Origin of the sequence: Streptomyces vulcanius (genome assembly GCF_042653945.1) — a bacterium.
Classification (GTDB): domain Bacteria; phylum Actinomycetota; class Actinomycetes; order Streptomycetales; family Streptomycetaceae; genus Streptomyces; species Streptomyces mangrovi.
Genome location: NZ_JBHSFK010000013.1, coordinates 1 through 57,671, shown reverse-complemented (window position 1 = coordinate 57,671; position 57,671 = coordinate 1). Strand labels below are relative to the sequence as shown.

Below are 57,671 nucleotides of genomic sequence, written 5' to 3'. Positions count from 1 at the left end.
CTTCGAGGAAGGACGGCAGACATGGTGCGCATCTCCTACGACTACGACCTGATGACCGTCCTCGCCCGCCATCTGTGGCACCTCCGCGACGAACTGGACGTCACCTCGCAGACGGACAAGACGTTCGCCGCCGGTGACATCGGCCCCCGCCGGGAGACCGCCGAGGCGCTGGAGGACTTCTACGGCGCCTGGAAGAACTCGTTCAAAGAGGGCTGGCAGGTCATGACCGACCTCGGCAACCTCCTCGACAAGGCGGGCAAGGCCTTCTACGACCAGGACGCCTCCCACGCCGCGGGCGCGGCCCAGCAGGTCACCGCCCAGGTCCGCGACGAGGCCACCCGGCAGAACGAGATACGCAAGCAGGCGCTGAACGGCAAGCTCCGCGCGGACCAGGCCAGAAACCTGGAGGCCCGCTTCAAGACCCAGCAGGCGCGCCTGAAGAAGGACCAGGACGCCCTGGTCGAGAAGCGGCGGAAGATCGACGAACAGACCGCGGCCCAGCAGAAGCGGCAGGAAGCGCTCAACAGGGAGCAGGAGGAGCTTGCCGGGAAGCGGGAGCCCCTGCTGAAGCAGCAGGACGAACTCCAGGCCAGGCAGCAGCGGCTCTGGCAGGAGGAGAAGGACCTCCTCAGGCAGCGCGAGGAGAAGCTCCAGGCCAGGCGGGACGAGCTGCAGAAGGAGTACGAGGCCCTCCGTAAGGAACAGGAACCCCTGCTGAAACGGCAGGAGGAACTCCAGGCCGAGCAGCAGCGGCTCTGGGCGGACGAGAAGGCCCTGCGCGCGCAGCAGGACGCGGCCATGGAGAAGAAGGTCACCGCCCTCGAGCAGGAGCAGAAGGCCTACGACGGCAAGCAGGACGCCCTCCAGGAACGGCAGGAAGCCCTCTGGCGGGAACGCGAGACGCTGCTCGGCAGGGGGAACGCCACCCAGGCGGACCTCGACGCCTGGCAGCGCAGGCAGGACGCCCTGGCGAAGGAGCGGGACGACCTGTGGGAGACGGAGGGCAGGGGGCTGGCGGAACGCTGGGACGCCCTGGAGGCGGATCAGCGCGATCAGGAGAAGGCGTTCGACCCGCTGAACGAGCGGCAGCGGCAACTGGACGCCGAGCGCGAGGCACTGAGCCGCGACCAGGAGCCCCTCTCCGAGCGGCAGGACGGACTCCAGAGCAAGCAGAAGGACCTCTGGGCGCTGGAGAAGTCCACCCAGAAGGAGGTCGAGGACGCCGTGGAGAAGAAGCAGAACGGCCTCGACGCCGAACGGGCCGACCTCCAGACGCGGATGGACCCCCTGGACCGGGAGTCCGAGGACCTCCAGGCCCGCCAGAAGGAGGTGTGGGACGACCAGGCGGACACCGAGACCGCCCAGACCTCGCTGACCGAGGAGGAGAAGCCCCTCCAGCAGCGGCAGCAGGACCTCCAGGACACCTTCGGCGAGGAGTACGACAAGCTGCGCGACTGGGACCCGGATCGCGACCCGGACGTCGGCCGGCTCAGGGGAATGCGCGGTCAGCTGGACGATCTGCCCGACGAGGCCTTCGTGCCCAAGGGCTACACCGTGGAGGACGCCAACAGCACCACGACGGTGTCGTACCAGCTCGACGGGAACGGCGAGATCAAGGTCGACGGGAACGGCGACCCTGTGGAGACGACCACCACCGTCACCAACAAGAACACGGGACTGTCGTACTCCGAGACGTACCACCCGCTGTCCCGCGACGGCGACTCCGTGACCACGATCCGCAGTTCCGACGGCTCCGTCACCAAGGTCTACATGGACTCCGACCCCGAGGGCTCGCCCGACGGGTGGATGAAGCGCTACGTCACCGACGAGACCGGCCGGGACACCCTCCAGATCTGGACCAAGCGCCCGGACGGCGACTGGGAACTGACCATGGACAAGGAGACCTACCTCGAGTCCGAGGCGGGCAAGCAGGACGACCAGCAGTTCCTGGACCGGCCTCCGGCGTATCTCACGGTGGAGAACCCGCTGGTCGACGCGGGCGGCCATCCTTCCGGCCCCACCGCTGCGGGGACGACGACCACGGTGCAGGAGGGCGTGACCCGGACCGACTACACGGGCGCCGACGGCTCCGTCACCAAGGTCGTCACCAACGAGAACACCGGGACCCGCTTCGTCGCCGACGGCAGCAACGAGATCCAGGAGATCTGGCAGCGCGCCGAGGACGGCAGCTGGTACCTGAGGGAGTCCGTCACCCAGCACGAACGCAGCGGCGCCGAACCGCCCCTCGGAACCCTCGGTGAGAACTGGCGCTGACTCCACGCGGGCGCCCCGGCGCCCCACCCCGAAGCTCCCGCACGCGCTCTTCCGGCGCCGCCGGGTCCATCAACAGAAATCGAGGTGCACCATGCCCAAGAACGTCATCGACGACGAGGAAGTCGAAGCCACGGCCAAGAAGCTCGACTCCGCGGTCAGCGACACCCTCGTCCCCCAGCTGTCCTCGCTGCAGGCCGATGTCGAGAACCTGCTCCAGGGCGGCCTGCTGCTGACGGCCACCAGCCCGAAGATGCAGACCTCCTACGCGAACTTCAACAAGTCGTTGACGGAGGCAGTGAACAACATCACGCAGTTCTCCAAGCAGTTCCGGGACATCTGCAACGCGGTCAACAACCTCGACTCGCAGATCGCGGGCGGCATCCCCAGCTGACCCGCGCCAGAAGCGGGATGCCGGCCTCCAACTCCCCCTCCGTCGGCATCCCTTGCGCAGGGGCGTCGGTCCTTCCCCCGGACCGGCGCCCCTGTCCGCTTCCCGGGTGCGTTCTCATCTGTAACCTCAGGTTCTTCTCACAAAGTCTTGAAACATTCAGAACCGCTCATAGACTCCCAGCGGAACCTCACATTCCACCCATGAACCGTGAGTCCACCCCGGGTACCCGTGCTCAGCCCTGCCCAGCCAACGCCGCCGCCGCGGCGCCGACCGGACCGGCCCAGGAAGATCCATGCCGGCCCTGGGGGACCTATGAGAACACCCACGCCCTCCCACGACGGATCCACCCGCAGGCTCTACGAAGAACACCACGGTGCCCTGCTGCGCTATGTGTCGGGCCTCATCCGGGGCGACCGCCAGCGGGCCGAGGACTTCGTCCAGGAAACCCTGGTACGCGCCTGGCTGAACACCGCGAACCAGCCCCCCGGCTGGTCACCGTCCCGGGCCTGGCTGGTGAGGGTGGCGCACAACCTGGTGGTCGACTGGTCCCGGCGCGAACGGGTGCACACCGAGATCCAGCACGACCACGCGCTGGACAAGCACATCGAACCCGTGGACCCGATGAGCCAGGCCGTCCAGCGCCGCTTCATGGTCCACGCCCTCTCCCGGCTCTCGCACCCCCATCGCGAGGTCCTCTTCTACGTCTACGTCCTCGGCTGCACCGGTTCCGACGCCGCCGACGCCCTGGGCATTCCGCCGGGAACCGTCAAGTCCCGGACCCACCACGCGATACGTGAGCTGCGCCGCCGGCACCCCGCGGACACCCCGGCGGCGGCATGACCGGGCCCGCCGTGACGAGCGCCGACCCGACACCGGACTTTGCGTTCGCGATCGGAAAGCCGAGCGACTCGGTGCTCACGGTCGTCATCGTGGCCGTCGTCGTCCTGATCCTGCTGTTCCTCCTGCTGCGGCACCTGATCCGCAAGGGGGGCGGCCGGCGGCCGTTCCGGCGGCGCGTCGGCCGTGAGCTGACCCTCACCCGGCAGGCCTTCGGCGAACCCCTGCGCGCCTACCGCCGCCACCGCCGAGGCGTACGCGCCCTGGCCCGGCAGCTCTCCGACCCCCGGGGCGGCCTGCTCGTACGACGGCTGCTCGACGCGGCATCGGCGGCCCTCGCCGGAACACCCGGCGCCGTACCGCACACCGTGCGCCTCGAACCCGGATGGGCGGCCGTACAGATCGCCGCCCGCCGGCTCCCCGGCCCGCCCGCCCCCTGGGAGGCCCCCGCCGAACCCGGCCCCCAGCGCTGGGAGCTGCCCCTGACGGAGGAGGACGCGCTGCCGCCCGGCGGCACCCGCGCCGGCGCGCGCCTGCGTCCGCTGCCGGTCGCCGTCGGCATGGCGGACGACGCCTGCGTCCACCTCGATCTGGCCGCCGGACCACGACTGATCACCGTCGAGGGGGACACCGTCGCCCGGACCCGGCTGCTCCAGGCGCTGGCCGCCCAGCTGGACCGGCCAGGCAGCGGCGCCTCGGTCGTGGTCGCGGACGGGGTCCATCCGCAGCACCGCGGGCAGCGGCTCGACACGCTGCTGCGGGAACTGGAGGCGGCCGCCCCCGCGGCCGACGGGGTCCAGGAACCCGACGAGATCGGGGAGTCCGCCCGCACCGCCACGACCGTGGTCGTCTGCGCCGCCCCCACCCCCGAGCAGGCCCGGCGCCTGAGCGCCCTCGCCGCCTCCGGGGCCGTCGTCTGCCTGGCCGACGGCCGGGTCGCGGGGCACACCTGGGCCCTCCGGGTCGACGGCCGCGGCCGGGTGATCGCGCCGGAACTGGAGCTGGACACGGACTCCGGACCGCTGGCCCGGGCCGTCGTCACCGCCGTCCGCGCGGACCGCCGCCGACTGCGCCGCGAGTCGACCCCGCGCCGGGGCACACCCGCCCCCCGCGCACGGGAACACCGGCCGGGGGGAGCCGGGGAGACGCGAGAACTCCAGGAGGCCCTGCCGCTCGAAGAGGCCGAGGTTCTCCAGGAGGCGCAGACGGAACCCGTCCCGCAGGTCACGGCCCCCACCCGCACCGCGACCGCTTCGAACCTGCTCGCCGAGCCGACCACCACCCGGGAACGCAGCACCGCGGCCTCCTCCGGAACACGCGAGGACTAGCCGCTTCAAGGGCTCTCCCGAAGCACCACCCCGAAGACCACCCCCCGGATGACCACCCCCGAACCACCCGCAAGGGGAGACGTGAAACTCCTCATCACCACCGTCGCCGACGGCGACCGCAACGGCAGCCAGGACGTCCTGCTCACCGCGTCCGGCAGCACCCCCGTCGAGGACATCGCCGCACACCTGGCCCGGCTGCGCGCCGGGGACACCGACGAGACCGATGAGACCGGCGGCCCGCTCCCCGCGCCGGGCCCGGCCCCGGCCTGCTTTCTGGGCGACGAAGCGCTCGCCCCGGGCACCCCGCTGGCCGGCACCCGCCTCATGGACGGCAGCGTCGTCGCCCTCGGCACCCCGCGGGCACCGGCCGTCAGCGCGTACGGCCCCGAGCGTGACGCCATGCCGCAGCCGCACCGGCCGGACCACGCCCCGGTGGTGGAACTGCAGGTGGTGGGCGGCCCGGACGCCGGGCGCGTGTACCCGCTCGCCCTCGGCACCCACGGCATCGGCCCGCAGGAGGACGCGGCCGTCCCCCTCGAAGGCCGGGGCATACCCGGCGAGGGCATCCGGGTGACCGTACGACCCGACGGATCGGCGATCGTGGAGCTTCGCGAGGGCGGCCCGGCCAGGCTGTCCGTACCGGAGCCGCCCGAGCACCGGGGCCGGCCCAACACCCCGTTGCTGCCCCTCGCGGAACAGGACGAGGTGGACGGCGCGGACGGCGAGGACGGGGAGTTCCAGGAGGCCGGCAGCACGGCAATCCCCGGCGGCTGGCAGGTGTGGGCCGTCGACGCGGAGCTGTCCGTCGGCGAGTATCTGCTGCGGCTGACCGAACCGACGGCCAGGGACGCGGCGGTGGTGCCGTCCGAGGGCGGTGGTGGCCTGGACTACAACCGGCCGCCGCGCATCCTGCCCCATCTGGCACCCGAGCGGTTCAGGCTCCCCGGACCGCCCGACCCTCCGGGCCGCAGGCCGATCCCGCTGCTGGTGAGCCTCGCCCCGATGGTCTTCGGCGTGTCGATGATGCTGTTCCTGAACTCGTACTTCTACCTGATCTTCATGTTCCTGTCGCCGGTGCTGGTCGCGGCGAACTACGTCAGCGGACGACGGCAGGCCCGCAAGGACTACGAGGAGAGGTCCCGCGTCTACCGGCAGCGCCGGTCCTCGCTGGAGGAGGACGTCCGGGAGAAGGTCGCCAACGAGCGGCGGTTGCGCACCGAGAGCGCGCCCGATCCGGCGGTCGCCGGACTGTGGGCGGTCGGCCCGGGCCGCAGGCTGTGGGAGCGTCGCCGTGGCGACCCGGACCACCTGGCCCTGCGCATCGGCACGGCCCCGCAGCCGTCCCTGCTCGGCATCGACGACACGGCCCGCGAGGACAACCACACGGCGGTGCACTGGACGATCCCGGACGCCCCGGTCGGCGTCGACCTGGTCGAGAACGGCGTGGTGGGTCTGGCCGGCGCGACCGGACCGGTCCAGGCCCTGGCCCGCTGGATGACCGCCCAGGCCGCGGTCCTGCACACCCCGCGCGACCTGCGGATCGTCGTCCTCACCGACAAGGCCTCGCAGGACTCCTGGCACTGGGCGCGCTGGCTGCCCCACTCCCGGGACGGCCTGCCCGGCACTCGTGGCGGCGCCGTCGCCCTGATCGGCAACGACCCGGAGACGGTGGCCAACCGGGTCGCCGAACTGGTCTCCATCCTGCGCACCCGCCAGCGGGCGGCCGAGTCCACCATGAGCAAGGCGCTGCTGAGCGAACCGGACGTCCTGGTGGTGATGGACGGCGCCCGGCGCCTGCGCGACGTACCCGGTGTGGTCTCGATCCTCAAGGAGGGCCCGGCCGTCCGGATCTTCCCGCTCTGCCTGGACCAGGAGGAACGGCTCCTTCCGGAGGAGTGCAGCGCCGTGGTCCGCCACGAGAACCACCGGCTGACCCTGCGCCGCACCGGACAGCCCGACGTCCCCGACATCCGTCCTGACCTGGTCGAGCCGGACTGGTGCGAACGTGTGGCCCGGGGCATCGCCCCGATCCGCGACGTCACCCCGGACGCCTCCGAGGGCCTGCCCACGAAGGTCGGGCTGCTCGAACTCCTCGGGCTGCCCGAGCCGACCGCCGAGCAGATCGCGGCCCGCTGGGACCGGCGCCCGGCGTCCACCGGCGTCCTGCTGGGCGCCGGCTACGACGGACCGGCCGCCTTCGACCTGGTGAAGGACGGCCCGCACGGCCTGGTGGCGGGGACCACCGGTTCCGGCAAGTCCGAGCTGTTGCAGACCTTCGTGGCCGCGCTCGCGGCGGTCAACCGTCCGGACGAGCTGACCTTCGTCCTGGTCGACTACAAGGGCGGCAGTGCCTTCAAGGACTGCGTGGACCTGCCGCACACCCTCGGCATGGTCACCGACCTCGACAGCCATCTGGTCCAGCGCGCGCTGACCTCGCTGGCAGCCGAACTCACCAGACGCGAGCACATCCTGGCCGACGCCGGGGCCAAGGACCTGCCCGAGTACCAGGGCATGCGCCGCCGCAGCCCGGAGCTGGCGCCCGTGCCCCGGCTGGTGATCGTCATCGACGAGTTCGCCACCCTGTACCGGGAGATCCCGGACTTCATCCCCGGCCTGGTGAGCATCGCCCAGCGCGGCCGTTCCCTGGGCATCCATCTGATCCTGGCCACCCAGCGCCCGGCCGGAGTGGTCAACTCCGACATCCGGGCCAACACCAATCTGCGGATCGCGCTGCGGGTCACGGACTCCTCGGAAAGCCAGGACGTCATCGACACCAAGGACGCCGTCAGCATCTCCGCGGCCACCCCCGGCCGCGCACTCGCCCGCCTCGGCCACGGCACGGTCGTACCCTTCCAGACCGCCTACGCCGGCACCCCCCTGCCCGGCGCGAAGCCCTCCCCGAATCCCGGGGAGCAGCAGCCCGTGGAGGAGTCCCGCATCTGGGGCACCGAACTGCACTGGCAGCGCCTCGGCCGCTCCCTCGGCCTGCCCGGCACGGCCGAGTCGGAGCCCGGCGGGGAGACCGCGGCGGACATGGCGGTCGACGATGTCCCCACCGACCTCAACGCGCTGGTGGAGGCGCTGTCCGAGGCGGCGCGGATCGCCGGCTGCGCCCCCCAGCCCAGCCCCTGGCTGCCGGCCCTCGGCGCGGACGTCCTGATCGACGACCTGCCGCAGCCCGAGGAGTCCGGCGGCGCCCGCCTCGCCCCGGTGTCGTGGGGCCTGTCGGACCTGCCCGAAGCACAGGCACAGCTGCCCGTCCGCCTGGACCTCGCCGAGTTCGGGCATCTGTACGTCATCGGCATCCCGCGCTCCGGCCGCTCCCAGGTGCTGCGCACCATGGCCGGAGCCCTGGCCCAAGGCCATTCCAGCGCCGACGTCCACCTCTACGGCATCGACTTCGCCGGTGGCGCGCTGACGGCGTTGGGCGTGCTCCCGCACTGCGGCGCCGTGGTGCCCCGTGGTGACCTCGAGCGGCTGGAACGGCTGTTCGCAAGACTCGACGCGGAACTGGAACGGCGACAGGAACGCCTCACCGAGCACCATGCGAGCAACCTCACCGAGCTGCGCGAGATCGTCGGTGCCGGTGCCCGCCCGCCGCACATCATGGTGTTCATCGACGGCTGGGACGCGCTGATCGAGGCCGTCGCCGACCACAACGGCGGCCGTCTGGTGGAGCTGCTCAACCGGCTGCTGAGAGAGGGCGCCGCCGCGGGCCTGCATGTCGTCGCCACCTCCGAACGGGCCCTGCTGTCCGGACGGGCCACCGCGCTCAACGACAACAAGCTGCTGCTGCGCCTGAACGACCGGACCGACTACCACGCCGTCGGCAAGCGCTCGCGCGACATGCCCGACATCATCCAGCCCGGCCGCGGCTGGAGCTCCGACGGCGGTACCGAGATCCAGGTGGCGCTGCTCGCACCCGGTGCCGCCGGGCAGGAGCAGGCCGAGGCGCTGCGCCGGATCGGCGCCGAGGCGACCCGGCGCGACACCGGACTCCCCGCGGACCGCAGGCCCGCCCGCATCGGCACGCTGCCGGTGAAGGTGACCTTCACGGACGCGTACGAGAAGGTGGGAGCGGAGTTCCGTCGGCCGATGTGGGGCCTGCTGGGACTCGGGGGCGACGACGTCTCGCCCGTGGGCGTGGACTTCGCGGACACCTCACCGACCTTCTCGGTCGTCGGCCCGCCGGGCTCCGGACGCAGCACCACCCTCGCCGCACTGGCGGTCTCGCTGCTCGCCTCCGGCACCCGCCTGGTGATCCTCGCCCCCCGGGAGTCGCCGCTGCGCACCCTCGGCGACCATCCGGGAGTACGGCTGGTCACCGCGACGGAACCCACGGTCGAGGAGTTCACCGAGGCCCTGGAATCCGGCAGCGGACCCCGGGTCGTCATGGTGGACGACGCCGACCTGTTCGTCCTGCCGGACATCGACCAGAACCTTCGCTCCCTGGCCCAGTCGGGCAGGGACCGGGGCATCGGCATCGTCATCGCCGCCACCGCGGAGACCATGACGGGCGCGATGGGCTGGCTCAGCGCCCTGAAACGGCACCGCAAGGGCGTCCTCCTCGGCCCGCAGAGCATCCTGGAGGGCGACTTCGTCGGCGCCCGCCTCGCCCACGCCCACCTGCGCGGGCGCAAGCCCGGCCGTGGCCTCACCGTCGACCCGCGCTCCGGGGAACTGATCAACGTGCAGGTCCCGGAGACCGTGCTCGACGGGACGACGGACGGGGCCGCCTGACACCGACGAGACGACGCCGGCACCTGGGAGGTGAGGGCTTCCCGGGCACTGCCTCGGCACCCCGGCCGGACTTCTGTGGCCGTCCCACCCGCGGACGGCTCAGGCGGTCTTGATGCGGAGGATCAGGGTCACCGCCGAGAGGATGGCGAGGAACACGGGGAAGGCCGCCACCTTGAGGGGGTCGTGCACTCTGAAGTGGGTGGCGGCGGCGCCCAGCAGCAGGAGGATGAGGCAGCCGGCCGCGGCCACACCAAGGGGAGCCCAGGTGAGGCCGATCAGAAGGCCCGCGGCACCGGAGATCTCCAGGATGCCGATGGCCCGGGAATGGTTCGGCTTGAGCCCCAGCCGCTCGGCGGCCTCGGTCGCCATCGGATGGTTGATCAGTTTGAACACACCCAGGGGCATGAGGACCAGGGAGAGGAAGGCGGACAGGACGACGACAGTGGCAAACATCGGTGCTCCGGGGAAGCGGTCGGTTGTGCGGACGGGAGACGGGGCGGGACGTGGGACAGGCCCTCAGACCCAGTCGGGCAGGCGGCCCAGGTGCGGAAGGATGCGCTCCTCCTCCAGGCCGAGGTGCTCCGCGAGGAGTTCGCCCAGCTCACGCACCGCGTCCTGGGCCGCCTTCCAGACCGGCTCAGGGCCGGGCAGGGCGTCCAACGAGGACATCAGGGTGTCCAGCCGGCGCCCGAGCTCCACGTGGTCGGCCGTGAGCCGGTCCACGATCGGGGCCAGTTCGGGGGCCACTCCGAGCACCGCGGGGAAGATCCGGAAGTCCTCGATGGAGTGGTGGGCGTGAACGGTCTGGCAGTAGGTCTCGCAAAATGATCTGAGCTGCCAGGCGGCCTGACGCATCGACAGCGCGTCGACCCGCCCGCGGACTTCGGACACCCGGGCCGCGTCGCCCGAGGCAAGCAGCCGCAGGGTCTCGTCCAGCGAGTCCAGGTCGCGCCGCAGCAACCCGTGGGCGGCCACCAGTGTCTTGACCATCGCCTCTCCGGCAGCGGTGACAGGGTACGCGGCGGCCGAGCCGCCCGCCGCCGTACCACCCTCACCCGTTCCCGCGCCGACACCCCCCATCAGGCGCCCTCCTCCTTGCTCAGCGCCTCCAGCACCGCGGGCACGACCTCCTCGCTGAACACCTCGATCTGGCGCTCGTGGTCGGCCATCGGCGTCAGCATGATTCCGGTGACACCGGCTTCGACGACCAGGTGGACGATGCGCTCGGTCCAGGCCGCGGGCCCCTCGGTGAAGGGGGTGGAACCGTTCGGGTCGATGTGGCCGATGATGTTGTAGAGCCGACGGACCTCGGACGGGTCGCGATCGGCCACCGCGGCGGCGTCGTCGATCGTTTTGTTCAACTCGATGTAGCGGGCGGGGTCGATGTAGGGGAAGCTCGGCAGCCAGCCGTCGGCCAGCCGGCCGGTGAGTTCGATCATCCGCGGCCCATACGCGCCGACCCACACGCCGATCGGATGCGCGGGGGCGGGACCGGGCACCACACCCTCCAGGCGATAGTGCTCGCCCTCGTAGACCGCGGGCTCGTCGCCTCCCGCCCACATGCGGCGGATCACCGCGATCGCTTCCTCCAACGCGTCGATCGCCACCTTCGGGGAACGGCTCGGACCTCCCATGCCGCCACCGCCTTGGTCGGCCCCGGCCCCGGCACCGATGCCCAGCTCCACCCGGCCGCCGCTGATGAGGTCGAGGGAGGCAGCGGCCTTCGCGAGCATGGACGGCAGCCGCAGTGGAAGGTTGGCCACGTCGGGGAAGAGCCGGATGCGCTCGGTGCGGGCGGCCAGTACGGTCATCAGCGTCCAGGAATCCAGGACCCCGGGCAGGTACGGGTGATCCATCACGCCGAGCAGCCCGAGCCCGCGGGTGTCAGCGAGCTGGGCGAGGCGGACGAGTTCCTCGAAGCGCGCCGCCTCCGGGTTCAGCGCGATGCCGAACTCCAGGGAGTGGAGACGAGGTGTTGTGGGCTCGGGCATCGGTGATCTCTCCCGTGATTCGCGGTGATTCGGGGCAACTGCGGGCGGGCGGTGCTGCGCATGGGGGCGTACGGTCCGCTCGGGACACCTCGGGCAGCCGGGGGTGCCGGCGCGGGGGAGGCGGGAATCCCGCTTGCCCCGGTGAATTCCCGCTGCTCCGGGTTCAGTTCATTAAAGCCGTCGGGCCACCCACCCCGCTGTATCTTTGAGGTGACGGTAATTGACACTCGACGTAAGCAGGATTGACGGTGCTGGACGTACGCAAACTGCTGCTGCTGCGCGAGGTCGAGGCCCGCGGATCGATCGCCGGAGCTGCCCAGGCTCTCAACTACACCCGATCCGCGGTCTCGCAGCACCTGTCCGCGCTGGAGGCCGAAACCGGTGTCCCGCTGCTGGACCGTACCAACGGCAAGGCCACACTCACCGCGGTGGGCAAACTCCTGGTAGGGCACGGAGAGTTGATCCTGTCCCAACTGGAGACCGCCGAGTCGGAACTGCTGGAGTTCAGCGGGCAGGTCTACGGCGATCTGCGGATCGGGGTTCCCTTTCACGAGGGCCCCGCCCTGCTGGTGCCGACGCTGGTCGAGCTGCGGCGCGCGCACCCGACGCTGCGGATCACCCTGCACGATGCCCGCGGCAGCGAGGCCCGGCAGGCGGTGCGGCTCAATCGGCTCGATCTGGTGGTCGCCTCCCGCTACGGCCAGACCCCCGAGCCAGAGGTGCCGGGCCTGAGCGAGGAGCCGTTCGTCAGCGACCGGATACGGCTGGCGGTCCCGACCGACCACGAACTGGCGGGTGCGGGTCCCCGGCCGCTGTCGGACTTCGTCGACGACCACTGGATCTTCGACGAGGCCACGCCGCTGGGCCGGCTGACACTGCACGCCTGCCACAGCGCGGGGTTCGCGCCGGACCCGGTCGCTGCCACTGACGACATGCAGGCGGTGCTGGGCCTGGTCTCCCACGGATGGGGGGTCGCCCTGGTGCCGGACCTGGTCCCCGACCGCCCCGGCTTCCCGGTCGTACGCGTCGACCTGGAAGGCCCGGAGCTCACCCGAGAGGTCTTTCTCGTGATGCGCGCCGGTACGGTTGCCTGTCCGTCGGTGGCGGCGCTGCTGGGGGCCGTACGCCGCGACACCGACGCGCAGGAGTGACCTCCGGCTGACCGCGGAGATCACCGGAAGGACGGCGGAAGGACGGCCGGCACTACGTCCGGTCTCCCGCGAGACCGCGCGAGAGAGGAAGCGTGGCCCTCACACCCGCTCGCGAAGCCCTCATCCTCGCGAATCCGTCATTTGTGGCCCACGACCAGCGAGACCGGCCCGTCCAGCGGCTCCGCCGAGCAGTCCTTGAAGCCCGCGTCCGCCATCCAACCCACGCAGTCCGCGCCGGTGTAGTCGAAGCCGCCCGGGCTCTCCAGCAACATGTGGAGACTGGTCAGCAGGCCGAAGGCGTTGGTCCGCCGCTCGTCGTCGATCATCGACTCGTAGACCACGACCGCTCCGCCCGTCGGCAGCGCGTCGTACGCCTTGGCCAGCAGCATGCGCTTGGTGTCGAGGTCCCAGTCGTGCAGCACCCGGCCGATGACCACGACCTCGGCCGTGGGCAGGCCGCCGGTGAGGAAACTGCCGGGGGAGAAGCGCAGCCGCTCGGTCAGCCCGGCACGGCGCACGGTCTCCTCGAAGGTCGGCGCGACCGCGGGCAGGTCGAAGCCTGTACCCGCGAGGTGCGGGTGCGCGGTCAGCACGGTGCTCAACAGGATGCCCTCGGAACAACCGATGTCGGCGACGCTGTCGTACTTGGCCCAGGGGAACTTCGCGGCCAGTGCCTGCGAGGCTGCGAGCGAGCCACCGGTCATCGCCTTCTGGAACCGGCTGGTCAGCTCCGGGTCGGCGTACAGCGCGGCGAACGGGTCACCGTCCGCGCCGCCGAGGTTGTTCTGCGGCTCGCCCGTGCGCAGCGCCTGCGTGAGGTTGCCCCACGAGCGGTACCACTGCTCCTGGGCCATCTCCAGCAGGCCGCCGATGTAGGTGTCCTTCGCCCGGTCGAGGAAGGCGCCCGTGTCAGGGGTGTTGCGGTAGACGCCGTCCGTGCGCTCCAGCAGGCCGAGCGCGACCTGGCTGTCGAAGAAGTCCAGGGCGCCGCGCGGGTGCAGACCGAGGCGCTCGGCGAGTGTGGCGGCATCGGCGGGGCCCTTGGCGAGTTCCGAGTAGACACCGAGTTCCACGGCGGTCAGCAGCACCTTGGACGACCAGAAGCCCAGGCCCAGCTGGACGATCCGGTCCTGCGCGCTGCCGGAGACCGGGGGTGGTTCATGACTCACGGTGTGTCCTTCCTGGGAGTGTCGGCTCGATGGCCGTCGACGTCGGCGAAGAGGTGGTTGCCCGGCCCGGTCTCAGCTTTCGATCAGGCGGTGCAGGAGGACGGTGTCGAAGATGTCCTCCATGCGGGTGGCCTTGCCGCCCTGGAAGGTCCAGGAGTGAACGAACTGGTGGGTCTCGGTACGGCCGCTGCGCGAGGTGAAGTGGCGGATCCCGAAGACCACGACGCGGTCGCCGGACTCGATGATCTCCAGCGGCTCCAGGCGCATCCCGCCGAGCACTGTGGGCACGTGGGCCAGGAACTCCTTGACGCCGGCGTGGCCCTTCTTGGTCCCGCCGAGGCCGTAGCTGTCCATGCTGTCGGGGTGCACCCAGGCTATGTCGGGGTCGAAGGTGGCCAGCAGCGCGTCGACGTCCCGGTCGTGGAACGCCCGGTAGGCGGCCTCAATGCTCTCTCTGTTGCTCGGCACAGCCGGTGTGCTCCTCTTCGATGCGGCCGGCTCGGTACGGGCGGGGGCGGTGCGGGATGTGTCGCCGGACCGGGCCTTGACAAGGTCGGGGTACATCGACTCCACGGTGCGGCGGATACCGTCGTGCCAGGTGACCTGGCACGGTCCGGTCAGTTCGCGGCGCAGGGTCGGGTCGCACGCGTAGGTCTCGCGGGTGGTCTCGCTGGGCACGAGTTCGGCGGTGACGCCGGTCAACTCCTCCAGGTAGCGCACGCAGTCGGTGATGCCCATCGACTCGTCACCGCCCCAGTTGACCAGGGTGGTGGGGACGGCCGCGGCCTCCCACAGCAGCGGCACCTGGCGCACCAGGTCGTCGGTGTGGAGCGGAGAGCACCAGTTCTGCCCCTCGACAGGAACCGGGATCGGCTCGCCGAGCAGCATCCGCTTGAAGTACAGCATGGGGACGCCGCCGTAACCGCCGGGCCCGTAGGCGATGTTCAGCCGGGCGATGGTGGTCGGAAGGCCCAGCACCTGACCGAAGGCCCGCACGGTGCCCTCGGCGGCGATCTTTCCGACCGGGTACGCGGGCAGCCAGTCGGCCTTGCCGTCGATCGGGTCGGTCTCCGTGTAGAGATGGTCCAGGGTCTGCCGGGCGTACACCGCGCCGGTGGAGACGTACAGGAACGCCTCCGCCGTGCGGCAGTGAGTCATCAGCCGCCCCACCGATACGGAGTTGACGGTGACGGCGGCGTTGAAGTCGCCGTCCTCGCCTCGGCGCACCGCGGAGTGGATGACGTGGGTGAAGTCCTCCGGCAGTCCTGCGAGGGTGTCGGGACCCAGGTCGTCCATGTCCCAGCGAAACGTCCTGATACCGCGCTCGGCCAGTTCGCTCTCGACCCCGGGGGTGCCGAACCGGCCGAGGCACCACACCTCGTTGTGCTCGGCCAGCGCCTCGGCGACCGGTCGGGCCACCTGCCCGGTACCCCCGGTGACCAGGATCTTCTTGCCCTTCACCGGACCACGCCCTCGCTGTCGTCGCCCATTGCCCGGTCCAGCTCGCGGCGCAGGATCGCCTGAAAGGCGGCGACGTGCTGGGGGCCCATCAGGGTGTAGTGCTCACCGGGCACGTCGATGTAGGAGTTGGGCTCGGTGGTGTAGTCGTCCCAGCGGCGCAGTTCGTTCGCCAGCCAGTCCTCCTTGGTGCCGCGCAGCGGGACCGCGTAGAAGACCGTCATGGAGCGGGTGGTGCCGCTGGGCCGGTAGCTGCGGCCGAGCCCGGTGAGCCCGTCGGCCAGGTCCGCCCATGCGGCGAACTTCTCGGCAGTCAGGTCGAGTTCGGTCAGTCGATCCGCCGGGGCGATGTCGATGAAGTGCTGGAGTTGCTTCTCCTTGGGCAGCCCACGTAATTGCTCGGGGAGTTCCAAGGACTGCTTCTTGTTGATCAGAGCCAGGAAGAAGGCCAGGTTGGCCGCCGTCTCTACGAAGTCCAGTTCCTCCATGCGGTACTTGATGTGCGGGGGCAGGTTGAAGCTGCCGACGAAGTCGACCCGCTCGCCCTCGGCCTCCAGCGCCTTCGCGATCTCGAAGGCCACCGCGCCGCCGTAGGAATACCCGGCCAGCGCATACGGTCCGTGCGGTTGCTTGGCCCGGATCGCCTGCACATAGGTGGAGACCATCTCCGCGAAGCTGCTGAAAGGCTTCTCGCCGCGGTTGAAGCCGCGGGCCCGCAGCGCGTAGAACGGCCTGTCGGCCACGAAGTACTTGGCCAGGTTGACGAAGACCAGCACCTCGCCGACACCCGGGTGCACACAGAAGAGCGGGGTCTTGGTACCGCTGACCTGCATGGGCACGATCGGGTCGTAGGGACGCTCGCCCGGTGCCCGGTCGGCGGCGATCCGTGCCGCGAGCGCCCGGACGGTGGGGGCGGTCAGCACCGTGATGATCTGGAGGTCGTCCACGCCCAACCGCTGCGCGACATTGAGCCGCAGTCGCAGGATGTCCAGCGATGTACCGCCCAGGTCGAAGAAGCTCGCGGTGGCGCTGATCTTCTCCGGTGTGGTCTCGAACATCTCCGCGTAGATCGCGGCGAGCTGCCGCTCCGTGGCGCCTTCGGGGGCGGTGTAGCCGCCAAGTTGACGGGACATCAGTTCCTGTACCGCGCCGACTTCCGCGTCGAAGCCGCCGGCCTCCAGACGCTTGCGCATCAGCGAGCGCTGGATCTTGCCCAGGCTGGTCTTGGGGAACGCGGCGACAGGCAGTGGCAGCAGCAGCGAGGGGCGGAAACCCCAGTGCATCACCACGGTGCTGCGCACCGCTGTCAGCAGCCGGAACAAACCGGCCTCGTCGTCCGTCGGCACCTCGGAGTGGAAGGCGATCACCAGTTGCTCGGTGTCGGCGCCTTCGGCGCGGGTCGGGAACGCGGCGACGTAGGACTTCGCCACGCCGTCGAGTTGCTCCAGCGCTGTCTCGATGTCGTGGCTGTAGTAGTTGACGCCGTTGACGATGATGCTGTCCTTGCTGCGTCCGACCAGGGTGAGCCTGCCCTCGTCGACCCGGCCGAGGTCGCCGCTGCGGAACCAGCCGTCGGCGGTGAAGGCGTCGGCGGTGGCCTGGCCGTTGTTGTAGTAGCCGGTGGTGATCATCGGCCCGGACAGCTGGAGTTCACCGACCTGGCCCTCGGGGAGCTGCTGGTTGCCCTCGTCGGCGATCCGCATCGCCAGTCCCCGCACAGGCATGCCGAGGCTGGCGAACTCCTGGCCGGCGTCGACTGCGGGAAACCCGGTGGAGTAGATGCTGCCGGCGCACGTCTCGGTCATACCGAAGGCCGGCCACAGCACGGTGGGCGACAACCCGAAGCCGGCGAAACCGTCCAGGAACGTCTGGCCGGTCGCGCAGACCACTGCCTCGCCGCCGCTGATGATGTGCCGGAGTCGGGACAGGTCGAGGGACTCGCCCGTGTCCCCGAGCCCCGCGACGGCGCCGTTGAGCAGCCCGAGCAGGAAGTTGGGCGTGAAGGTGGCGGTCACCTCGTGCCGCGCGATCAGCCGCAGGAACTCCAGCGGCTCCTTGAGCACCACCTGGGCCTCGACGTGCACCTGCTGCGCCCCGGCGTACAGCGGGAGCATGTGGCACTCCAGCAGGGCTGCGACGTGGTCGAAGGAGACCCAGTTCAGGGTGATGTCGTCGGCGGTGAGGCGGTGGTAGCCGTTCTTGCCGGCCATGGACGCCAGCAGGTTGCCGTGGCTGAGCATCACCGCTTTGGAATTACCGGTCGAACCCGAGGTGAGGACCAGCAAGGCCAGTTCGTCCGGTTCGGCGTCGTAGAGATCCTCGGCCGGGGCGAAGCCGTACAGGTGCTCCAGGGAGACGGCGGTGACGCCGGTACCCTGCGGGAGTTCGGCGGCCAGCGTCTCGTCGACTATCAGCAGCGCCTTGTCCAACAGCCGGTCGATGTGCCTGAGTTGGGACGACCAACGCTCCGGGTCTCCGCGCAACGGCACCAACGGGCACGGCACGAGGCCGCCGAGCAGACAGGCCCAGAACACGGAGATGAACTCCCGCGGGCTCTCGACCAGAAGGGCGACCTTGTCTCCGGGCTTCTTGCCCTGGGCCCGCAGCCCGGACAGCAGACGACGGGCCTTGTCCAGTAATTCCGGGTACGTCTGGAATAAAGTGGGTTCGTCCGCGCTTCCGATGCAAAATCTCAGGCCGGAGTTCGGATGGACCTCTGCGGCACGCAGCAATAGCTGCGTGATATTTCTGTCCCCTTGCTCATTGGCGGGGTAATCCACGGAAAGGCTTATCTGCGTTCCACCGGTCATGAGTCTTCCTCGATCCTTTTTCGGCTGCACTGTTTCCGGACCGACGAGAGGTGTCAGCCCGGGAGTGTGAGCGTCAAATCATCAGTCAACGGCCGCGGGGCGCAGCAAGGCAAAGGAATTCATCCCTGAGCGCCGCCATCGTTACAAGTGGACCGGAAAGGAGAAACGCCTCGACGCTGAGGCGTAAGCCGTGCAGGTGAGAGAACAGAAGTCCTCACGAGGTCGATGGCGAAAATCATACAACCCGCGAGTGTCGGCACAACGGCACATAGCCCGCATGGCTTGAAACAATACGTCCAGCGAGCTACGCACCGCGATTATTACAGTTCGGGGCCGGTGGAAACCGCCGGACCAACCGTGGCCGAAAAGTTCACACGGTGGGTCGGGGCTTCGCACGTGAGCGGTGTGCGCCGCCTGTGCTACTGACGTGTCGTCACATTCAGTCCGGCAGGGGGCCCTTGGCGATCGAGGGGCCTCGCGTACCCCGGACAGGTGCCTGCCTTCGATGTCCCGCCGAGCAGCCTCTCGGGCGCATTGGGCGTGGAGGCTATTGCTCCATTCCGGGCGGCTCCGAGGCACGGACCGTGATGACGCCGCGGTGACCGCCGCCGCGCCAGTTCCGGAGGGTGTCGCAATCGTTCACCACCATAATGAGACCGCCGAGGCCGAGGAACTGGCTGCGCGAAAAATCTGCCTGAGCCTGTTCTCTATCTACCCTCGGGGTTTGGGAACACGGGTCAGGCAGGCGAGGTGACGGCGATCAAGAGCCAGGTCCAGCGGTCTGCCGGCTCGGGAGTACGGAGTTTCGGGATGGTCCGGCCCAGGGTCTGCTTCACGAAACGGAAAGGAGCGCTCCAGATCGAAGCGGCGGAGAAATGCCTGCCGGAAACGGTTCACCTCGTCAGGGGTGGCGCCGGTCCCCTGCCTGGGTCTCGGCACAGATGCGTTCGAGGTACGCGGGGCGCCGGGAGTGCTCGGCCCTGGTGGCGCCGCGGCAGGTGACTACGGGCCGCGGCGCACCACAGGGACGTCCCATGCCGGTACCGGTACGGTGCCGGCACCGGCGTCCGTCAGCCGGTGTCCCGGACCTCCGCAGAGCTCAGCCGCGGAACGTCGCCGGGCGTTCCGGGGACGCTTCCGCCAGGGCCTTGGTCACCTCGGCGACGCCCGCCTGGAGGCCGTAGACGGGGGTGTCGGGCTGCTGGCGCCAGGAGTCGTCGATGCCGCCCGCGTCGACCGTGTCGAAGCCGATCTCGTCGATCAGGGCGCGGACCTTCGCCTTCGCCGTCTCGTCGTCCCCGGCGACCGGCAGGGCCATGCGGTCGGGGGCGCCGGCGGGCAGCGGGCGGTCCAGTATGTCCTGGGCGTAGGTGCCGTTGAACGCCTTGATCACGGGGTGACCGATCCGGCGTTCCGTCCAGCGGCTCTCGGTGATGCCGTCGTCCTCGATCTCGGCGATCCGGCCGTCACGCTGCTGCGGGTAGTAGTTGTTGGTGTCGATGACGGCCACGCCGTCGGCCGCGCCGTCGAGCAGACCGGACGGCAGGTCCGGGACCGCCTTCACCGGGACCGTGACCACCACGACCTCCGCGCCGCGGGCCACCTCCTCCACGGTGACGGGAGTCGCGCCCGTCTCCTCGGCCAGCTCCGTGAGCGTCTGCGGTCCGCGCGAGTTGGCGACGGAGACGTCGTGCCCCACGGCGGTGAGCCGCCGGGTGAGGTTGCCGCCGATGTTGCCCGCGCCGATGATGCCGATCTTCATGACAGGCCCTTCCCCTTCACCTACCAGCTTCCATGCATGCGCATGCTTCTGGTGGGGGCAACCCGGGTTACGCCCCGCCCTATTCCGGATGCGCGCACGGATCCTCCGGTTCCCGCGCCAGCACCTCCGCCGCCCCCTCCGCGTCACCGGCCGCGACCGCGCGCTCCGGTCAGGGCGAGTAGGTCGACCAGGCCGACCCGCAGGACCGGGACGAACCCGGCGAAGAGGTCCGTGAGCACGGGGTTGTGGGCGGCGGCCGGTTCGGCGGCGATGACGAAGACGCCCGAGCCGCCGCCGGTGAGCACTGGGCGCTCCTCGGGGCCAACGGCGCCGGGAAGTCGACCCTGCTCACCTGCGGGAGCTGCGGGCGTACGTCGGTCACGTCGACCCCCGCCATCCGCTCGCCGAGCCGCTGCGGGTCCGGGACGTCGTGCTGACCGGTCCCACCAACTCCGTGGCGTCGCTGCCCCGTTGGCGGCCGACCCCGGAGCAGGAGGTGCGCGCCGACCGGCCGACCGCCGCGAGGCCCGCCGGCCGACGCTGATCGCCCGTGCGCTGATGCCGGAGCCCCGTCTCCTGCTGCTCGACGAACCGGCGACGGGCCTGGACCTGCCGGGCCGCGAGCGGCTGATCGACTCTCTGGACGTGCTGCGCCGGACACATCCGCAACTGGCGACCGTGCTGGTCACCCATCACCTGGAACGGACCGAACGGACCCAGCAGACCGACCGCCGGGCATGAAGCACGGGGCGCCCGGCGAACCATCCGCCGGGCGCCCCCTCCTCACCGCCCACCGCTCACTTGCTCAGGTACGCCCAGAACTCGTCGAACGACAGGAGCTTGTCCCCGTTGAGGTCACGGCTCTTGATGATGGCCTCGGCGACCGACTCGGTGACGTTCCAGTCGCCTTCCTGGGCCAGGGCGGTCTTGAACTCGGCGGCGGTGACGAAGCCGTCACCGTCCGTGTCGATCCGCTGGAAATTCTTGCGTGCTTCCTCGATGTCCGCCACCGGATCCGCCCCTTCGTAACGCGTTTACCGCTTGTTGACGGAGGCCAGATTAACCGGCGGCCCGAGCACGCAGTGCGGCGACCACCCACGCGAACTCCTCACGGTGGGCAGCGGCGGGCCCCGCACCCTTCACCGTGGACAGCAACTCCCGGTACCGGGCGAGGCGGTTGTTGGACGCCGCCTCCATCCGTTCGAGTACGGCGGCTAGGTCGCCGTTCCCCAACACCTCCCGCACGATCGCCTCCGCCTCGGGCGCCTCGGGCGCGATTCCCCGCTCACGGGCCTCCGCGCCCAACTGCACCAGACGCATGGGAAACCACATGGCGCGCCCGGGAGCGATACTGCCGCCCTGGTCCGCCGCGTTGAACTCGACCACCTGCCGCATCTGCGCCCGGAACTCCGGGTCCTGGACCATCTCCGCCAGCTCCACCCAGGCGTCCACCTGCTCGGGGGTCGGATCGTCCGGCAGGTCCACCGCGATGGAGCGCATCCGCTCCTCGATCGCCGGATCCACGGAGTCGAGCCCGTGGAACAGCTCCTCCACGAACTCCTCCATGATCCGCCTCCGCTCGGCCGCCGACAGCCGTGCCAGTTTGTTCATCAGGGTCATCTCCTCCGCACTCGAACCGCGTCGCGCCACGGACGACAGCACCGCACGGGTCACCTTCAGGGCACGGATCTGCGCGTCCAGCGCGGACACATGCGCCGCCGCCACCTCCGCGACCGTCCGCTCCCCGGCCAGCACCCGGCGCACGTCGGCCAGGCCGAGGCCCAGCTCGCGCAGGGTGCGGATCAGTTCCAGCCGGGCGGCGCACTCGGCGTCGTAGAGCCGGTAGCCGCCGGCCGAGCGGGCCACCGGGGTCAGGACGCCCTCGTCGGACCAGTAGCGGATGGTGCGCACGGTCAGTCCGGTGGCGTGGGCCAGCTCTCCGATGGTGAGAAGTCCGGTGCCGTCGTCGATCATGTGTGTGAGTGTGGGCCTTCCAGTGGGTGGAGACTCAAGAGCGCGAGGGGCTACGGGGTGGAGTCGTTGCGGGACATTCTCGACGCCGCGGCCCGGGGGGTCTTCCCGCCGCCGGACGGCGGTACGACGATCGTCCCGCAGTTGTCCCCCCGGGACGCCGGAGTCCTGTCCTTCACCGCCCACTCGGTCGTCTTCACGGACGAGGACCCCGACTGGGTGTACGGCACGCTGCTCGGCGTCGGCTGCGATCCCCTGTCGGCGTCGATGAACCCCCGGTTCCTGGCCGCGCTCATGGAGCGCACGGGGCGCACGGCCGAGACGATCGACGCGATGCTGGTGGCGCCCCCGCTGCCCGGCGAACCGCCCCTGCCGCTGCGGGAGATCGAGGACCGGGACCATCCCCGCATCCGCTACGCCCGGCGCCGGCGCGACGGGGTGCGTGCCTGGTCGGCGGAGGGCGGGGTGCTCGTCATGGGGTACGGCATCGGCGGCCGCCTCGAGGTCTCGGTCGAGGTCGACGAGGCGGTACGGCACCGGGGCCTGGGCCGCCGCCTGGTCACCGCCGCCCGCCACCTGGCCGAGGAGCCCCTCTGGGCCCAGGTCGCCCCGGGAAACGCCCGCAGCGTACGGGCGTTCCAGGCGGCGGGGTATGTACCGGTGGGCTCGGAGATCCTGCTGATCACATAGCTACCGGAAGATCCCGGTATGGCCGAGCGAGTACCGACCGGGCTGCGGATACACCGCGAGACCATGCGGCCCGCTGCCCACCGGAATGCGCGCAAGCTGCTCACCGGTGCGCGTGTCGACCGCGTAGACCTCCGCGTCGTAGCGCCCGGACAGCCACAGGACCTTGCCGTCGGCCGAGACCCCGCCCATGTCGGGGCTGCCGCCGTCCGGCAGACGCCACTTCTTCGTCAGCCGGTTCTCGGTGAAGTCGAAGACGGAGATGGTGCCCTCGCCCCGGTTGGAGATGTACATCTCGCGCGAGTCGCGGCTGACGTACAGCCCGTGGCAGCCCTTGCCGGTGTGCAGGAAGGCCGGCTCGGTGAACTTGTCACCGTCGAGGATCCACACCCCGTCGGCCTTCATGTCGGCGATGTAGTACTTCTTCCCGTCGGGCGAGATCTTGACGTCCTGCGGCATGGCGCCGGCGAAGGGCAGTCTCTGCTGACCGATCACCTTCATCTTCTCGGTGTCGACCTTGAGCAGTTCGCCGCTGAACTCGCAGGAGACGATGAAGTAGCGCCCGTCGGGCGAGAAGTCGGCGTGGTTGACGCCGTAGCAGCTGACCGGGACGGTCTTCATCCGCTTCATGGTGTGCGCGTCGCGGAAGACGAGTTCGCGGTCGAGGGACGCCATCACGACGGCGTATCTGCCGTTCGGCGTGAAGTAGAGGTTGTACGGGTCGTGCACGTCGACCGTGTCGCCGGCCTTGCCGGTCCTGGGGTCGATGGGGGTGAGGGTGTTGCCCCGGTCGTTGTTCACCCACAGCGTCTTCAGGTCCCAGGAGGGCACGACGTGCTGCGGCTGGCGGCCGACGCGGATGGTCTCGATCACCTTGTACGTCTTCGGGTCGATGACGGAGACGGTGTCGGACTCGGTGTTGGGGACGTAGACGCGGGAGGGGAAGCCCCGGACCACCGGGGAGAGCCGGTTCGGGCGGTCGGCGGCGTAGACGTCCTTGGGGTCGAGGAGGGGCGGCATACCGGGCAGCCCCTGGGCGACCGGTTTCCTGACCGGGGCGGGGACGGCGGCCTTGGTGGTCTGCCGGGCGTTGTCCTGCGGCGACGCGCCACAGGCGGCGAGGACGGCGAGGGCGCCTCCGGTGACGAGGGCGCGGGTGAGGAGTGTGGGACGCATCAGCTCAGCAGCTCCGTGGTGGTGACCGCGCGCAGTCCGCGACGGTCGAGTTCGTCCAGTACGGCGGGGAGGGCGGCGACCGTGTCGGTGTACCCGAAGTGCAGGCTCACGACGGATCCGGCGCGGATCCCGCGCAGGACGTTGGCCGTGACGGCGGGGGCGCCGGGCGAGGTGAAGTCGAGGGAGTCGACGTCGTAGGAGAGGACGTGCGGGTATCCGGCGGCGCGGGCCAGCCGCTCCACGAGCGGGGACGCGCGGGCGGTGCGGGAGGGGCGGAACCAGGTGCCGACGGACCCGGTGAGCTTCCTGAGCCGCTCGGCGCACCCGGCGATCTCGCTCCTCGCCTCCGCCTCGGACATGGCGTTGATGTCGAGGTGGCGGTGGGTGTGGTTGCCGAGGTCGTGGCCGCCCTCGAGGATGCGTCGGGCGAGTTCGGGGTGTTCGTCGAGCCAGGCGCCGACGGCCAGGACGGTGACCCGGGCGCCGTGCCGCTCGGCCTCGCCGAGGAGTGCCCGGGCGAGGGCGGGTTCGCCCTGGCCGTGGAAGGTGAGGGCGACCCGGGGCCGGTCCCGGGGCCCGCTGGTGATCTGGACGGGCCGGCCGGGGAAGGCGCGGGGGGCGGGGGCGGCGAGAGGGCTGGCGGGAGCGACGGGTCGGGTGGTGGTGGCGGCCGGCGCGTGCCGGGCGGTGGCCCCGGAGGGGGAACACCCGGCCCCGAACGCACCCCCGGCGACCAGCCCGGCACCTGCTCGCAGCGCGGCACGGCGGTCGGTCGTAGTCACCTGCACCATTTAAAGGGCATAGCAGCATAAAAGCTGTTATTCACCGCGTGGCGGCCGGGGAAGACACCGCACTCCCGTGCATGACAAGCTGAAGCCACCCTTCGCGAACGGCGGTCGCCTTGCACCCCTCCGCTTCCTTCCGGCTCAGCCTGCGGCAGCGCGCGCTCCCCGCCGTCCTCGGTTTTCCGGGCGCCGTGCTGCTGCTTCAGATCTTTCAGGCCCTCGCAGGTCATGTGATGCCGGCGAATGTGTGGGAGCAGACGATCGGGGGGTCGTTCGTCGGCGCCGTCGTCCTCGTACTCGTGTCGTGTCGGCACGGCGTGATCCTCACCGAGGACGAGCTGGTCGTGAGGAACGGATGGCGGCGCCGCATTCCGCGGGCCGGCATCGAGCGCCTGGAGGTCCGCCGCGTCCTCGGGGTGAGCCAGGTCGTCGTCCGCACGAAGGACGGCCGGTATACGACCCTGCCCGCGCCGACGTCGTTCCTCGACTCTCAATTCGAGGCGAAGGCACGGGAGTTGACGCGGTGGTGGCAGGCCGGAGCGTGAACGGTTCAGCGGTCGGCGACGCGCATTTCGAACCAGGTCGTCTTGCCGCGGGGCAGCAGGTCCACGCCCCAGCGGTCGGAGAGCTTGTCCACGAGGAAGAGCCCGCGTCCACTGACGTCCAGTTCCTGAACCGGCATCAGACAGGGCAGGCCGCGGGAGGGGTCGCGGACCTCGACACGGATCCAGCCGCGCCGGCGGCGCATACGGAGCCCGAAGACCCGGGCACCGGTGTGCCGTACGGCGTTGCCGACGAGCTCGGAGACGAGGAGGACGGCGTCCTCCGTGAGCTTGGGCGATAACCCCCAGTGGCGCAGGACGACGACCTGGGTGAGGCGGCGGGCCGTGGCGGCCGACTCGGGACGGGACGGCAGGGGCACTTCGCCCTCGGTCGGGTTGCCGAACAACTCCAGCGCCTTGAGTGCCCGTTCGTCCTCGACCGCGGGCGACCAGCGCGCCGCGGCCACACGCCCGTGCCCCCGCGGCTGTTCGTTACCCTCCAGCCCCGCCATGCCCCCATCATGGCCGTCCGTGACGCCCTCCGGGGCCGTTCCACGGGAATACGCCCCGCGTGCGGCCCCGCCCCGCAGGGCTCGGTCGGCATATGCCTGCGGCATTTCAGGGTCCGGTAACGCCCCGCTGACCTGCGGCGAACGCTCGTCCGGAGGCAAATGACAGACTCCCTCGACACGGCAGGCTTGAGGTCACTTGAAGGTTCCCATAAACCGCCCCATCGAGGGACCCGGATGAGACATCCCGTCAATTGCAAGAGGGCTCGACGGATTCAGGCCGCGTTCCCGCAGACGTGTGTCGGACGTGTGTCAGAGGAACTTGGCCTTGCCCGGCCCCTCCTCCACGAAGCTCCGCATGCCGATCTCCCGGTCGGCCGTCGCGAACAGGCCCGCGAACCAGCTCCGTTCGACCGCGAGGCCGGTGTCGAGGTCCGTCTCCAGACCGGTGTCGATGGACTCCTTCGCCGCCCGCAGCGCGATCGCCGGCCCCTGTGCCAGCTTCGCCGCCCACGCGTGCGCCTCCTGGTACACCTCGGCAGCCGGGACCACCCGGTCCACCAGGCCCAGGGTCAGCGCCTCGTCGGCCTTCACCATCCGGCCCGTGAAGATGAGGTCCTTCGCCTTGGAGGGGCCGATCAGCCGGGCCAGCCGCTGGGTGCCGCCCGCGCCGGGGATCAGACCGAGCAGGATCTCCGGCTGGCCCAGCTTGGCGTTGTCGGCGGCGACGCGGAAGTCCGCGCACAGGGCGAGCTCGCAGCCGCCGCCCAGCGCGTATCCGGTGACGGCCGCGACGACCGGCTTGGGGATACGGGCCACCGCGGTGAAGGAGTCCTGGAGGTCGCGGGCGCGCAGGACCATCCCGGTGTGGTCCATGTCCTGCATCTCCTTGATGTCCGCGCCCGCCGCGAACACCTTCTCCCCGCCGTAGACGACGACGGCCCGCACGTCCTCCCTGCGGGTCGCCTCCTCGGCGAGCTCCTTGAGCCGGTCCTGCGTGGCGACGTCCAGCGCGTTCATGGGCGGGCGGTCGAGCCGGATCGTGCCGACGCCCTCGGCGACTTCGAGATGTGCGGTCATGCCAGCAGGTTAACGGGGGCTAACGGAACCGGTCCGGTGCCGTGGCTCACACCCGGCCGGGGGTCTGGGGGTCGCCCCCCAGGCAGACACAGCACGGGGGCTAACGACACGGGCCCGGTGCCGTGGCTCACACCCGGCCGGGGGTGTGGGGGTCGCCCCCCAGGCAGACACAGCACGGGGGCTGACGACACGGGCCCGGTGCCGTGGCTCACACCCGGCCGGGGGTCTGGGGCCGCCCCCACGACACGGGCCCGGTGCCGTGGGTCACAGCACCGGGCCCGCCGTCAGTCGGTGGATGACTACTTCGTCCAGGCCGCCCAGGACATGTTCCAGCCGTTGAGGCCGTTGGACGGGTCGACGGTCGGGTCGGTGGAGTTCTTGACCTCCACCACGTCGCCGACCATCGAGTGGTTGAAGAACCACGCGGCCGGCGCCCCGCTGTCGTAGCCGCCGCGCACATCGCTCAGGCCGATGCAGCCGTGGCTGGCGTTGTAGTTGCCGAAGGCGTCGCCGCCCCAGTAGTTGCCGTGCACGAAGGTGCCGGAGTTGGTCAGGCGCATGGCGTGCGGGACGTCCTTGATGTCGTACTCGCCGTTGTAGCCGACGGTGTCGCCGTTCATCCGGGTCACCGTGAACTTCTCACTGATGACCATCTGGCCGTTCCAGGTGGCGTAGCCGGGCTTGCCGGTGGTGACCGGGATGGTCTTGTAGAGCTTGCCGTCCCGCATGACCTTCATCGTGTGCGCCTTGGCGTCCACGACCGACACCTGGCTGCGGCCGACGGTGAAGGAGACGGTCTTGGACTGCTTGCCGTAGACGCCCTGGCGGCCCTCGACGCCGTCGAGGTTCATCGTCACCGTGACCTTGGTGCCGGCCTTCCAGTACTTCTCGGGCCGGAAGTCCAGACGGTCGTTGCCGAACCAGTGGCCCTCGACGTCGACGGCCGGCTCGGTCTTGATCTCGATGGCCTTCTCCACGTCGGCCGGCTTGGTGATGCCCCGCGTGAAGCGGACCGAGAACGGCATACCCACGCCGACGGTCGAGCCGTCCTCGGGCGTAAAGTTGCCGATGAAGGTGTTCTGCGGGCTGAGCGTGGTGAAGGACGAGTCCTCGGCGGCCGTGCGCCCCTCGGAGTCCTTGGCGACCGCGTGCACCTCGTACTTGGTGGACGCGGCCAGGTGCGTGCCGGGCGTCCAGCCGGTGCCGTCCGCGGATATCGCGCCGTCGATCTTCGTGCCCTTGGCGTCCTTGACGGTGACCTCGGTCAGCTCGCCCTTGGCCGCGGTCACCTTGAGGGCGCCGCTGGTGTCCACGTCGTTGGCGCCCGTCTTGGGCGCGATGGTGACGACCGCCTCCGACTGCTTGCTCTCGGCGGCGGCCGAACTGCCCTTCTTGGTCTTGTCCTTGGCGTCGGAACCGGAATCCGAACCGCCACCGCACGCGGTGACGGCGAGCAGCAGACCCCCGACTATCACTGCCATGCCCGGTCGCACGTTCACGTCGTTCTCCCCTCGCGGGCCTGGTCAGGCCCCCACCCCCGCGCATCCCGCGCGATCACTGGCGCATATTAACCGCACGGATTTGAGCGTCGTGTCAGCTGAATGTCACCGTTCTGCAACTGGTCACTCCACCGTGCCGTCCGCGGCCCACTCCGCCCAGTCCATGTTCCAGCCACCGAGCCCGTTGTCCGGGGCGACCTGCTTGTCGTTGCTGTTCACGACCTCGACGACGTCCCCGACGAGCGAGCGGTCGAAGAACCAGCCGGCGGGGGTGTCCGAGGCGCCGCCCCTGACGTCCCTGAGACCCACACAGCCGTGGCTGAGGTTGACCGTCCCGAAGGCGTCCGGCTCGGCCCAGTAGTTGCCGTGCAGGAAGGTGCCGGAGTCGGTCAGCCGCATGGCGTGCGGCACGTCCGGGATGTCGTACTCCCCCTTGCCGTCCTTCTTCTTGAAGCCGACCGTGGCGCCGTTCATCCGGGTCAGCTCCAGCATCTCGGTGACGACCATCTTCCCGTTGTATGTCGTGGTCTTCGGCGCCCCCGCCGTGATCGGGACGGTGGCAAGCAGCGCGCCGTCGCGGCGGACCTCCATGGTGTGCCGGGCCGCGTCGACGAGGGAGACCTGGTCGCGGCCGACGGTGAAGGAGAACGTCTTGTGCTGGAGGCCGTAGACGCCGGGCGCCCCCTCGACGTCCCGCAGCCGCAGGGCGACCGTCACGCGCGTGCCGGGCTTCCAGTAGTCCTCGGGGCGGAAGTCGAGGCGGGTGCCGCCGAACCAGTGGGGGCGGATCTCGACGGCCGGTTCGGCGGTCACCGTGACGGCGCGTTCGACGGCGGCCCGGTTCTCGATCTCCCGGTTGAAGTCCAGGGAGACGATCATCCCGGTGCCGACCGTGGCGCGGTTCTCGGGCGTGACGTATCCGATGAAGCGCTCCCCGGGGACGTACGTGGTGAAGGTGGTGTGGCGGGCGGAGCGGTTTCCGTCGCCGTCCACGGCCACGGCGTCGACGGTGTAGCGGGCGGCGAGCGCGAGTCGGGCGGTGTCGGGCCGCCAGCTCAGCCCGTCGGCGGAGATCCGGCCCGCCACCGGCGCCTCCTGGGCGTCCTGCGACCGTACGACCCTCACCGACTCCAGGCGCCCGTCCGGCACCCGCACCCACAGCCCCTCCTCCGGGCGGACGCCCTTCGTGCCGTCCTGGGGCATCACCCGGATGGTGTCCTCCGGGGCGGCGGGTTTGCCGAGCATCCGGTCGAGCCCGCTCCTGCTGTCGCCCGCCGTGCAGCCGGCGGCCCCGGCCAGCAGCCCTGCCCAAGTCACTACGGCGGCCAGTGCGACCCCCGCGCGCCGTGCGCGCCCATGTACGTGCCTCATGAGGTGCCCAACGATCGGGTGCGCTCCCGGGAAACGTGAGTGCGAGCCATGCTCTGGGCAGAACAGGGGGAAGGACGACGCGCGCAGGAGCGGCGGCCGGGACGCCGTGCGCCCCTGTCGTGCGCCGTACCCACGAGCCGCAGGAGGCTGATCGGTGTCCAGCGCAGCCGAGGAGAAGGCGGTGGCGGAGGTGCGCGCCACGCCGGACACCGCCCTGAACGGGGTGTCCCACAAGTCGCCCGGGGTGCCCGGCGTGCCCGTGCGGCCGGGCGCGCCCACGCCGCTCGGCGCCCGCTTCCGGGTCGGCCCGGACGGCGTCGCGGGCACCAACTTCGCCCTGTGGGCGGGCGGCGCGGAGGCCGTCGACCTGTGCCTCTTCGACGAGGACGGCCGGGAGACCCGCGCCCCGCTCACCGAGCTGACGCACGAGATCTGGCACGGCTTCGTACCGGGCGTGATGCCGGGCCAGCGCTACGGCTTCCGGGTGCACGGCCGCTGGGACCCGTGGACCGGGGGCCGCTGGAACCCGGCGAAGCTGCTCCTCGATCCGTACGCCCGCGCGGTCGACGGCGAGTTCGGGCTGCCCCCCGAGGTGTACGGGCATGTCCGCGACTGGCCCCAGCAGCAGGTCGCGGACACCGTGCGCGACGAACGGGACTCAGCGCCGTACGTCCCGAAGGGCGTCGTCGTCCACGATGACGACGACTGGTCCGACGACCGCCGCCCCAAGACGCCGTGGGCGGACTCGGTCATCTACGAACTGCACGTCAAGGGCTTCACCCGCCTGCACCCGGGGATCCCGCAGGAGTTGCGCGGCACGTACGCGGGGCTGGCCCACCCGGCGGCGGTCGAGCACCTGGTGAAGCTCGGCGTCACGGCGGTGGAACTGCTCCCGGTCCACCAGTTCGCGCACGAGGACCATCTGCTGCGCCGGGGGCTGAAGAACTACTGGGGCTACAACTCCATCGGCTACTTCGCCCCGCACGCCGGATACGCCTCCTCCGGTACGACGGGACAGCAGGTCGGCGAGTTCAAGCGGATGGTGCGCGCCCTGCACGCCGCCGGCATCGAGGTCATCCTCGACGTGGTCTACAACCACACCGCCGAGGCGGGCGAACTGGGCCCCACCCTCTCCCTCAAGGGCATCGACAACCGCGGCTACTACCGCCTCCAGTCCGACGCCCGCCGCTACACGGACTACACGGGCTGCGGAAACACCCTGCACGTGGTGCAGCCGCACGTCCTGCGCCTCATCACGGACTCCCTGCGCTACTGGGTGACGGAGATGGGTGTGGACGGCTTCCGCTTCGACCTGGCCGCCGCCCTCGCCCGCTCGATGCACGACGTCGACATGCTGTCCCCGTTCCTGGCGGTGATCGCGCAGGACCCGGTGCTGCGCCGGGTGAAGCTGATCGCCGAGCCCTGGGACGTGGGGTCCGGCGGCTACCAGGTCGGGTCCTTCCCACCCCTGTGGACCGAGTGGAACGACCGCTACCGCAACGCCGTCCGCGACTTCTGGCGGCACGCGCTGCCGGACGTCCGCGAGATGGGCTACCGCCTCTCCGGCTCCAGCGACCTGTACGCGTGGGGCGGGCGGCGGCCGTACGCCTCCGTCAACTTCGTCACCGCGCACGACGGCTTCACGCTCCGCGACCTCGTGTCGTACGAACGCAAGCACAACGAGGCCAACGGCGAGGGCAACCGGGACGGCACCGACGACAACCGGGCCTGGAACTGCGGGGCGGAGGGCGAGACGGACGACGAGCGCGTACGGTCCCTGCGCCGCCGCCAGCTGCGCAACCTGCTCACCACCCTGCTGCTGTCCACGGGCGTGCCGATGCTGGTCGCGGGCGACGAGCTGGGCCGCACGCAGGGGGGCAACAACAACGCGTACTGCCAGGACGACGAGACCAGCTGGCTGGACTGGAGCCTGCTTCAGGAGCCGGGCTGGCAGGGCCTGTTCGCCCTCACCTCCCGGCTGATCTCCCTGCGCCACCGCCACCCGGTGCTCCGCCGCCGCGCCTTCTTCTCCGGCCGCGCGCACTCGGCGGACGGGCTGCGCGACCTGGCCTGGTTCACGGCGCGGGGCACGGAGATGACGGAGGGGGACTGGTACGCGCCGGCGGCGACGCTGGGGATGTATCTGTCGGGGCGGGACATCCCGGGGCGCGACGAGCAGGGCGCCCCGATCACCGACGACAGCTTCCTCACCGTCCTGCACGCCGGCGACCGCCCCGCGGCCTTCGTGCTCCCGGGGCCGCCGTGGGCGGAGCGCTACGAGGTGGTCGTCGACACGTCGAGGGAGGAACAGGGGGAGGCGCCCGGGGTGATCCACCGGGCGGGCGTGGAGGTTACGGTGCCGGCGCGGGCGGTGCTACTGCTGCGGGTCATCGGCTGAGGCAACGTTTCAGGTCCGCGAACTCCGCGCCGGATGCCTTGTGTGGGGACCGGGCCCGCTGATCGACTGCGTCGCATGCCTGAGATATCCCGCCGTGCCTTCGGTGGCCTCGTCGGCGGCGGTGCCGTGACCGCCGTCGCCGGTACCGCCACCGACACCGCCGCCGCCGCCGAACAGTCGTTCAAGGCCCGCGCCGCGGGCGCCAGGTCCGGCAAGCGCCCCAACCTCCTCGTCATCCTCGGCGACGACCTCGGCTGGGCCGACCTGTCGTCGTACGGCGCGCCCCACATCAGGACGCCGAACCTGGACCGGCTGGCCCGGCAGGGCGTGCGGTTCACCGACGCCTACTCCGGCTCCGCGACCTGCTCCCCGACCCGGTTCAGCCTCTACACCGGGCGCTATCCGGGCCGTACGCCCGGCGGGCTCGCCGAGCCCATCGCCAACCGGAGCCAGGGTCTGGACCCGAACCACCCCACGCTCGCCTCCCTGCTGAAGAGGGCCGGCTACTCCACCGCCCTCATCGGCAAGTGGCACTGCGGCTGGCTGCCCGACTACAGCCCCACCAAGTCGGGCTGGGACGAGTTCTTCGGCAACCACGGGGGCGTCCTGGAGTACTTCTCCAAGCTCGGACAGCTGGGTGACCACGACCTCTACGAGGGCGACGCGGAGTACCGGGATCTGCGGTACTACACGACCGTGCTCACCGAGCGGGCCGTGGAGTACGTGAGCCGCGAGCACGACGCGCCGTGGCTGCTCAACCTCAACTTCACCACCCCGCACTGGCCCTGGCTGGCGGAGGGCGACGAGGCGACCGGCGCCGAGATCGCGGCGAAGATCCGCGCCGCCGGGAGCCAGGCGGAGGTCAGTGCCGCGCTCAACCACTTCGACGGCGGTTCGGTCGCCAAGTACACGGAGATGGTGGAGAGTCTGGACGCGGCCGTCGGCGAGGTGCTGCGCGCGCTGCGGCGCTCCGGGCAGGAGGAGAACACGCTGGTGCTGTTCGCCAGCGACAACGGCGGCGAGCGCTGGTCGTACCTGTGGCCGCTCAGCGGCGAGAAGTTCGTGCTGCAGGAGGGCGGCATCCGCGTGCCGACGATTCTGCGCTGGCCGCACCGGATCGACGGCAACCAGGTCAGCCACGAGCCGAACTTCTCCCCCGACTGGACGGCGACCCTGCTGGAGCTGGGAGGGGCGCGTCCCGATCCGGCGTATCCGCTGGACGGGACCAGCCTGGCCGGGTATCTGCTGCGGGGCGAAACGCCGCCGGAGCGGGACCTGTTCTGGCGGGTGCGGGCCAACCGGGCGCTGCGGCGCGGCGACTGGAAGTACTACCAGGACGACGCCGGCGACGACCACCTGTACAACCTGGCGCAGGACCTGCGCGAGCGGGCCGATCTCGCCCCGGACAGGCCCGAGTTGCTCTCCGAGCTCAAGGCGGCCTGGGAGAGGGTCGCGTCAGGGCTCCTGCCCTACCCGGACTGACTATCCGGGCTGACCCAGGATCCCCCGGTCGTACGCCACCGCCACCGCCGCCGCGCGGTCCTTGGCGCCCAACTTGGCGTACAGGTGGGTGAGATGGGTCTTGACGGTCGCCTCGCTGATGAACAGCTCGCGGGCGATCTCGCGGTTGGACGTGCCCTTGGCGACCAGGGCGAGGACCTCGCGCTCACGGGCGGAGAGGGGCTCGTTGCCGCCGGGGGCGCGGACGGCGGAGACCAGCCGGGAGGCGACGGCCGGGGAGAGGACCGTACGGCCCTCGGCGGCGGCCCGGACGGCGGTGAAGAGTTCCTCGCGCGGGGCGTCCTTGAGGAGGTAGCCGGTGGCGCCCGCCTCGATGGCCGGGATGGTGTCGGAGTCGGTGTCGTAGGTGGTCAGGACGAGGATCTTGGCGCGGGAGCGGCGCCGGGTCAGCTCGGCGATCGCGGCCACTCCCCCGCCGCCCGGCATCCGCAGGTCCATGAGGATCACATCGGGGTCGAGGTCGGCGGCCCGGGCCAGCGCCTCCCCGCCGTTCGCCGCCTCGCCGAGGACGGTGAAGCCGGGCGCGGAGTCGAACATGCCGCGCAGACCGTCCCGTACGACGGGATGGTCGTCGACGATCAGGAGAGAGATCCCGTCCTCAGTGCGCATCGTGGTCATCGCCCACCAACGGTACGCGAGCCGAGATCGCCGTGCCGTGGCCCGGTTCCGACTCGACGGCGAGGGAGCCCGCGACGCGTTCGGCGCGGGCGCGCATCCCGTCGAGGCCGAAGCCTCCGGCGCGGGTGCGCGGGCGGGCGGCGGCGGGGTCGAAGCCGCGGCCGTCGTCGCGGATGTCGAGGACGACCTGGTCGCCCATGTAGGAGAGGGTGACGCCGACCCGGGCCGCGTGGGCGTGCCGGGCGGCGTTGGACAGGGCCTCCTGGACGATGCGCACCAGGGTGGCGGCCACCTCGTCGTGGAGCTGCCCGGCGGTGCCGGTGACGGTGAAGTCGGCGCGGGTTCCGGTGCGTTCGCCCCATTCGGCGACCGTCTTCTTCAGCGCCTCGGGCAGGCCGTCCTGGGCGAGGGCGACCGGGGCCAGGTTGTGCACCGAGCGGCGGGCCTCGCCCAGGCTGTGCCGGGCCAGCGCGGAGGCACGTTCGAGGTGGGTGCGGGCGATCGTGAGGTCGGGGGCGCTCGCGACGACCTGGAGCTGGGCGATGATGCCGGTCAGGCCCTGGGCGATGGTGTCGTGGATCTCGGCGGCCAGCCGCCGGCGTTCGTCGGCGACCCCGGCCTCCCGTGCCTGGACGAGGAGTTGGGCGTGCAGGGCGTCGTTCTCGTCGAGGGCCTGCTGCAACGCGGTGTTGGTGCGTTCCAGTTCGGCGATGGTCTCGGCCTGGACGCGGGCGCGTTCCTGCTCCTGGTCGGTGAACCGGGTGAACACGCTGACGATGCCCATGTTGACGCCGAGGACGAGGAGGAAGCCGGTCCAGAGGATCAGCCCGTGCGGCGGCATGCCGCCCACCTCGCTGCCGGCCATGGTGACCGCGGTCAGGAACAGACCGGGCAGCAGCAGCCGGCGGGGCAGCTCCCGGGCGGCGGTGTAGTAGCCGGCCACGGCGTAGAAGGCGAAGAACGGGTTGAGCCAGGTCAGGACGAACCCGAGGGCCCAGCGCAGGAAGTAGAGGCACGCACCGGTCCGGCTCGGGCCCGGCCGCCCCCGCTTCAGCCTCCCCCACCACACCTGTAGGACGGCGCCCGCGGTCACGAGTACGGCCGAGGCGACGACCGCGGGCCGGTCCATGCCGACCAGTCGCGCGGAGAGTGCCGCCGCGACGACACCGGCGGCCAGCAGCGCGTACGGCCCCCAGCTGTCGAAGGAGGCCCGGGGCTCCACTGGCACGGTGTTCGTCACGGCCCCAGTGTCCGGCACGGGCGCGCTCACTCCCAGCGGAACCAGCGGGCCGCCCCCGCCGTCAGCAGGACCGTCCAGGCGGCCATGACGGCGAGGTGGGTCCAGCCGGGCCAGTGGCCGGCGGCGGCCCGGTTCAGGGCCTCGGCGGCGGCGCCGAAGGGGGTGCAGCCGACGATCCGGGCGAGCGTGTCCGGCATGGCCTGCACCGGGAGCCACACGCCCGCGGTGAACATCGACGGGAAGAACACCGCGGAACCGATCGCGCCGGCGATCTTCGTGGTGCGGGACAGCGCCGAGATCACGGCGCCCAGCGCGAGGGCGACGGCGGCGGCGAGCAGCAGCGCGAGGAGGTATCCCAGGGGCTGCTTCGGCACTCGTACGTCGAAGGCGAGCCGCCCCACCAGGAGCGCGAGCAGCGCCGACGCCAGGGCGGCCCCGCCGTACACCGCCATCTGCGCGGACAGCAGGGCGGACGGCCGTACCGGTGTCGTGGCCATACGGCGCAGGATGCCGCGCTCGCGGTAGCCGGTGAGGGTCTGCGGCATCGACTGCAGGCCGCCGACGATCAGGCCGAGCAGGACGGCCACCGGGACGTAGGCGTCGACCGTGCGCAGACCGCCGAGATCGGCGCTGGGCTGCCGGAAGGACGGGATGGAGCCGAGGATCACCAGGAGGAGGGTCGGGAAGAACAGGATCCAGAAGAGGGCGCCGGGTTCGCGGCGGAAGAGGCGGACCTCGGTGCGCAGGACTGCGGTGTTCATACGGCTGCCTCCTTCGTGGCGTCCCCGGTCAGGTCGAGGAACGCGTCGTCGAGCGTGGCGTCGGAGACGCGGAGTTGGCGGGCGGTGACGCGGTGGCGGGCAAGGAGGGTGATGACGGCGTTGACGGTCTCGTCGGTGCCCGCGAGGGTGATCCGGCCGTCCCGGTGCTCGACCGAGGCGAGCGCGGGCAGCGCGTTCAGTTCGGCCTCGTCGAGCGGGGCGGACGGGGTGAAGCTGATGACGGTGGAGCCCGCCGAGCGGCGGATCAGCCCGGCCGGGGTGTCCAGGGCGGCGACCCGCCCCTTGTCGATCACCGCGATCCGGTCGCAGAGCCGCTGCGCCTCCTCCATGAAGTGGGTGACCAGCAGCACCGTGACGCCACGCGTGCGTACGTCCTCGATGAGCTCCCAGGTGTCGCGGCGGGCCCGGGGATCGAGCCCGGTGGTCAGTTCGTCGAGGACGACGATCCGGGGGTCGCCGATGAGGGCGAGCGCGATGAACAGGCGCTGCTTCTGGCCGCCGGAGAGCTTCCCGAACCGGGTCGTGAGCTTCGCCGTCAGGCCCAGGCGCTCGGCCAGCGGTCCCCAGTCCAGCGGTTTCGGGTAGAAGGCGGCGTACAGCTCCAGGGCCTCGCGGACGGTGAGTTTGGCCTGGAGTTCGCTCTCCTGGAGCTGGGCGCCCAGGACGCGGGCCACGCGCGCGTGGTCGGCGACGGGGTCGAGGCCGGTGACGCGTACGACGCCGGAGTCGGGGACGCGCAGTCCCTCGACGCACTCGACGGTGGTGGTCTTCCCGGCGCCGTTCGGGCCGAGGACGCCGAAGATCTCGCCCTCCTCGACGGCGAAGGAGACACCGTCGACGGCGGGGCGGCCGGCGTAGGACTTGCGCAGATCCATGACTTCGATGACGGGCATGACACCAGGGTTCCGCCGCGGCACGGCCCGCCGCATCGCCCGAGCCGCTCCGGCCGGCATCAACCGATCGGGTGATGCCGTCCTACGACTTGACCGGCCGGCGATGTCGTACGGTTCCTCGAACACGCAGGTCGTAGGACCAGCGCCCGAGCCGGGTCCGGCCAAAACTCGGTGGGCGTTGTCAGTGCCGGTCCGTAGGCTCGCCCGTGATGCCGACGACACGTGAGAACACCGAGGACCGGTCCGCGGTGCGGACGCTGCTGCGCCTGTGGCCGTATGTACGGCCGGTGCGGGCGCGGGTGTTCACGGCCGCCTTCGTCGCGGTCGTGGCCTCCTGCGTGGGGCTGGTGATCCCGCTCGTCCTGAAGTGGATGGTGGACGGGCCGATCGCCGACCAGGACCCGGCGGGGGTGTGGCTGGGGGCGCTGTACCTGCTGCTGCTCGGGTTCACGGAGGCCGGTCTGTTCGGCATGCGGCGCTGGCTGGTGGCGCGCCCGCTGTCGCATGTCGAGGCGGAGATGCGGGCCGCTCTGTACCGGCGCCTCCAGCGGCTGCCGGTGGCGTTCCACGACCGGTGGCCCTCGGGCCAGCTGCTGTCCCGGGCGACCGCGGATCTGGGTCTGGTGCGTATGTTCCTCGCCTTCCCGCTGACGTTCCTGCTGGTCAACACCGTGACCATACTGGTCGGCGTGATCATCATGCTGCTCCAGGACTGGACGCTCGGGCTGGTGATCCTGGGGCCCGCGATCCCGGTCATGGTGATGTGCGTGGTCTTCGAGCACCGGTACGCGGTCGTGGCGCGGCGCGCGCAGGACCAGGTCGGCGATCTGACGACGGTCGTCGAGGAGAGCGTCCTCGGGATCCGGATCATCAAGGGCTTCGGCCGGCACCGCAGCCAGGCGCGGGCCTTCCGCGAGCTGTCGACGAAGCTGCGCGGCACGGAGCTGGGCAAGGCGCGGCTCCTCGCGACGATCTGGGCCGTGATCGTCACGCTGCCGGAGATGGCGATCGGGGCGGCGCTGGTGCTGGGCGCGGTGCAGGTCGCGGACGGGGAGCTGTCGGCGGGCACGCTGGTCGCCTTCCTGTCGACGGCGCTCGCGCTGCGCTGGCCGGTGGACTCGATCGGCTTCCTGCTCGCGATGAGCCAGGAGGCGGCCACGGCGACCGAGCGGTACTTCGAGGTGATGGACGAGGAACCGGAGAAAGACACCGTTGTCCATGCGGACAGAACGGCCGAGGACAGAACGGCCGAGGACGCAACGGCCGAGGCGGATCGCCGGGACGGCGGACTCCGGTTCGACGGCGTCGTCTTCCGCTACCCGGACGCCGACCCCGCCTCCACGCCCACGCTGAACCGCGTCGACCTGCACATCCGGCCCGGTGAGTCGATGGCCCTGGTCGGCGCCACCGGCAGCGGGAAGACCACGCTGACCGCGCTCGTCCCCCGGCTGCACGAGGTGACCGCCGGCCGGATCACCCTCGACGGCGAGGACGTCACCGCGATGTCCCGGGCTCAGCTGCGGTCGAAGGTCGCCGTCGCCTTCGAGGAGCCCACCCTGTTCTCGGCGAGCGTCGGGGAGAACGTGCTGATGGGCACCGACGCCGAGGCCGGCCCCGCCGAGCTGGAGCGGGCCCTCGGCGTCGCCCAGGCCGACTTCGTGCACGCCCTGCCGCAGGGCACCGGCACGCAGGTCGGCGAGCAGGGGCTGAGCCTCTCCGGCGGCCAGCGCCAGCGGCTCGCGCTCGCCCGCGCGGTCGTCGGACGGCCCCGGTTCCTCGTCCTCGACGACCCGCTCTCCGCGCTCGACGTCCACACCGAGGCCGCCGTGGAGGCCGCGCTGCGCCGGGTCCTCGCCGACACCACCGCGCTGATCGTCGCCCACCGCCCCTCCACCGTGCTCCTCGCCGACCGGGTCGCCCTGCTGTCCGGCGGCCGGATCACCGCCGTGGGTACCCATCAGGAACTGCTGCGCGGCAACCCCGAGTACGCCCACCTCATGTCAGGATCCGGCCGCCAGGAGGACGACCGATGACCGCCCCCACGACCTCCTCCCCCACCACCGACCAGCTGGAGGAACCACCTCCCCGAGCCTCCGACGACCCGTTCGACAAGGACGTCCTGCCCACCCCGCCCGGGGCCACGGGCACGCTGCTGCGCTCCCTGCTCGCCCCCTTGAAGGCACGGGTCGCCCTCACCACGCTCCTGCTGCTGCTCCAGCAGGCGGCGGTGCAGGCGGGCCCGCTGCTGGTGGCGTACGCCATCGACCGCGCCGTACCGGCCTTCCGGGCGAGCGACCACGGGCCGCTGATCGCGGTGGGCGTCGGCTATCTGCTGTGCGCGCTGGTCTCCGGCGCGCTGCAGTACGCGTTCCTGATCGCCGCCGCCCGCGTCAACCAGGACGTGCTCCTCGACCTGCGGGGCCGGATCTTCCGGCACGCGCAGGCGCTCAGCATCGACTTCCACGAGCGCTACACCTCGGGCCGGCTCATCTCCCGCTCCACCAACGACGTGGAGGCCCTGCGCGAGCTCCTCGACGAGGGCCTCCAGGAGCTGGTGACGGTCGTCCTGTCCTTCGTGTTCATCTCCGCGATGCTGCTCTGGCTGGACCTGGGCCTGGGCGCCGTCGCGGTGGCCTCCCTCGTGCCGCTGTATCTGCTCGTGCGGTCCTACCGGCAGCGCGTCGGCCGGGTGTTCACGGCGCGGTCCACCGCCATCGCGGCCGTGATCGTGAAGTTCGTGGAGACGATGAACGGCATCCGCCCGGTGCGCGCGTTCCGCCGCGAGGCCGTCAACGACGCGGACTTCCAGGTCCTCAACCGGCGGCACGAACGCACCAACGGCGACGCGCTCCTGGAGATGGCCCGGTACGTCACCGGCTCCCGCCTGGTGGCCAACACGGCCGTCGCGCTGATCGTGCTGTGGGGTGCCCAACGGGTGGCGGACGGCACGCTGGAGCTGGGGGTGCTGGCGGCGGCCGTGCTGTATCTGCGGCGGCTCTACGACCCCATCGACCGGCTCGGCATGTTCCTCAACTCCTACCAGTCGGCCGCCGCGTCGCTGGAGAAGATCGCGGGGCTCCTCGCGCAGACACCGTCCGTGCCGGAGCCCGCCACACCCGGGGAACTTCCCGCCCTGCGGGGCGAACAGCCCGGTCGCGAGGTCGTGTTCGACGGTGTCTCCTTCGGCTACCGCACCGGCGGCGAGGTGCTCCCCCGCTTCGAGCTCACGCTGCCCGCCGGGCAGACGGTCGCCGTCGTCGGCTCCACCGGCGCGGGCAAGTCCACGCTGGCCAAGCTGCTCGCCCGCTTCTACGACCCGTCCCACGGCCGGGTGCTGCTCGACGGGGTCGACCTGCGCGAGCTGACGGTGGCGGAGCTGCGGCGCGGGGTGGTCATGGTGACGCAGGAGGCGTTCCTGTTCTCCGGCACGGTCGCCGAGAACATCGCCATCGGCCGCCCCGACGCCTCCCGGGAGGAGATCGAGCGGGCGGCGAAGGCGATCGGCGCGCACGAGTTCATCAGCGCGCTGCCCGACGGCTACGACACCGACGTCCGCAAGCGCGGCGGCCGTATCTCCGCCGGGCAGCGCCAACTCGTCGCGTTCGCACGGGCGTTGCTCGCCGACCCGGCGGTGTTGATCCTCGACGAGGCGACCAGTTCGCTGGACGTCCCGGGTGAACGGGCGGTGCAGCGCGCGATGTCGACGGTCCTGGAGGGCCGTACGGCGGTGGTGATCGCGCACCGGCTGTCGACCGTGGAGATCGCCGACCGGGTGCTGGTCATGGAGCACGGCGGGATCGTCGAGGACGGCAGCCCGGCCGAACTCATCGCCGGTACCGGGAGATTCGCGGATCTGCACCGAGCATGGCGGGACAGTCTGGCGTGACGGCGGTCGACGCGTACGAGGATCCCGGCACCCCCGACTGTCGGGGCGGCTGGGCCTTCCTGGCCTGGCTGGTGCGCTGTCAGCCGTGGCGGGCGGTGGCCGGGGCGGCGCTGGCCAGCGGCTGGATGGTGCTGATGGCGGTGTCGCCGTATCTGCTGTCGAAGGCGGTGGACGAGGGTCTCGAGCGCGGCGACACGGCGGCGCTCGTCGGCTGGACGGCGGCCCTGACGGTGGTCGGAGCGGGCAACGCCTGGGTGAGCATCATGCGGCACCGCACGATGACCCGGCTGCGCATGGACGCCTACTTCCGCACGATCAAGGTGACCGTCGGCCACGCGGTGCGGCTGGGGGACGCGCTGCGCCGCCGGGTGGGGACCGGGGAGGTCGTCACGATCGGCGTGGGGGACGTGTTCACCATCTCCAACGCGCTGACGGTGATCGGGCCCGGCGTCGGCTCGCTGGTCGTCTACGTCTTCGTGGCCGGACTCCTGCTCTCCGTGTCACCGCTGCTGGCCGGCGTCGTCCTGCTGGGGATGCCGCTGACCGCCGTACTCGTCGGGCCGCTGATGCGGCGGCTACGGGGTGCGGAGGCCGAGTACCGGGAGCGGCAGGGGGTGCTCACCGCGCGGATCGGGGACCTCGCGGGCGGGCTGCGGGTGCTCAACGGGCTGGGCGGGAAGGGCCTGTTCGCGGACGGGTTCCGGCGGGACTCGGGGCGGCTGCGGGAGCAGGGCTACCGGGTGGGCTCGTCCGCCAGCTGGCTCAATTCGCTCGGTGTGGGCCTGCCGAGGCTGTTCCTCGCCGTGGTGACCTGGCTGGCGGCCCGGCTCGCCGCGCAGGGGGAGCTGACGATCGGCCAGTTGGTGTCGGTGTACGGCTATGTCGCCGTGCTGGTCGGCCCGGTGGCGTTCCTCGTCGACATGGGCTACCAGCTCAGCCGGGGTGTCGTCGCCGCCGACCGGGTCGTACGGCTGCTGCGGATCGAGCCCGATCCGGACACCGGGACGACGGACGCGCCCGCCGAGCCGTCGGTGCTGCACGACCCCGGTTCGGGCGTCCGGGTGCCGCCGGGCCGGCTGACCGCGCTGGTGGGGGCGCGCCCCGCCGAGCTGACCGCCCTGGTCGACCGGCTCGGGCGGCTGGGCCCGACCGACGTCACCTGGGGCGGGGTCCGGCTCGACGCGATCCCGCTGCCGCAGGTGCGGGCCAGGATCCTGGTCGCGGACAACGAGTCCGACCTGTTCGCGGGACCGCTGCGCGAGGTGGTGGGCGGGCGCCGCGAGCCCGGCCCGCAGGAGGTGCGGCGGGCGGTGCGGGCGGCTGCCGCCGACGACATCGTGCAGGGGCTGACGGAGGGCCTGGACGCCCCGGTGACCGCGCAGGGCCGCAGTCTCTCCGGCGGCCAGCGCCAGCGGGTCCGGCTGGTCCGGGCCCTGCTCGCCGAGCCCGAGGTGCTGCTGGCCATGGAGCCGACGTCTGCGCTCGACGCGCACACGGAGGCGGCGGTGGCCGAGCGGCTGCGGGCGGCCCGCGCGGGCCGTACGACGGTCGTCACGACGACGTCCCCGCTCGTTCTGGACTGCGCGGACACCGTGCTCTACCTGGCCGACGGGAAGGTGGTGGCGGCCGGCCACCACCGGGAGCTGCTGGAACGGGAGCCGGGCTACCGGGAGTTGGTGGCCCGGGACGCCGAGGACGAGGAGGCGGTGCGGTGACGTCCGACGGGGGGCGGCTGCCGGTCGCCGGGTCCGCCGAGGTGCGGCGGGCCGTGGGGCGGCTGGTGCGGGCCGACGGCCGGCCCGTGGCCGGGGTGCTGCTGCTGAATGTGCTGGCCGCCGGGGTGGGGCTGGCCGGGCCCTGGCTGCTGGGCCGGATCATCGACGAGGTGCGCGACGGGCGCGGGGCCGGGGCGGTGGACCGGCTGGCCGGCGTGATCGTGCTGTGCGCGCTCGCCCAGCTGCTCCTGGTCCGCTGGGCGCGGTACGCGGGGCACCGCTTCGGGGAGCGGACGCTGGGACGCGTGCGGGAGGAGTTCGTCGACCGGACGCTGGCGCTGCCCGCGTCGGTCGTGGAGCGGGCCGGCACCGGCGATCTGACCACGCGCGGCACCGCCGACGTGGCGGCCGTCGGCACCACGCTGCGGGACGCGGGGCCCGAGCTGCTGGTGTGCGGTGTGCAGGCGCTGTTCACGCTCGCCGCCGTGTTCGTGATCGACCCGCTGCTCGGGGCGGTCGGGGTGCTGGGGCTGACCCCGATCTGGTTCGCGCTGCGCTGGTATCTGCGCCGGGCCCGCTCGGGCTATCTCGCCCAGGGTGCGGCGGACTCGGAGGTCGCCGAGGCCCTCGCCTCGACCGCCGCCGGGGCCCGTACCGTCGATGCCTTCCGGCTCGGGGAGCGGCGTACGGCGGCGAGCCGGGACGCGCTGGAGACGGCGCGGCGCACCCGCTTCCACACCCTGTACCTGCGGACCGTGTTCTTCCCGGTGATCGAGGTGTCGTACGCGCTGCCGGTGGCGGGTGTGCTGCTGCTCGGCGGCGTGCTGCACGGGCGGGGCGCGGTGAGCCTGGGCGCGGTGGTCGCGGCGGCGCTGTATCTCCAGCAGTTCACCGAGCCGCTGGACCAGATCCTGGTGCGGGTGGAGCAACTCCAGTCCAGCAACGCCTCCTTCGCCCGGGTGGAGGGTCTGGCGGGGGCGCCGGCGGGTGCGGAGAACGCGGGGGCGACCCCCGCCGGCGACCGGATCGACGTGACCGGGGTGCGTTACGCCTACGAGCGCGGCGGCGAGGTGCTGCGCGGGGTGGACCTGACGGTGACCCCCGGGGAGCGGCTCGCGGTGGTCGGCCCGTCCGGCGCCGGGAAGACCACGCTGAGCAGGCTGCTCGCGGGGGTGGACGCGCCGACCTCGGGCACGGTCACGGTGGGCGGGGTGGCGGTGGCGGAGCTGGCGCCGGAGACGCTGCGCCGGCAGGTGGTGCTGGTCACGCAGGAGCACCATGTCTTCCTGGGCACGGTCCGCGACAACCTGCTGATCGCCGAACCGGCCGCTTCCGACGAGCGGTTGTGGGCGGCGCTGGCCGCGGTCGGCGCCGACGGCTGGGTGCGGGAGCTGCCCGGCGGCCTCGACTGCGGCCTGGGCGGCACGGGTCTGCGTACGGACGGCTCGCAGGCGCAGCAACTCGCCCTGGCCCGGGTGGTGCTGGCCGACCCGCACACACTGATCCTGGACGAGGCGACGGCGCTGCTCGACCCGACGACCGCCCGGCACACCGAGCGCGCCCTGGCCGCCGTACTCCAGGGCCGTACGGTCATCGCGATCGCGCACCGGCTGCACACCGCGCACGACGCGGACCGGGTGGCGGTGATGGAGGACGGCCGGCTCACCGAACTCGGCACGCACGAGGAGCTGGTGGCGGCGGACGGGGCGTACGCGGCGCTGTGGCGGACTTGGCACGGCGCCTAGCACTGCGCCACATATCCGTTTATCGAACATGAACCCCCGGACAACGGACCCTTTCCGGCCAACTTCCTGACGCGCTCCTGACAAGGAGTGCCATCCAGTGCCACTCTTCCCACTGCCACTTCACAGCAACCCCACAGCAACACCGTTCTGCGCACCGCCTTTGTCGTGTCCAGCAGAAGGAGTCAGTGGTGAGAAGCAGTTCCTCTCGCAGACGCACCCCCCACACCTCGCACCGCAAGGCCGCGGCCGTCGCCCTCGTCGGCGTCTCCGCGCTCATCGCCGCCGCCGTGCAGTCCGGCGCGGCGACGGCCGCCCCCGAGCAGGCCGCCCGCCCGGGCGCCGAGTCGGTCCAGCTCACCCCCGCCCAGCGCGCCGAGCTGATCCGCGCGGCCGACGCCGGCAAGGCGGCCACCGCCAAGGAGCTGGGCCTGGGCGCCCAGGAGGCGCTCGTCGTCCGGGACGTCGTCAAGGACGCCGACGGCACGGTCCACACCCGCTACGAGCGCACCTACGCCGGTCTGCCGGTCCTCGGCGGCGACCTGGTCGTCGACAAGGCGAAGTCCGGCGCGACCGAGGGCGTGGTGAAGGCCACCAGGGCTACCATCAAGGTCGCCTCGCTCACCCCCACGCTCGCCGCGTCGAAGGCCGAGAAGCAGGCGCTGACGCTCGCCAAGGCCGCCGGCGCGGAGAAGGCGGACACCAACCGCGCGCCGCGCAAGGTGATCTGGGCGGCGAACGGCACACCCGTCCTGGCGTACGAGACGGTCGTCGGGGGCCTCCAGGAGGACGGCACCCCGAACGAGCTGCACGTCGTCACCGACGCGGCCACCGGCGAGAAGCTCTACGAGTACCAGGGCGTCGAGACCGGCACCGGAAACACCATGTACAGCGGCTCGGTGACGCTGGGCACCACGCAGTCCGGGTCGACGTACAACCTCACGGACGGCGGGCGCGGTGGCCACCGGACGTACAACCTGAACCGGGGTACCTCCGGCACCGGCACGCTGTTCTCCGGCGCCGACGACGTCTGGGGCAACGGCGCCGCGTCCAACACGGAGACCGCGGGCGCCGACGCACACTACGGCGCGGCCCTGACCTGGGACTACTACAAGAACGTGCACGGCCGTTCCGGCATCCGCGGCGACGGCGTGGCCGCGTACTCCCGGGTCCACTACGGCAACGCGTACGTCAACGCGTTCTGGCAGGACAGCTGCTTCTGCATGACGTACGGCGACGGCTCGGGCAACACCCACCCGCTGACCGCCATCGACGTGGCCGGCCACGAGATGACGCACGGCGTCACCGCCAACACCGCGGGGCTGAACTACTCCGGCGAGTCCGGCGGCCTGAACGAGGCGACCTCGGACATCTTCGGCACCTCGGTGGAGTTCTACGCGGCGAACTCCTCGGACGTCGGTGACTACCTCATCGGCGAGGAGATCGACATCAACGGCGACGGCTCGCCGCTGCGTTACATGGACCGGCCGAGCCAGGACGGCGCGTCGAGGGATGCCTGGTACTCGGGCATCGGCTCGATCGACGTGCACTACTCGTCGGGTCCCGCGAACCACTTCTTCTACCTCCTCTCGGAGGGCAGCGGCACCAAGACGATCAACGGCGTCACCTACAACTCGCCCACCTCGGACGGCCTTGCGGTCACCGGTATCGGCCGCGACAAGGCGGAGAAGATCTGGTTCCGCGCGCTGACCACGAAGTTCACCTCGACCACCAACTACGCGGCGGCCCGCACCGGGACGCTCGCGGCGGCCGGTGAGCTGTACGGCACGACGAGCGCCGAGTACACGGCGGTGCAGAACGCGTGGGCGGGCGTCGCGGTCGGCACGCGGCCCGGTGGCGGCGGCGGTGGCGGCACCTCCTTCGAGAACACCGCCGATGTGTCGATCCCGGACAACGGGGCGGCGGTGACGTCCTCGGTCACCGTCTCCGGCCGGACCGGCAACGCGCCGTCCAACCTCCAGGTCGGCGTGGACATCGTGCACACCTACATCGGTGACCTCCAGGTGCAGTTGGTGGCCCCCGACGGCACGGCGTACACGCTGAAGGCGTACAGCACCGGCGGCAGCACGGACAACCTCAGCACCACCTACACGGTGAACGCCTCCTCCGAGGTCGCCAACGGCGTGTGGCAGCTGAGAGTTCAGGACAACGCGGCCCAGGACACCGGCTACATCAACAGCTGGAAGCTCACCTTCCCGTAGGCCCTGCGACCGCACACGGCGCCGTCCCGGAGGTCATTCCTCCGGGGCGGCGTCCTCTTTTTGCCAGCCGCTTACCGACGCCCTGTTGGCGCTTTACCCAGGTCAAGTCTGTTTACATTCCCGCAATGTTCACCTGTCGGTCGATTTTCGGCCAACATCACAGAAGGGTCATGACATGTACGCGACCTCAATGCGAGGCTTCGTGCCAACCGCCGCACAACCTCACCACAGCTTCGGGCGACATCCCCACGCCGCCCGGGCACCCCCCACCCCCCTCAAGGAGCTTGTGTGACTCCCCTCTACGCGCGTCACAAGCGGACCACGCTGGCCATCGCCACCGCCGTCGCGGCCGGTGCCCTGGTCACCACCGGACTGACCTCCGGCAGTGCCGCTGCCCAGACCCCGGCGGAGACCACCGGCAAGGTCGCCCTCAAGGGCGCCCCGGTCCAGCTGTCGGCCGCCGCCCGCACCACCCTGATCAAGCAGCAGCAGGCCGACGCGCCCGAGACCGCCCAGGCGATAGGTCTCGGCACCAAGGAGAAGCTGGTCGTCAAGGACGTCCTCAAGGACGCCGACGGCACGGTTCACACCCGCTACGAGCGCACCTACGCCGGTCTGCCGGTCCTCGGCGGCGACCTGGTCGTCCACGAGTCCGCCTCCGGCGCGACCCAGAGCGTGACCAAGGCGGTCAAGGCCACCATCAAGGTGTCCACACTGACCCCGCAGGCCGCCACCGCCAAGGCCCAGAAGCAGGCGCTGACCGCGGCCAAGGCCGCGGGCTCGGAGGCCACCACCGCCGACCAGGCCCCCCGCAAGGTGATCTGGGCCGGCAACGGCACGCCGACCCTCGCCTACGAGACGGTCATCGGCGGCCTCCAGGACGACGGCACCCCGAACCAGCTGCACGTCATCACCGACGCGGCCACCGGCAAGAAGCTCTACGAGTACCAGGGCATCGAGACCGGCACCGGCAAGAGCCTCTACTCGGGCACGGTCAGCCTCAACACGACCCTGTCGGGCTCGACGTACCAGCTGACCGACGGCACGCGCGGCGGCCACAAGACGTACAACAAGGCCCACGCCACGTCCTCCTCCGCGGGCACCCTGTTCACGGACGCCGACGACACCTGGGGCACCGGCGCGGCCTCCAGCTCCACCACGGACCAGACGGCCGCCGTCGACGCCGCCTACGGCGCCCAGGAGACCTGGGACTTCTACAAGTCGACCTTCGGGCGCAGCGGCATCAAGAACAACGGCGTGGCCGCCTACTCCCGCGTCCACTACGGCAACGCGTACGTCAACGCGTTCTGGGACGACAGCTGCTTCTGCATGACGTACGGCGACGGCGAGGGCAACGTCAACCCGCTGACCTCGCTGGACGTGGCCGGCCACGAGATGAGCCACGGCGTCACCTCCAACACCGCGGGCCTGAACTACTCGGGCGAGTCCGGCGGTCTCAACGAGGCGACCTCGGACATCTTCGGCACGGGCGTGGAGTTCTACGCGGGCAACTCCAACGACACCGGTGACTACCTCATCGGCGAGGAGATCGACATCAACGGGGACGGCACCCCGCTGCGCTACATGGACAAGCCCAGCAAGGACGGCGGCTCGGCCGACTCCTGGTCCTCGTCCGTCGGCAGCAAGGACGTCCACTACTCGTCCGGCGTCGCGAACCACTTCTTCTACCTCCTCTCGGAGGGCAGCGGCGCGAAGACGATCAACGGCGTGAGCTACAACTCGCCGACGTCCAACGGCTCCACGGTCACCGGCATCGGCCGCGACAAGGCGCTGCAGATCTGGTACAAGGCGCTGACGACGTACTTCACGTCGACGACCAACTACAAGGCCGCCCGCACGGGCACCCTCTCGGCGGCCTCGGCGCTGTACGGCGGCACCAGCAGCACCGAGTACAAGGCTGTCGCGGCGGCCTGGTCGGCGGTCAACGTCAGCTAGTTCCCCGGTGGCTGGGGCGGTACCCGGGACGAAGGCATCCCCGGGTACCGCCCTACCCTTGTCTCCCATGCCGTCCATACCGCCCATGCCTCCCCTTCGTCCCGAGGACTTCACGTACGACGAAGTCGGCGCGACCCGCGAGCGCCCCGGCTTCTGCCCGCCCGGTTTCCGCCCGCTGCACGTCCGCACGCGCGTCGGCGAGGGCCACGACATCTTCCGACGGGCCGCCGAAGCGGTCATGACCTGGGAAATGCACCGGGCCATGGGCGTGGGCGTGGAGGCGACCGCCGACCGCGCGGCCCCTTCCGTCGACGTCACGATCACCCTCGCCGGCCTCATCAAGGCCCCCTGCCGAGTCATCTGGACGACGGAGGAACACCGCCGCGCCGGCTGGGCCTACGGCACGCTCCCCGGCCATCCCGAATCCGGCGAGGAGTCCTTCGTCGTCGACCGCACGGGCGACGGCACGGTCTGGCTGACGATCACCGCGTTCAGCCGCGCCGCGAAGTGGTACGCGAAGGCGGGCGGCCCGGCCACCCGGGGCCTGCAACAGGCGTACGCCCGCCGTTGCGGAACGGTACTGCGGGCCTTGTGCGACCCGGAGCCGGCCTAGCCCGGCGGGTCAGACCTTGCGCCAGCGTGCCATGGCGAACGAGAACAGCCCGAACAGCACCAGCCCAGCCGCGACACAGACCAACAACCCCGGCCCCACCGGCGTATGGGCGAACGAGCGCAGCGTGTCGTCGAGCCCCTTGGCCTGATCCGGCTGGTACTCGACGGCCGCGCGCACGGCGAAGACCCCCGCCGCGGCGAACACCAGCCCACGCGCGGCGCCGCCGCCCACCCCGGTGACGTCCACCAGTTGCCGGGTACGCCGGGACATCTCCCCCAGCCGCAGCTTCTCGTGGTACTTCCGGGTCACCGCCCGGAACCCGATCCACAGCCCGGCGACGGCGATCCCGACTCCGGCGATCCCGACGATCCACTGCCCACCCGTCACCCCGAGCACCCGGGCGGTGACGTCCTTGGACTGCCGGTCGCTGGAGCCGCCCCCGTCCCCGGAACCGGCGGCGAGCGCCAGCACGGAGTAGGCGACGAAGCCGTAGAAGACGGCCCGGGCCAGCGAGGGCACCCGCTTCTTCGCGGTACGCCCGTCGGCTCCGGCCGCCCCGAACACAACCTCGGACAGCCGCCACAACGCCATCCCGGCCAGCCCGATACCCAACACCCACAGCATCACGGCGCCGAAGGGCCGCTGCGCGATCTCCCCGAGGGCCCCCCGCCGGTCGGCCTCCTCCCCCTGATCCCCGAAGGCGATCTGAAGCGCCAGCCCGCCCACCAGCAGATAAATCACACCCCGCGCGGCAAACCCGGCCCGCGCGGCCCCCTCCACCACGGGTCCCCGCGCGGCCCGCTTCACCTCGATCCCACCGCTCCGCACCGAAGCACTCGCGTTCACCGGGGCCTCCCCTCATCTGCGTGAGTCCGAGTCGTCCGACTGCCCCCCGAAACGCCGGCCACACCCAACCCCGCTTCGACGAACGGCTCATCGACGCCCTGGCCTCATCACTCCGATGACCGCCGGAGAAGTCAGGCCGATGTGCTGACCGCCGAACCCGCACGGACCGGCTCCCGGACCACGCGGCGGCGCCGGGTCGGCATCCCCAGCAGCGGGTTGGCCACGCCCCAGGCCGCGCCCTTGCAGACCAGCTCCTTGTAGACGGCGGCGAGCCGTCCTGTCAGGGCCGCCCGGACAGCGCGGTCGTCGGCGGTGACGTACTGGATCAGGCCCTCCCTGCGGCCCAGCGAGATGCACTGGTTGAAGTAGCGGGGCGACACGTTCGGGAGCTTCCCGCCGGTCAGGCGCGCCGCGATGGCGTCGGCAGCCTGCCACGCGGTAGGGACACCCGAGGCGCACGACATCCGCAGCGGCTTGTCACCGGGGCCCGTCACCATGGCCGCGTCACCGATGGCGTACACGTCCGGGTGCGAGACCGAGCGCATGGTCCCGTCGGCCACGATCTGGCCCGTGTCGGTGACCTCCAGAGTGGTGGCCCTCGCGATCGGGTGGACGGCGAAGCCGGTGGCCCACACGGTGACCGCGGCCGGGATGGACGTGCCGTCGACAAGGACGATGCGGTCGGCCTCGACGGCGGTGACGACGGCGTGCTCGTGGACGGTGACGCCGAGCCCGTCGACGACCTTCCGCAGGTGCCCGCTGCCCTTGGGCGAGAGCCAGTCGCCGAGGCCGCCGCGGGCGACGAGGGCGACGTCGAGGTCGGGTCGGGCCTCGGCGATCTCCGTCGCGAACTCCACGCCGGTGAGGCCCCCGCCGACCACGACCACGGGCTGCCCGGCGTCCAGGCGGGCCAGACGCTCGCGCAGCCGGAGTGCTCCGGAGCGGCCGGCGATCTCGTGGGCATGCTCGGCCGTGCCGGGGACGCCCTGGTCGTTCCAGCCGCTGCCGAGGGCGTACACAAGGCTGTCGTACTCCAGTTCCCCGGCGCCGTTCGCGTCGAGGACGGCGACGGTCCTGCGGTCGACGTCGACACCGGTGACCTTCGCGAGCCTCAGTTCGACGCCGGTGTCCGCGAACATCTCGCTGAGGGGCCGGGGCCTGAGGACCTGGCCGACCGCGAGCTGGTGCATCCGGACGCGCTCGACGAAGTCGGGCTCGGCGTTGACGAGAGTGATGGTGACGTCTTCGCGGCGCAGCCGCCTGGCAAGGCGCCCGGCGGCGGTGGCTCCGGTGTATCCGGCCCCGAGGACGATGATGCGGTGCTGCATTTCTCTGCTCCTGTCTTGAGCGGATGCTGAGCGGTTCGCCACCTGAACCGGGCGGCCCGCCGTTTCCTGACAGGAGTGCGATGTGAAGCACGTCACATCATGGTCAGAAGGCGTGGAGCAGGGGCTCCCCGTGGTCGGCGGCGGCCCATCGCCGGGTCGCGCGTTCGAGTTTGTCGGGGTTGACCTGGTTACGGAACGCGGCGATGCCCTCGGCGGTGACCTCCAGGCACATGACGCCGATGACCCGGCCGTCGAGGACCGCCACGACGGCGGGGGCACCGTTGGCGGTCGTGACATAGACCCCGGGCGATCCGCCGACCAGGGCGCGCTTGGCCTCGCCGGGTTTGAACAGACCCCGCATGAACTTCGCGACCGCGAGAGCGCCCTCGAACGCCTTGGCGCGAGCCGGGACCTTCCCGCCGCCGTCGCCGATCGCGAGGGCGTCCTGGGTGAGCAGCCGCACGAGCGGCTCGGTCCGGCCGCTGGTGGCGGCGGCGAGGAACTCCTCGACGATCCGCCGGGCGGCGGCCTCGTCGACCTCGGTGCGGGCCCTGCCGTCCGCGATGTGCTTCCTGGCGCGGTGGAAGATCTGCTGGCCGGCGGCCTCGGTGATGTCGAGGATCGCGGCGATCTCCCGGTGCGGGTATGCGAAGGCCTCCCGCAGCACGTACACCGCCCGCTCGTTGGGGGAAAGTCGCTCCAGCAGGGCGAGAACCGCGTACGAGACCGATTCGCGCTGCTCGGCGGTGTCGGCCGGGCCGAGCATGGGGTCTCCGGCGAGCAGCGGCTCGGGCAGCCATTGGCCCACGTAGGTCTCCCGCCGCGCGCGGGCCGAGGTGAGCTGGTTGAGGCACAGGTTGGTGAGCACCTTCGTCAGCCAGGCCTCGGGGACTTCGACGCGGTCGACGTCGGCGGCCTGCCAGCGCAGGAACGCCTCCTGCACGGCGTCCTCGGCCTCGCTCGCGGAGCCGAGGAGACGGTAGGCGATGGCCTCAAGACGGGGCCTCGACGCCTCGAACCGGTCCAGGTCTTTCGTCGTCAGGGCCATCGCACGGATCCTAGCTCAGGCGGAGAACAGGGTGCGGGGTGAGGCCCCGGTGAAGTGGTCCTGCCCTCCTCCACCGGGGCATGCCCGACTGCTACCGCATCAACACCCCCGCCCCCTGAGCCAGTTCATCCGCGGGCACCGCCACCACGCCCAACTCCGCGCCGGAGGCGAGGAGTCGGTGAGTGGGGAGGATGCGGACGGTGTAGCCGTAGGGGCCGGTGCGGTCCAGGGACAGGGGGCCCTCGAAGAGCCAGCGGCCGTCCAGGTCGGGGCCCGAGACCGGTTTCAGGGGGACCGTGGACCCGTCCGTGATGCGGTCCTCCTCGTCGACGCGGCCCGAGACCGCCTGGACCTCGACGTCGTCGGGCGCGAGGTCGCCCAGGCCGACGCGGACGCGCAGCGCGAGCGTCGTGCCCAGTTCCGCCGTCGCCGTCGCGACCGACGTCTCCACGTGGTCGACCGTCACCGCGTGCCACGCGGCGCGCACCTTCCCCTTCCAGGCGGCCAGTTCGCGGGCCGTGTCCGGGGTCATCGCGCGGTGGGCCTGGGCCGCGGGGGCGTAGAGGCGTTCCACGTACTCGCGGACCATGCGCCCGGCCAGGACCTTGGGGCCGAGCAGGGTGAGGGTCTGGCGGACCATCGCGATCCAGCGGTCGGGCAGGCCCGCGCGCCCGCGTTCGTAGAAGCGGGGCGTGATGCGCTGCTCCAGGAGGTCGTACAGCGCCGCCGCCTCGATGTCGTCGCGGTGGTCGGGGTCCGTGCCGACGCCGTCCGCCGTGGGGATCGCCCAGCCGAAGTCCGGCTGGAACCACTCGTCCCACCAGCCGTCCAGGACGGAGAGGTTGAGACAGCCGTTCAGCGCCGCCTTCATGCCGGACGTGCCGCAGGCCTCAAGGGGGCGCAGCGGGTTGTTGAGCCAGATGTCGCAGCCCGGGTACAGCTTCTGCGCCATCGCCATGCCGTAGTCGGGGAGGAAGACGATGCGGTGGCGGACGCGCGGGTCGTCGGCGAACCGGACCAGTTCCTGGACCAGGCGCTTGCCGCCGTCGTCCGCCGGGTGCGCCTTGCCCGCCACCACGATCTGGATCGGATGCTCGGGGTGGAGGAGGAGATCCATCAGACGGTCGCGGTCGCGCAGCATCAGCGTCAGCCGCTTGTACGACGGGACCCGGCGCGCGAAGCCGATGGTCAGCACCCCGGGGTCGAGCGCCGAGTCGATCCAGCCCAACTCCGCCTCACCCGCGCCCCGTTGCCGCCACGACGCGCGCAGCCGCCGGCGTACCTCCACCACCAGCTGTTCGCGCAGCTCCCGCCGCAGCTCCCAGATGTCCTGGTCGGGGATGTCGGCCACCACGTCCCAGCGGTCGCCCGCGCCGACGGCCAGCGCGTCCTCGGCCCGCTGGGCGCCGACCTGGCGGGCACCGAGCCGCAGTACCTCGGGGGCGACCCAGGTCGGGGCGTGCACGCCGTTGGTGACGGAGGTGATCGGCACCTCGTCGGCGTCGAATCCGGGCCACAGGCCGGCGAACATGCCCCGGCTGACCCTGCCGTGCAGCAGGGACACCCCGTTGGCGCGCTGGGCGAGGCGCAGGCCCATCACCGCCATGTTGAAGAGGTTCGGCTCGCCTCCCTCGTAGGTCTCCATGCCCAGCCGCAGGACGCGTTCGACGTCGATGCGCGGGAGTTCGGCGTCGGGGCCGAAGTGGCGGGCCACCAGCTCGCGGTCGAAGCGGTCGATGCCGGCCGGGACGGGGGTGTGGGTGGTGAAGACGGTGCCCGCGCGGACCGCCTCCAACGCCGAGTCGAAGTCCAGTCCCCCGGCGCACAGCTCGGCGATCCGCTCCAGGCCCAGGAAGCCCGCGTGGCCCTCGTTGGTGTGGAACACCTCCGGCGGGGCGTGGCCGGTGAGCCGGCAGTACGTCCGTACCGCCCGGACACCTCCTATGCCGAGCAGCATCTCCTGGAGGAGCCGGTGTTCGCTCCCGCCGCCGTAGAGCCGGTCGGTCACCCCTCTTTCGCCGAGGTCGTTCTCCTCGACGTCGGAGTCCAGCATGAGGAGAGGCACGCGGCCCACCTGCGCCAGCCAGATGCGCGCGTGCAGCGACTTGCCGCCCGGCAGGGCGAGGGAGACCCGGGCCGGGGTGCCGTCGTCCTCGCGCAGCAGGGTCACCGGCAGCTCGTTGGGGTCGAGCACGGGATAGTGCTCCTGCTGCCAGCCGTCCCGGGAGAGGGTCTGGCGGAAGTAGCCGTGCCGGTAGAGAAGGCCCACGCCGATCAGCGGGACGCCCAGGTCACTGGCGGCCTTGAGATGGTCGCCGGCGAGGATGCCGAGGCCGCCGGAGTACTGCGGCAGGGCGGCCGTGACACCGAACTCGGGCGAGAAGTAGGCGACGGCGGCCGGCAGGCCGGCGGTGCCGGTCTGGGTCTGGTACCAGCGGTCGCCGGTCACATAGTCGTGCAGGTCGTCGACGGCCGCGGTCAGCCGGCGCAGGAACCGGCGGTCCTCGGCCAGCTCGGCGAGGCGCGCGGGGCGGACGCCGCCGAGCAGCCGCACCGGGTCGCCGTCCGAGACGGCCCAGCGCTCGGGGTCGACGGACTGGAAGAGGTCGCGGGTTTCCGGGTGCCATGACCAGCGCAGATTGCGGGCCAGGTCACTGAGCGGCCGGAGGGGCTCGGGGAGAAGGGGTCGGACGGTGAATCGACGAATCGCCTTCACATTCCACCTCGGCGTGCGTAAGGACGTGCACTGCTTAAGACGTGCACTGCGTAAGGACGTGCGTCGCGACATGCGTACGGAGGAGACGCACGGCGGTGTGCGTCCGTGTCTGCGACTCGTACGACGGTACCGGCGTCACGGCCGTAATCAGCTGTACACCGCCGTACGTCACGTATGGCCGATTCCCTCCCCGTAAGACCCGGTAGGCCACCTTGTGGGGCTTCGCCCCGCACGAGAGGCTGCCCAGTGGTGCGCGCGGCGAAGCCCGCGGGTGCCGAGTCGAGGAGGGGAACGCGAACCATGGCACGGACGCGCACACGGCGCCCGCGCCGGGCGGGGGGCCTGACCGCGGTCGCCACGACCTTGGTCCTTTCGGCCGTCACGCCGCCCGCGCACGCCGCCATCAGCCTGCCCGCGCACGCCGCACCGGAGGGGAGGATACTCGGCGCCGGGACACCCGGCTCCGTCCGCGGGAGTTACCTCGTGACGCTGAGGGGGGACATCCGGGCGTCGTCCGCCGCCGGGCGGCGCCTCGCCGCCGCGTACGGGGTGAGAATCAGCCAGACCTACGGCACGGTCCTCAACGGCCTCGCCGTCACGGCCGACGAGAGACAGGCCCGCAGACTCGCCGCCGACCCGCGCGTCGCGTCCGTCGTCCAGGACACCCGCGTGGCCCTGGAGGCAGGCACCACCGACCGCGACCCGCCGTCCTGGGGCCTGGACCGGATCGACCAGCCGCGCCTGCCGCTCGACGGCCGCTACACCTCGCCGAGGTCGGCGGGCGCGGGGGTGACGGTGTACGTCATCGACACCGGCATCCGGATCACTCACCGTGACTTCGGCGGCCGGGCGAGCTACGGCTGGGACTTCGTCGGCGGCGACCGCACCGCCTCCGACGGCAACGGCCACGGCACCCATGTCGCCGGCACCGTCGCCGGCAAGGGTGTCGGCGTCGCGGGCAGGGCGAGGGTGGTCGCCGTACGCGTCCTCGACAACGCGGGCGCCGGCACCACCGCACAGGCCATCGCCGGTATCGACTGGGTCACCCGGCACGCCCGCGGACCGGCGGTCGCCAACCTCAGCCTGGGCGGCCCCTACAACGCCCAGCTGGACGCCGCCGTCCGCGCCTCGATCCGCTCCGGCGTCACCTACGTCGTCGCCGCGGGCAACGGCGGACGGGCCGCCGCCCTCGAATCCCCCGCCGATGTCAAGGAGGCCCTCACCGTCGGCGCCACCGGCCGCGGGGACGCCCGCGCCGCCTTCTCCAATCACGGTTCCGCCGTCGACCTGTTCGCCCCGGGGGTGTCGATCACCTCCACGTCGTCCGCGAGCGACACCGGCCGTAGGACCTCTTCCGGTACGTCGATGGCGGCGCCGCACGTGGCGGGTGCGGCCGCGCTGTATCTCGCCGACCATCCGCGCGCCTCGCCCGCGCAGGTGGCCCGGGCACTCGTTTCCGGGGCGGAACGCGGCAAGGTGTCCGGCCGTGGAGCGGGTTCGCCGAACAAACTCCTGCAAGTGCCGCCCTTCAGGTGACGGACCTGCGTAGACCGGCTCCGTACGCCCCCGACGGGGCCGGTCGTGTGCGTAGACATACACGTGAGTAGTTAGCAAAGTGCCGGAATGCTCACCCGTTTAGGGTGGGAAGGCTCCCTCGGTACTCCGACCCCACATCCCTCCGCCCACCCTCGTTGATGCGGACAGGAGCGGTCATGCCCGCCACGCACCACTCGTCAGCACCCCCGACGCCCCGTACCAAGGCAAACCCAGCCTGCGCACCGTCCGAAACATCCGACGCGCCCCCCGTGCACACCGCCGTGCATACCGCCGTCGGTCGTATACCGGTCCTGGACGTCCGCCCACTGATCCAGCAGGGGCGCCGGCCGGCCAAGGCCGTCACCGGTGAGACGTTCGAGGTCTCGGCGACCGTGTTCCGCGAGGGCCACGACGCCGTCGCCGCCAACGTCGTACTCAAGGACCCCGACGGCCGCCCCGGCCCCTGGACCCCGATGCGTGAACTAGCCCCCGGTACCGACCGCTGGGGCGCGGAGGTCACGCCGGACGCGCCGGGCCGCTGGACCTACACGGTCGAGGCGTGGAGCGATCCGGTCGCCACCTGGCGGCACCACGCCCGTATCAAGATCCCGGCCGGCCTGGATGTGGAACTGGTCCTGGAGGAGGGCGCGCGGCTGTACAAGCGGGCCGCGGCCGATGTCCCCAAGGGGCGGCGCGCGGTCCTCCGTGCCGCCGTCGGCGCCCTGCGCGACGACACCCGCCCGGCCGCCGCCCGTCTCGCCGCGGCGCTGACTCCGGAGGTGGGGGCGGTTCTGGAGCGGTATCCGCTGCGGGAACTGGTCACCGCCTCGGAGCCGCTGCCGCTTCTCGTGGAGCGGGAGCGGGCGCTGTTCGGGTCGTGGTACGAGTTCTTCCCGCGTTCGGAGGGCACCGCCGAGCAGCCGCACGGCACGTTCCGCACCGCCGCGCGCCGGCTCACGGCCATCGCCGCGATGGGCTTCGACGTCGTCTACCTCCCGCCGATCCACCCCATCGGCACCACCTTCCGCAAGGGCCGCAACAACACCCTCGACCCCACCCCCGAGGACGTCGGCGTGCCGT

Annotated in this window: 43 protein-coding genes and 3 pseudogenes; 20 read left to right on the top strand and 26 right to left on the bottom strand. The window is 71.4% G+C overall.

Annotation, left to right across the window (positions count from 1 at the left end; genetic code table 11):
* Positions 1 to 21 precede the first annotated feature (21 nt).
* From ACFPIH_RS21005 to ACFPIH_RS20985, 5 genes are all read left to right on the top strand, one after another.
* On the top strand, positions 22 to 2,274 hold the full coding sequence (locus ACFPIH_RS21005; RefSeq protein ID WP_381174382.1) for a hypothetical protein: 2,253 nt from the start codon (positions 22 to 24) through the stop codon (positions 2,272 to 2,274).
* 91 nt (positions 2,275 to 2,365) lie between these two features.
* The gene (locus ACFPIH_RS21000; protein WP_286251603.1) at positions 2,366 to 2,665 is read left to right on the top strand and encodes a hypothetical protein; all 300 of its coding nucleotides are present in this window, start codon (positions 2,366 to 2,368) and stop codon (positions 2,663 to 2,665) included.
* A gap of 312 nt (positions 2,666 to 2,977) precedes the next feature.
* Positions 2,978 to 3,505 carry a sigma-70 family RNA polymerase sigma factor gene (locus ACFPIH_RS20995; RefSeq protein ID WP_381174380.1) on the top strand — a complete coding sequence of 176 codons (528 nt, stop codon included), beginning with the start codon at positions 2,978 to 2,980 and terminating at the stop codon, positions 3,503 to 3,505.
* Positions 3,502 to 4,830, top strand: a complete 1,329-nt coding sequence (locus ACFPIH_RS20990; protein ID WP_381174378.1) for a hypothetical protein — start codon at positions 3,502 to 3,504, stop codon at positions 4,828 to 4,830. The genes ACFPIH_RS20995 and ACFPIH_RS20990 overlap by 4 nt, the downstream gene beginning before the upstream one ends.
* A 48-nt stretch (positions 4,831 to 4,878) precedes the next feature.
* Positions 4,879 to 9,570 carry an FtsK/SpoIIIE domain-containing protein gene (locus ACFPIH_RS20985; protein WP_381174376.1) on the top strand — a complete coding sequence of 1,564 codons (4,692 nt, stop codon included), beginning with the start codon at positions 4,879 to 4,881 and terminating at the stop codon, positions 9,568 to 9,570.
* A 99-nt stretch (positions 9,571 to 9,669) separates the two neighbouring features.
* Here ACFPIH_RS20985 and ACFPIH_RS20980 read toward each other — a convergent pair whose 3' ends face one another.
* The 3 genes from ACFPIH_RS20980 to ACFPIH_RS20970 all read right to left on the bottom strand — a co-directional run bounded on the left by ACFPIH_RS20980 (position 9,670) and on the right by ACFPIH_RS20970 (position 11,561).
* Positions 9,670 to 10,023, bottom strand: a complete 354-nt coding sequence (locus tag ACFPIH_RS20980) for a DoxX family protein (RefSeq protein WP_381174374.1) — start codon at positions 10,021 to 10,023, stop codon at positions 9,670 to 9,672.
* Positions 10,024 to 10,086: 63 nt separating this feature from the next.
* Positions 10,087 to 10,650, bottom strand: a complete 564-nt coding sequence (locus tag ACFPIH_RS20975; protein WP_381174372.1) for a hemerythrin domain-containing protein — start codon at positions 10,648 to 10,650, stop codon at positions 10,087 to 10,089.
* A complete protein-coding gene (locus ACFPIH_RS20970) occupies positions 10,650 to 11,561 on the bottom strand; it encodes an LLM class flavin-dependent oxidoreductase (RefSeq protein ID WP_381174370.1) in 912 nt (303 codons plus the stop codon). The genes ACFPIH_RS20975 and ACFPIH_RS20970 overlap by 1 nt, the downstream gene beginning before the upstream one ends.
* A gap of 248 nt (positions 11,562 to 11,809) precedes the next feature.
* Here ACFPIH_RS20970 and ACFPIH_RS20965 point away from each other — a divergent pair, with 248 nt between their 5' ends.
* On the top strand, positions 11,810 to 12,712 hold the full coding sequence (locus ACFPIH_RS20965) for a LysR family transcriptional regulator (RefSeq protein WP_381174368.1): 903 nt from the start codon (positions 11,810 to 11,812) through the stop codon (positions 12,710 to 12,712).
* Positions 12,713 to 12,849: 137 nt separating this feature from the next.
* On the opposite strand, the gene ACFPIH_RS20960 is transcribed toward ACFPIH_RS20965, so the two are convergent.
* The 7 genes and pseudogenes from ACFPIH_RS20960 to ACFPIH_RS20930 form a co-directional block, all read right to left on the bottom strand.
* Positions 12,850 to 13,881: a methyltransferase gene (locus tag ACFPIH_RS20960; protein ID WP_381174366.1), complete on the bottom strand. Its 1,032-nt coding sequence runs from the start codon at positions 13,879 to 13,881 to the stop codon at positions 12,850 to 12,852.
* 72 nt (positions 13,882 to 13,953) lie between these two features.
* Positions 13,954 to 14,445, bottom strand: coding sequence for a nuclear transport factor 2 family protein (locus tag ACFPIH_RS20955; protein WP_381174698.1), 492 nt, complete (start codon positions 14,443 to 14,445; stop codon positions 13,954 to 13,956).
* A pseudogene (locus ACFPIH_RS20950) lies at positions 14,434 to 15,342 on the bottom strand (NAD-dependent epimerase/dehydratase family protein); the annotation flags it as partial. The pseudogene ACFPIH_RS20950 and the gene ACFPIH_RS20955, both read right to left, overlap by 12 nt.
* Positions 15,339 to 18,149, bottom strand: a complete 2,811-nt coding sequence (locus tag ACFPIH_RS20945; RefSeq protein WP_381174364.1) for an AMP-binding protein — start codon at positions 18,147 to 18,149, stop codon at positions 15,339 to 15,341. The gene ACFPIH_RS20945 and the pseudogene ACFPIH_RS20950, both read right to left, overlap by 4 nt.
* A 755-nt stretch (positions 18,150 to 18,904) precedes the next feature.
* Positions 18,905 to 19,067, bottom strand: a pseudogene (locus ACFPIH_RS20940) (NF041680 family putative transposase); the annotation flags it as partial.
* 181 nt (positions 19,068 to 19,248) lie between these two features.
* A complete protein-coding gene (locus tag ACFPIH_RS20935; RefSeq protein ID WP_381174362.1) occupies positions 19,249 to 19,911 on the bottom strand; it encodes an NADPH-dependent F420 reductase in 663 nt (220 codons plus the stop codon).
* 143 nt (positions 19,912 to 20,054) lie between these two features.
* The gene (locus ACFPIH_RS20930) at positions 20,055 to 20,216 is read right to left on the bottom strand and encodes a hypothetical protein (RefSeq protein WP_381174716.1); all 162 of its coding nucleotides are present in this window, start codon (positions 20,214 to 20,216) and stop codon (positions 20,055 to 20,057) included.
* Here ACFPIH_RS20930 and ACFPIH_RS20925 point away from each other — a divergent pair.
* Positions 20,157 to 20,613: pseudogene (locus ACFPIH_RS20925) on the top strand (ATP-binding cassette domain-containing protein); the annotation flags it as partial. The gene ACFPIH_RS20930 and the pseudogene ACFPIH_RS20925 overlap by 60 nt on opposite strands.
* Before the next feature lie 95 nt (positions 20,614 to 20,708).
* Here the strand turns inward: ACFPIH_RS20925 and ACFPIH_RS20920 are convergent.
* Positions 20,709 to 20,921, bottom strand: coding sequence for an EF-hand domain-containing protein (locus ACFPIH_RS20920; protein WP_381174360.1), 213 nt, complete (start codon positions 20,919 to 20,921; stop codon positions 20,709 to 20,711).
* 49 nt (positions 20,922 to 20,970) lie between these two features.
* Positions 20,971 to 21,885, bottom strand: a complete 915-nt coding sequence (locus ACFPIH_RS20915) for a helix-turn-helix domain-containing protein (protein ID WP_381174358.1) — start codon at positions 21,883 to 21,885, stop codon at positions 20,971 to 20,973.
* A gap of 57 nt (positions 21,886 to 21,942) precedes the next feature.
* Between ACFPIH_RS20915 and ACFPIH_RS20910 the strand changes: the two genes are divergently transcribed.
* Positions 21,943 to 22,572 (top strand): GNAT family N-acetyltransferase, encoded by a 630-nt coding sequence (locus ACFPIH_RS20910; RefSeq protein ID WP_381174356.1) that lies wholly within the window; start codon positions 21,943 to 21,945, stop codon positions 22,570 to 22,572.
* Here ACFPIH_RS20910 and ACFPIH_RS20905 read toward each other — a convergent pair whose 3' ends face one another.
* Both ACFPIH_RS20905 and ACFPIH_RS20900 read right to left on the bottom strand, forming a co-directional pair.
* A complete protein-coding gene (locus ACFPIH_RS20905) occupies positions 22,573 to 23,745 on the bottom strand; it encodes a YncE family protein (RefSeq protein WP_381174354.1) in 1,173 nt (390 codons plus the stop codon). It abuts the gene before it with no gap.
* Complete coding sequence (locus tag ACFPIH_RS20900; protein WP_381174352.1) at positions 23,745 to 24,536, bottom strand: polysaccharide deacetylase family protein; 792 nt, start codon at positions 24,534 to 24,536, stop codon at positions 23,745 to 23,747. The genes ACFPIH_RS20905 and ACFPIH_RS20900 overlap by 1 nt, the downstream gene beginning before the upstream one ends.
* Before the next feature lie 110 nt (positions 24,537 to 24,646).
* On the opposite strand from ACFPIH_RS20900, the gene ACFPIH_RS20895 reads away from it, so the two are divergent.
* Positions 24,647 to 25,075 carry a hypothetical protein gene (locus ACFPIH_RS20895; RefSeq protein WP_381174350.1) on the top strand — a complete coding sequence of 143 codons (429 nt, stop codon included), beginning with the start codon at positions 24,647 to 24,649 and terminating at the stop codon, positions 25,073 to 25,075.
* A 5-nt stretch (positions 25,076 to 25,080) separates the two neighbouring features.
* Here the strand turns inward: ACFPIH_RS20895 and ACFPIH_RS20890 are convergent, their stop codons facing one another.
* From ACFPIH_RS20890 to ACFPIH_RS20875, 4 genes are all read right to left on the bottom strand, one after another.
* Positions 25,081 to 25,689, bottom strand: coding sequence for an ATP-binding protein (locus tag ACFPIH_RS20890; RefSeq protein ID WP_381174348.1), 609 nt, complete (start codon positions 25,687 to 25,689; stop codon positions 25,081 to 25,083).
* 204 nt (positions 25,690 to 25,893) lie between these two features.
* Positions 25,894 to 26,661: an enoyl-CoA hydratase/isomerase family protein gene (locus ACFPIH_RS20885; protein ID WP_381174346.1), complete on the bottom strand. Its 768-nt coding sequence runs from the start codon at positions 26,659 to 26,661 to the stop codon at positions 25,894 to 25,896.
* Positions 26,662 to 26,960: 299 nt separating this feature from the next.
* Positions 26,961 to 28,142, bottom strand: a complete 1,182-nt coding sequence (locus ACFPIH_RS20880; RefSeq protein ID WP_381174344.1) for a L,D-transpeptidase — start codon at positions 28,140 to 28,142, stop codon at positions 26,961 to 26,963.
* A gap of 141 nt (positions 28,143 to 28,283) precedes the next feature.
* Positions 28,284 to 29,531: a L,D-transpeptidase gene (locus ACFPIH_RS20875; protein ID WP_381174342.1), complete on the bottom strand. Its 1,248-nt coding sequence runs from the start codon at positions 29,529 to 29,531 to the stop codon at positions 28,284 to 28,286.
* Positions 29,532 to 29,685: 154 nt separating this feature from the next.
* Here ACFPIH_RS20875 and glgX point away from each other — a divergent pair, with 154 nt between their 5' ends.
* Entirely contained in the window at positions 29,686 to 31,929 is a 2,244-nt protein-coding gene (glgX, locus tag ACFPIH_RS20870) for a glycogen debranching protein GlgX (protein WP_381174340.1), read from the top strand.
* A 75-nt stretch (positions 31,930 to 32,004) separates the two neighbouring features.
* Entirely contained in the window at positions 32,005 to 33,411 is a 1,407-nt protein-coding gene (locus ACFPIH_RS20865; protein WP_381174338.1) for a sulfatase family protein, read from the top strand.
* Here ACFPIH_RS20865 and ACFPIH_RS20860 read toward each other — a convergent pair whose 3' ends face one another.
* The 4 genes from ACFPIH_RS20860 to ACFPIH_RS20845 are packed head-to-tail and all read right to left on the bottom strand — an operon-like array spanning position 33,412 to position 36,983.
* A complete protein-coding gene (locus ACFPIH_RS20860) occupies positions 33,412 to 34,059 on the bottom strand; it encodes a response regulator (RefSeq protein ID WP_381174696.1) in 648 nt (215 codons plus the stop codon).
* The gene (locus tag ACFPIH_RS20855; protein ID WP_381174336.1) at positions 34,049 to 35,308 is read right to left on the bottom strand and encodes a sensor histidine kinase; all 1,260 of its coding nucleotides are present in this window, start codon (positions 35,306 to 35,308) and stop codon (positions 34,049 to 34,051) included. The genes ACFPIH_RS20860 and ACFPIH_RS20855 overlap by 11 nt, the downstream gene beginning before the upstream one ends.
* Before the next feature lie 26 nt (positions 35,309 to 35,334).
* Positions 35,335 to 36,069, bottom strand: coding sequence for an ABC transporter permease (locus tag ACFPIH_RS20850; protein WP_381174334.1), 735 nt, complete (start codon positions 36,067 to 36,069; stop codon positions 35,335 to 35,337).
* The gene (locus ACFPIH_RS20845) at positions 36,066 to 36,983 is read right to left on the bottom strand and encodes an ABC transporter ATP-binding protein (RefSeq protein WP_381174332.1); all 918 of its coding nucleotides are present in this window, start codon (positions 36,981 to 36,983) and stop codon (positions 36,066 to 36,068) included. Before ACFPIH_RS20845 ends, ACFPIH_RS20850 begins: the two co-directional genes overlap by 4 nt.
* Positions 36,984 to 37,192: 209 nt before the next feature.
* On the opposite strand from ACFPIH_RS20845, the gene ACFPIH_RS20840 reads away from it, so the two are divergent.
* From ACFPIH_RS20840 to ACFPIH_RS20810, 7 genes are all read left to right on the top strand, one after another.
* Positions 37,193 to 39,016 carry an ABC transporter ATP-binding protein gene (locus ACFPIH_RS20840; RefSeq protein ID WP_381174330.1) on the top strand — a complete coding sequence of 608 codons (1,824 nt, stop codon included), beginning with the start codon at positions 37,193 to 37,195 and terminating at the stop codon, positions 39,014 to 39,016.
* Positions 39,013 to 40,869 (top strand): ABC transporter ATP-binding protein, encoded by a 1,857-nt coding sequence (locus ACFPIH_RS20835; RefSeq protein WP_381174328.1) that lies wholly within the window; start codon positions 39,013 to 39,015, stop codon positions 40,867 to 40,869. The genes ACFPIH_RS20840 and ACFPIH_RS20835 overlap by 4 nt, the downstream gene beginning before the upstream one ends.
* Positions 40,848 to 42,584 (top strand): ABC transporter ATP-binding protein, encoded by a 1,737-nt coding sequence (locus tag ACFPIH_RS20830; RefSeq protein WP_381174326.1) that lies wholly within the window; start codon positions 40,848 to 40,850, stop codon positions 42,582 to 42,584. Before ACFPIH_RS20835 ends, ACFPIH_RS20830 begins: the two co-directional genes overlap by 22 nt.
* Positions 42,581 to 44,329, top strand: a complete 1,749-nt coding sequence (locus ACFPIH_RS20825) for an ABC transporter ATP-binding protein (RefSeq protein ID WP_381174324.1) — start codon at positions 42,581 to 42,583, stop codon at positions 44,327 to 44,329. Before ACFPIH_RS20830 ends, ACFPIH_RS20825 begins: the two co-directional genes overlap by 4 nt.
* Before the next feature lie 188 nt (positions 44,330 to 44,517).
* The gene (locus ACFPIH_RS20820) at positions 44,518 to 46,548 is read left to right on the top strand and encodes a M4 family metallopeptidase (protein WP_381174322.1); all 2,031 of its coding nucleotides are present in this window, start codon (positions 44,518 to 44,520) and stop codon (positions 46,546 to 46,548) included.
* 288 nt (positions 46,549 to 46,836) lie between these two features.
* On the top strand, positions 46,837 to 48,504 hold the full coding sequence (locus ACFPIH_RS20815) for a M4 family metallopeptidase (protein ID WP_381174320.1): 1,668 nt from the start codon (positions 46,837 to 46,839) through the stop codon (positions 48,502 to 48,504).
* 85 nt (positions 48,505 to 48,589) lie between these two features.
* Complete coding sequence (locus ACFPIH_RS20810; protein WP_381174318.1) at positions 48,590 to 49,117, top strand: DUF1990 domain-containing protein; 528 nt, start codon at positions 48,590 to 48,592, stop codon at positions 49,115 to 49,117.
* Positions 49,118 to 49,126: 9 nt separating this feature from the next.
* Here ACFPIH_RS20810 and ACFPIH_RS20805 read toward each other — a convergent pair whose 3' ends face one another.
* From ACFPIH_RS20805 to ACFPIH_RS20790, 4 genes are all read right to left on the bottom strand, one after another.
* Positions 49,127 to 49,963: a DUF1206 domain-containing protein gene (locus tag ACFPIH_RS20805; RefSeq protein WP_381174316.1), complete on the bottom strand. Its 837-nt coding sequence runs from the start codon at positions 49,961 to 49,963 to the stop codon at positions 49,127 to 49,129.
* Positions 49,964 to 50,094: 131 nt separating this feature from the next.
* Positions 50,095 to 51,291 carry an NAD(P)/FAD-dependent oxidoreductase gene (locus ACFPIH_RS20800; protein ID WP_381174314.1) on the bottom strand — a complete coding sequence of 399 codons (1,197 nt, stop codon included), beginning with the start codon at positions 51,289 to 51,291 and terminating at the stop codon, positions 50,095 to 50,097.
* Between the two features lie 103 nt (positions 51,292 to 51,394).
* The gene (sigJ, locus tag ACFPIH_RS20795) at positions 51,395 to 52,339 is read right to left on the bottom strand and encodes an RNA polymerase sigma factor SigJ (protein ID WP_381174312.1); all 945 of its coding nucleotides are present in this window, start codon (positions 52,337 to 52,339) and stop codon (positions 51,395 to 51,397) included.
* A gap of 91 nt (positions 52,340 to 52,430) precedes the next feature.
* Positions 52,431 to 55,055 carry a glycosyltransferase family 1 protein gene (locus ACFPIH_RS20790; protein WP_381174310.1) on the bottom strand — a complete coding sequence of 875 codons (2,625 nt, stop codon included), beginning with the start codon at positions 55,053 to 55,055 and terminating at the stop codon, positions 52,431 to 52,433.
* 300 nt (positions 55,056 to 55,355) lie between these two features.
* On the opposite strand from ACFPIH_RS20790, the gene ACFPIH_RS20785 reads away from it, so the two are divergent.
* Positions 55,356 to 56,591, top strand: coding sequence for a S8 family peptidase (locus ACFPIH_RS20785; RefSeq protein ID WP_381174309.1), 1,236 nt, complete (start codon positions 55,356 to 55,358; stop codon positions 56,589 to 56,591).
* Between the two features lie 176 nt (positions 56,592 to 56,767).
* Positions 56,768 to 57,671 (top strand): maltotransferase domain-containing protein (locus ACFPIH_RS20780; RefSeq protein ID WP_381174307.1); only part of this gene is annotated, 904 nt, incomplete at its 3' end.

Coding starts and splice junctions, on each gene's coding strand:
- ACFPIH_RS20990 (WP_381174378.1), top strand. CDS start 3,502: ATGACCGGGCCCGCCGTGACGAGCGCCGACCCGACACCGGACTTTGCG.
- ACFPIH_RS20835 (WP_381174328.1), top strand. CDS start 39,013: ATGACCGCCCCCACGACCTCCTCCCCCACCACCGACCAGCTGGAGGAA.
- ACFPIH_RS20840 (WP_381174330.1), top strand. CDS start 37,193: ATGCCGACGACACGTGAGAACACCGAGGACCGGTCCGCGGTGCGGACG.
- ACFPIH_RS20980 (WP_381174374.1), bottom strand. CDS start 10,023: ATGTTTGCCACTGTCGTCGTCCTGTCCGCCTTCCTCTCCCTGGTCCTC.
- ACFPIH_RS20900 (WP_381174352.1), bottom strand. CDS start 24,536: ATGGTGCAGGTGACTACGACCGACCGCCGTGCCGCGCTGCGAGCAGGT.
- ACFPIH_RS20915 (WP_381174358.1), bottom strand. CDS start 21,885: ATGATCGACGACGGCACCGGACTTCTCACCATCGGAGAGCTGGCCCAC.
- ACFPIH_RS20800 (WP_381174314.1), bottom strand. CDS start 51,291: ATGCAGCACCGCATCATCGTCCTCGGGGCCGGATACACCGGAGCCACC.
- ACFPIH_RS20890 (WP_381174348.1), bottom strand. CDS start 25,689: ATGCCGCAGGCATATGCCGACCGAGCCCTGCGGGGCGGGGCCGCACGC.
- ACFPIH_RS20850 (WP_381174334.1), bottom strand. CDS start 36,069: ATGAACACCGCAGTCCTGCGCACCGAGGTCCGCCTCTTCCGCCGCGAA.
- ACFPIH_RS21000 (WP_286251603.1), top strand. CDS start 2,366: ATGCCCAAGAACGTCATCGACGACGAGGAAGTCGAAGCCACGGCCAAG.
- ACFPIH_RS20845 (WP_381174332.1), bottom strand. CDS start 36,983: ATGCCCGTCATCGAAGTCATGGATCTGCGCAAGTCCTACGCCGGCCGC.
- sigJ (WP_381174312.1), bottom strand. CDS start 52,339: ATGGCCCTGACGACGAAAGACCTGGACCGGTTCGAGGCGTCGAGGCCC.
- ACFPIH_RS20975 (WP_381174372.1), bottom strand. CDS start 10,650: ATGGGGGGTGTCGGCGCGGGAACGGGTGAGGGTGGTACGGCGGCGGGC.
- ACFPIH_RS20955 (WP_381174698.1), bottom strand. CDS start 14,445: ATGTACCCCGACCTTGTCAAGGCCCGGTCCGGCGACACATCCCGCACC.
- ACFPIH_RS21005 (WP_381174382.1), top strand. CDS start 22: ATGGTGCGCATCTCCTACGACTACGACCTGATGACCGTCCTCGCCCGC.
- ACFPIH_RS20995 (WP_381174380.1), top strand. CDS start 2,978: ATGAGAACACCCACGCCCTCCCACGACGGATCCACCCGCAGGCTCTAC.
- ACFPIH_RS20810 (WP_381174318.1), top strand. CDS start 48,590: ATGCCTCCCCTTCGTCCCGAGGACTTCACGTACGACGAAGTCGGCGCG.
- ACFPIH_RS20830 (WP_381174326.1), top strand. CDS start 40,848: ATGGCGGGACAGTCTGGCGTGACGGCGGTCGACGCGTACGAGGATCCC.
- ACFPIH_RS20880 (WP_381174344.1), bottom strand. CDS start 28,142: ATGGCAGTGATAGTCGGGGGTCTGCTGCTCGCCGTCACCGCGTGCGGT.
- ACFPIH_RS20875 (WP_381174342.1), bottom strand. CDS start 29,531: ATGAGGCACGTACATGGGCGCGCACGGCGCGCGGGGGTCGCACTGGCC.
- ACFPIH_RS20860 (WP_381174696.1), bottom strand. CDS start 34,059: ATGCGCACTGAGGACGGGATCTCTCTCCTGATCGTCGACGACCATCCC.
- ACFPIH_RS20935 (WP_381174362.1), bottom strand. CDS start 19,911: ATGAAGATCGGCATCATCGGCGCGGGCAACATCGGCGGCAACCTCACC.
- ACFPIH_RS20970 (WP_381174370.1), bottom strand. CDS start 11,561: ATGCCCGAGCCCACAACACCTCGTCTCCACTCCCTGGAGTTCGGCATC.
- ACFPIH_RS20945 (WP_381174364.1), bottom strand. CDS start 18,149: ATGACCGGTGGAACGCAGATAAGCCTTTCCGTGGATTACCCCGCCAAT.
- ACFPIH_RS20865 (WP_381174338.1), top strand. CDS start 32,005: ATGCCTGAGATATCCCGCCGTGCCTTCGGTGGCCTCGTCGGCGGCGGT.
- ACFPIH_RS20985 (WP_381174376.1), top strand. CDS start 4,879: ATGACCACCCCCGAACCACCCGCAAGGGGAGACGTGAAACTCCTCATC.
- ACFPIH_RS20785 (WP_381174309.1), top strand. CDS start 55,356: ATGGCACGGACGCGCACACGGCGCCCGCGCCGGGCGGGGGGCCTGACC.
- ACFPIH_RS20885 (WP_381174346.1), bottom strand. CDS start 26,661: ATGACCGCACATCTCGAAGTCGCCGAGGGCGTCGGCACGATCCGGCTC.
- ACFPIH_RS20905 (WP_381174354.1), bottom strand. CDS start 23,745: ATGCGTCCCACACTCCTCACCCGCGCCCTCGTCACCGGAGGCGCCCTC.